This window comes from Pseudomonas sp. XS1P51 (assembly GCF_054897845.1).
Map to the genome: position 1 here is coordinate 3,305,521 of NZ_CM142707.1, position 57,201 is coordinate 3,362,721.

The 57,201-nt window shown below is 60.3% G+C and carries 50 protein-coding genes, 4 tRNA genes and 1 pseudogene (2 of these 55 cut by a window edge); 15 read left to right on the top strand and 40 right to left on the bottom strand.

The window, feature by feature from the left end:
• Window positions 1-49, bottom strand: the start of a protein-coding gene (locus ACYZUD_RS15285) for an HAD-IA family hydrolase (protein WP_462024742.1). The gene continues 614 nt to the left of window position 1, outside the view; only the first 49 of its 663 coding nucleotides appear in the window; it begins with the start codon at window positions 47-49; its stop codon lies off the left edge, out of view.
• On the bottom strand, window positions 36-998 hold the full coding sequence (gene rluC / locus ACYZUD_RS15290) for a 23S rRNA pseudouridine(955/2504/2580) synthase RluC (protein ID WP_462024743.1): 963 nt from the start codon (window positions 996-998) through the stop codon (window positions 36-38). The genes ACYZUD_RS15285 and rluC overlap by 14 nt, the downstream gene beginning before the upstream one ends.
• 701 nt (window positions 999-1,699) lie before the next feature.
• Here rluC and rne point away from each other — a divergent pair.
• A complete protein-coding gene (gene rne, locus ACYZUD_RS15295; RefSeq protein WP_462024744.1) occupies window positions 1,700-4,894 on the top strand; it encodes a ribonuclease E in 3,195 nt (1,064 codons plus the stop codon).
• 78 nt (window positions 4,895-4,972) lie between these two features.
• Here the strand turns inward: rne and ACYZUD_RS15300 are convergent, their stop codons facing one another.
• The 14 genes from ACYZUD_RS15300 to ACYZUD_RS15365 form a co-directional block, all read right to left on the bottom strand.
• The gene (locus ACYZUD_RS15300) at window positions 4,973-7,288 is read right to left on the bottom strand and encodes a xanthine dehydrogenase family protein molybdopterin-binding subunit (RefSeq protein ID WP_462024745.1); all 2,316 of its coding nucleotides are present in this window, start codon (window positions 7,286-7,288) and stop codon (window positions 4,973-4,975) included.
• Window positions 7,285-7,755 (bottom strand): (2Fe-2S)-binding protein, encoded by a 471-nt coding sequence (locus ACYZUD_RS15305; RefSeq protein WP_462024746.1) that lies wholly within the window; start codon window positions 7,753-7,755, stop codon window positions 7,285-7,287. The genes ACYZUD_RS15300 and ACYZUD_RS15305 overlap by 4 nt, the downstream gene beginning before the upstream one ends.
• A 155-nt stretch (window positions 7,756-7,910) precedes the next feature.
• Window positions 7,911-8,501, bottom strand: coding sequence for a nucleotidyltransferase family protein (locus tag ACYZUD_RS15310; protein WP_462024747.1), 591 nt, complete (start codon window positions 8,499-8,501; stop codon window positions 7,911-7,913).
• Window positions 8,498-9,481 carry an XdhC family protein gene (locus ACYZUD_RS15315; RefSeq protein ID WP_462024748.1) on the bottom strand — a complete coding sequence of 328 codons (984 nt, stop codon included), beginning with the start codon at window positions 9,479-9,481 and terminating at the stop codon, window positions 8,498-8,500. Before ACYZUD_RS15315 ends, ACYZUD_RS15310 begins: the two co-directional genes overlap by 4 nt.
• A complete protein-coding gene (locus ACYZUD_RS15320; protein WP_462024749.1) occupies window positions 9,481-11,811 on the bottom strand; it encodes a xanthine dehydrogenase family protein molybdopterin-binding subunit in 2,331 nt (776 codons plus the stop codon). The genes ACYZUD_RS15315 and ACYZUD_RS15320 overlap by 1 nt, the downstream gene beginning before the upstream one ends.
• On the bottom strand, window positions 11,808-12,278 hold the full coding sequence (locus tag ACYZUD_RS15325) for a (2Fe-2S)-binding protein (RefSeq protein WP_462024750.1): 471 nt from the start codon (window positions 12,276-12,278) through the stop codon (window positions 11,808-11,810). The genes ACYZUD_RS15320 and ACYZUD_RS15325 overlap by 4 nt, the downstream gene beginning before the upstream one ends.
• A 246-nt stretch (window positions 12,279-12,524) precedes the next feature.
• The gene (gene murB / locus ACYZUD_RS15330) at window positions 12,525-13,544 is read right to left on the bottom strand and encodes a UDP-N-acetylmuramate dehydrogenase (protein WP_462024751.1); all 1,020 of its coding nucleotides are present in this window, start codon (window positions 13,542-13,544) and stop codon (window positions 12,525-12,527) included.
• Window positions 13,541-14,005 carry a low molecular weight protein-tyrosine-phosphatase gene (locus ACYZUD_RS15335; RefSeq protein WP_462024752.1) on the bottom strand — a complete coding sequence of 155 codons (465 nt, stop codon included), beginning with the start codon at window positions 14,003-14,005 and terminating at the stop codon, window positions 13,541-13,543. The genes murB and ACYZUD_RS15335 overlap by 4 nt, the downstream gene beginning before the upstream one ends.
• Window positions 14,005-14,769: a 3-deoxy-manno-octulosonate cytidylyltransferase gene (gene kdsB / locus ACYZUD_RS15340; RefSeq protein WP_462024753.1), complete on the bottom strand. Its 765-nt coding sequence runs from the start codon at window positions 14,767-14,769 to the stop codon at window positions 14,005-14,007. The genes ACYZUD_RS15335 and kdsB overlap by 1 nt, the downstream gene beginning before the upstream one ends.
• Window positions 14,766-14,951 (bottom strand): Trm112 family protein, encoded by a 186-nt coding sequence (locus ACYZUD_RS15345; protein WP_007945752.1) that lies wholly within the window; start codon window positions 14,949-14,951, stop codon window positions 14,766-14,768. The genes kdsB and ACYZUD_RS15345 overlap by 4 nt, the downstream gene beginning before the upstream one ends.
• A 24-nt stretch (window positions 14,952-14,975) precedes the next feature.
• Entirely contained in the window at window positions 14,976-15,986 is a 1,011-nt protein-coding gene (gene lpxK, locus ACYZUD_RS15350; protein WP_462024754.1) for a tetraacyldisaccharide 4'-kinase, read from the bottom strand.
• Entirely contained in the window at window positions 15,986-16,417 is a 432-nt protein-coding gene (locus tag ACYZUD_RS15355) for an ExbD/TolR family protein (protein WP_462024755.1), read from the bottom strand. Before ACYZUD_RS15355 ends, lpxK begins: the two co-directional genes overlap by 1 nt.
• Complete coding sequence (locus ACYZUD_RS15360; protein ID WP_462024756.1) at window positions 16,414-17,052, bottom strand: MotA/TolQ/ExbB proton channel family protein; 639 nt, start codon at window positions 17,050-17,052, stop codon at window positions 16,414-16,416. Before ACYZUD_RS15360 ends, ACYZUD_RS15355 begins: the two co-directional genes overlap by 4 nt.
• A 98-nt stretch (window positions 17,053-17,150) precedes the next feature.
• On the bottom strand, window positions 17,151-19,373 hold the full coding sequence (locus ACYZUD_RS15365; RefSeq protein WP_462024757.1) for a DNA internalization-related competence protein ComEC/Rec2: 2,223 nt from the start codon (window positions 19,371-19,373) through the stop codon (window positions 17,151-17,153).
• A gap of 135 nt (window positions 19,374-19,508) precedes the next feature.
• On the opposite strand from ACYZUD_RS15365, the gene ACYZUD_RS15370 reads away from it, so the two are divergent.
• Window positions 19,509-20,027 carry a DUF2062 domain-containing protein gene (locus tag ACYZUD_RS15370; protein WP_462024758.1) on the top strand — a complete coding sequence of 173 codons (519 nt, stop codon included), beginning with the start codon at window positions 19,509-19,511 and terminating at the stop codon, window positions 20,025-20,027.
• 169 nt (window positions 20,028-20,196) lie between these two features.
• On the opposite strand, the gene ACYZUD_RS15375 is transcribed toward ACYZUD_RS15370, so the two are convergent.
• The 4 genes from ACYZUD_RS15375 to ACYZUD_RS15390 form a co-directional block, all read right to left on the bottom strand.
• The gene (locus tag ACYZUD_RS15375; RefSeq protein ID WP_462024759.1) at window positions 20,197-20,976 is read right to left on the bottom strand and encodes an ABC transporter permease; all 780 of its coding nucleotides are present in this window, start codon (window positions 20,974-20,976) and stop codon (window positions 20,197-20,199) included.
• Window positions 20,973-21,905 (bottom strand): ABC transporter ATP-binding protein, encoded by a 933-nt coding sequence (locus ACYZUD_RS15380; RefSeq protein ID WP_462024760.1) that lies wholly within the window; start codon window positions 21,903-21,905, stop codon window positions 20,973-20,975. The genes ACYZUD_RS15375 and ACYZUD_RS15380 overlap by 4 nt, the downstream gene beginning before the upstream one ends.
• A 133-nt stretch (window positions 21,906-22,038) precedes the next feature.
• Complete coding sequence (locus ACYZUD_RS15385) at window positions 22,039-22,662, bottom strand: glutathione S-transferase family protein (protein ID WP_462024761.1); 624 nt, start codon at window positions 22,660-22,662, stop codon at window positions 22,039-22,041.
• A 43-nt stretch (window positions 22,663-22,705) separates the two neighbouring features.
• Window positions 22,706-23,365, bottom strand: coding sequence for a transglutaminase-like domain-containing protein (locus ACYZUD_RS15390; RefSeq protein ID WP_462024762.1), 660 nt, complete (start codon window positions 23,363-23,365; stop codon window positions 22,706-22,708).
• 249 nt (window positions 23,366-23,614) lie between these two features.
• Here ACYZUD_RS15390 and ACYZUD_RS15395 point away from each other — a divergent pair, with 249 nt between their 5' ends.
• Complete coding sequence (locus tag ACYZUD_RS15395) at window positions 23,615-26,062, top strand: acyl-CoA dehydrogenase (protein WP_462024763.1); 2,448 nt, start codon at window positions 23,615-23,617, stop codon at window positions 26,060-26,062.
• Between the two features lie 74 nt (window positions 26,063-26,136).
• Window positions 26,137-26,544: a PA2817 family protein gene (locus tag ACYZUD_RS15400; RefSeq protein WP_027924016.1), complete on the top strand. Its 408-nt coding sequence runs from the start codon at window positions 26,137-26,139 to the stop codon at window positions 26,542-26,544.
• Window positions 26,545-26,700: 156 nt separating this feature from the next.
• On the opposite strand, the gene ACYZUD_RS15405 is transcribed toward ACYZUD_RS15400, so the two are convergent.
• Window positions 26,701-27,699, bottom strand: coding sequence for a LysR family transcriptional regulator (locus ACYZUD_RS15405; protein ID WP_140676305.1), 999 nt, complete (start codon window positions 27,697-27,699; stop codon window positions 26,701-26,703).
• A gap of 90 nt (window positions 27,700-27,789) precedes the next feature.
• On the opposite strand from ACYZUD_RS15405, the gene ACYZUD_RS15410 reads away from it, so the two are divergent.
• From ACYZUD_RS15410 to ACYZUD_RS15420, 3 genes are all read left to right on the top strand, one after another.
• Window positions 27,790-28,416 carry an alanyl-tRNA editing protein gene (locus ACYZUD_RS15410; protein ID WP_462024765.1) on the top strand — a complete coding sequence of 209 codons (627 nt, stop codon included), beginning with the start codon at window positions 27,790-27,792 and terminating at the stop codon, window positions 28,414-28,416.
• Between the two features lie 89 nt (window positions 28,417-28,505).
• On the top strand, window positions 28,506-29,276 hold the full coding sequence (locus ACYZUD_RS15415; protein WP_462024766.1) for a 2OG-Fe(II) oxygenase: 771 nt from the start codon (window positions 28,506-28,508) through the stop codon (window positions 29,274-29,276).
• A 1-nt stretch (window position 29,277) separates the two neighbouring features.
• Window positions 29,278-29,919, top strand: a complete 642-nt coding sequence (locus ACYZUD_RS15420; RefSeq protein WP_462024767.1) for a LysE family translocator — start codon at window positions 29,278-29,280, stop codon at window positions 29,917-29,919.
• 115 nt (window positions 29,920-30,034) lie between these two features.
• On the opposite strand, the gene ACYZUD_RS15425 is transcribed toward ACYZUD_RS15420, so the two are convergent.
• The 4 genes from ACYZUD_RS15425 to ACYZUD_RS15440 form a co-directional block, all read right to left on the bottom strand.
• Window positions 30,035-30,110, bottom strand: a tRNA-Gly gene (locus ACYZUD_RS15425).
• Window positions 30,111-30,113: 3 nt separating this feature from the next.
• Window positions 30,114-30,189 (bottom strand) — tRNA-Glu (locus ACYZUD_RS15430).
• A gap of 104 nt (window positions 30,190-30,293) precedes the next feature.
• Window positions 30,294-30,369 (bottom strand) — tRNA-Gly (locus ACYZUD_RS15435).
• 2 nt (window positions 30,370-30,371) lie between these two features.
• Window positions 30,372-30,447, bottom strand: a tRNA-Glu gene (locus ACYZUD_RS15440).
• A 393-nt stretch (window positions 30,448-30,840) separates the two neighbouring features.
• Here ACYZUD_RS15440 and ACYZUD_RS15445 point away from each other — a divergent pair.
• Window positions 30,841-31,599, top strand: a complete 759-nt coding sequence (locus ACYZUD_RS15445) for a hypothetical protein (protein ID WP_462024768.1) — start codon at window positions 30,841-30,843, stop codon at window positions 31,597-31,599.
• Between the two features lie 540 nt (window positions 31,600-32,139).
• Window positions 32,140-33,408 (top strand): IS110 family RNA-guided transposase, encoded by a 1,269-nt coding sequence (locus ACYZUD_RS15450; RefSeq protein ID WP_462021435.1) that lies wholly within the window; start codon window positions 32,140-32,142, stop codon window positions 33,406-33,408.
• A gap of 290 nt (window positions 33,409-33,698) precedes the next feature.
• Here ACYZUD_RS15450 and ACYZUD_RS15455 read toward each other — a convergent pair whose 3' ends face one another.
• The 4 genes and pseudogenes from ACYZUD_RS15455 to ACYZUD_RS15470 all read right to left on the bottom strand — a co-directional run bounded on the left by ACYZUD_RS15455 (window position 33,699) and on the right by ACYZUD_RS15470 (window position 38,176).
• Window positions 33,699-34,580, bottom strand: a complete 882-nt coding sequence (locus ACYZUD_RS15455; RefSeq protein WP_462025047.1) for a methyl-accepting chemotaxis protein — start codon at window positions 34,578-34,580, stop codon at window positions 33,699-33,701.
• A gap of 27 nt (window positions 34,581-34,607) precedes the next feature.
• Window positions 34,608-35,663 (bottom strand): annotated as a pseudogene (locus ACYZUD_RS15460) (methyl-accepting chemotaxis protein); the annotation flags it as partial.
• 108 nt (window positions 35,664-35,771) lie between these two features.
• Entirely contained in the window at window positions 35,772-37,160 is a 1,389-nt protein-coding gene (locus ACYZUD_RS15465) for an aminotransferase-like domain-containing protein (RefSeq protein ID WP_462024769.1), read from the bottom strand.
• Window positions 37,161-37,414: 254 nt separating this feature from the next.
• Entirely contained in the window at window positions 37,415-38,176 is a 762-nt protein-coding gene (locus ACYZUD_RS15470) for an SDR family oxidoreductase (protein ID WP_462024770.1), read from the bottom strand.
• A 234-nt stretch (window positions 38,177-38,410) separates the two neighbouring features.
• Here ACYZUD_RS15470 and ACYZUD_RS15475 point away from each other — a divergent pair, with 234 nt between their 5' ends.
• Window positions 38,411-39,415, top strand: coding sequence for an NADP-dependent oxidoreductase (locus ACYZUD_RS15475; protein WP_462024771.1), 1,005 nt, complete (start codon window positions 38,411-38,413; stop codon window positions 39,413-39,415).
• A gap of 136 nt (window positions 39,416-39,551) precedes the next feature.
• Here ACYZUD_RS15475 and pyrF read toward each other — a convergent pair whose 3' ends face one another.
• Entirely contained in the window at window positions 39,552-40,250 is a 699-nt protein-coding gene (gene pyrF / locus ACYZUD_RS15480; RefSeq protein WP_166675900.1) for an orotidine-5'-phosphate decarboxylase, read from the bottom strand.
• 293 nt (window positions 40,251-40,543) lie between these two features.
• On the opposite strand from pyrF, the gene ACYZUD_RS15485 reads away from it, so the two are divergent.
• The 3 genes from ACYZUD_RS15485 (at window position 40,544) to xopAW (ending at window position 43,431) form a co-directional block, all read left to right on the top strand.
• On the top strand, window positions 40,544-41,302 hold the full coding sequence (locus ACYZUD_RS15485) for a response regulator (protein WP_462024772.1): 759 nt from the start codon (window positions 40,544-40,546) through the stop codon (window positions 41,300-41,302).
• On the top strand, window positions 41,302-42,351 hold the full coding sequence (locus tag ACYZUD_RS15490; RefSeq protein ID WP_462024773.1) for a sensor histidine kinase: 1,050 nt from the start codon (window positions 41,302-41,304) through the stop codon (window positions 42,349-42,351). The genes ACYZUD_RS15485 and ACYZUD_RS15490 overlap by 1 nt, the downstream gene beginning before the upstream one ends.
• Window positions 42,352-42,585: 234 nt before the next feature.
• The gene (gene xopAW / locus ACYZUD_RS15495) at window positions 42,586-43,431 is read left to right on the top strand and encodes a XopAW family type III secretion system calcium-binding effector (protein ID WP_462024774.1); all 846 of its coding nucleotides are present in this window, start codon (window positions 42,586-42,588) and stop codon (window positions 43,429-43,431) included.
• Window positions 43,432-43,539: 108 nt separating this feature from the next.
• On the opposite strand, the gene ACYZUD_RS15500 is transcribed toward xopAW, so the two are convergent.
• From ACYZUD_RS15500 to ACYZUD_RS15520, 5 genes are all read right to left on the bottom strand, one after another.
• Window positions 43,540-44,595 (bottom strand): AI-2E family transporter, encoded by a 1,056-nt coding sequence (locus tag ACYZUD_RS15500; RefSeq protein ID WP_462024775.1) that lies wholly within the window; start codon window positions 44,593-44,595, stop codon window positions 43,540-43,542.
• Window positions 44,596-44,665: 70 nt separating this feature from the next.
• Entirely contained in the window at window positions 44,666-45,472 is an 807-nt protein-coding gene (locus ACYZUD_RS15505; RefSeq protein WP_462024776.1) for a DUF4892 domain-containing protein, read from the bottom strand.
• Window positions 45,473-45,480: 8 nt separating this feature from the next.
• Window positions 45,481-46,140 (bottom strand): glutathione S-transferase family protein, encoded by a 660-nt coding sequence (locus tag ACYZUD_RS15510; RefSeq protein WP_462024777.1) that lies wholly within the window; start codon window positions 46,138-46,140, stop codon window positions 45,481-45,483.
• A 50-nt stretch (window positions 46,141-46,190) separates the two neighbouring features.
• Window positions 46,191-47,045 carry an alpha/beta hydrolase gene (locus ACYZUD_RS15515; protein WP_462024778.1) on the bottom strand — a complete coding sequence of 285 codons (855 nt, stop codon included), beginning with the start codon at window positions 47,043-47,045 and terminating at the stop codon, window positions 46,191-46,193.
• Window positions 47,042-47,848, bottom strand: a complete 807-nt coding sequence (locus tag ACYZUD_RS15520; protein ID WP_462024779.1) for an alpha/beta fold hydrolase — start codon at window positions 47,846-47,848, stop codon at window positions 47,042-47,044. The genes ACYZUD_RS15515 and ACYZUD_RS15520 overlap by 4 nt, the downstream gene beginning before the upstream one ends.
• Window positions 47,849-48,056: 208 nt before the next feature.
• Here ACYZUD_RS15520 and ACYZUD_RS15525 point away from each other — a divergent pair, with 208 nt between their 5' ends.
• Window positions 48,057-51,002, top strand: coding sequence for an RHS repeat-associated core domain-containing protein (locus ACYZUD_RS15525; protein WP_462024780.1), 2,946 nt, complete (start codon window positions 48,057-48,059; stop codon window positions 51,000-51,002).
• A 51-nt stretch (window positions 51,003-51,053) separates the two neighbouring features.
• On the opposite strand, the gene ACYZUD_RS15530 is transcribed toward ACYZUD_RS15525, so the two are convergent.
• The 5 genes from ACYZUD_RS15530 to ACYZUD_RS15550 all read right to left on the bottom strand — a co-directional run bounded on the left by ACYZUD_RS15530 (window position 51,054) and on the right by ACYZUD_RS15550 (window position 55,219).
• Window positions 51,054-51,497: a hotdog fold thioesterase gene (locus ACYZUD_RS15530; RefSeq protein WP_462024781.1), complete on the bottom strand. Its 444-nt coding sequence runs from the start codon at window positions 51,495-51,497 to the stop codon at window positions 51,054-51,056.
• A 33-nt stretch (window positions 51,498-51,530) separates the two neighbouring features.
• Window positions 51,531-53,198, bottom strand: a complete 1,668-nt coding sequence (locus tag ACYZUD_RS15535; RefSeq protein ID WP_462024782.1) for an AMP-binding protein — start codon at window positions 53,196-53,198, stop codon at window positions 51,531-51,533.
• A gap of 167 nt (window positions 53,199-53,365) precedes the next feature.
• Window positions 53,366-53,818, bottom strand: coding sequence for a phosphohistidine phosphatase SixA (gene sixA / locus ACYZUD_RS15540; protein WP_462024783.1), 453 nt, complete (start codon window positions 53,816-53,818; stop codon window positions 53,366-53,368).
• The gene (locus tag ACYZUD_RS15545) at window positions 53,815-54,162 is read right to left on the bottom strand and encodes a DUF4389 domain-containing protein (protein ID WP_462024784.1); all 348 of its coding nucleotides are present in this window, start codon (window positions 54,160-54,162) and stop codon (window positions 53,815-53,817) included. The genes sixA and ACYZUD_RS15545 overlap by 4 nt, the downstream gene beginning before the upstream one ends.
• A gap of 31 nt (window positions 54,163-54,193) precedes the next feature.
• A complete protein-coding gene (locus tag ACYZUD_RS15550; protein ID WP_462024785.1) occupies window positions 54,194-55,219 on the bottom strand; it encodes an NAD(P)H-dependent glycerol-3-phosphate dehydrogenase in 1,026 nt (341 codons plus the stop codon).
• A gap of 196 nt (window positions 55,220-55,415) precedes the next feature.
• Between ACYZUD_RS15550 and ACYZUD_RS15555 the strand changes: the two genes are divergently transcribed.
• Window positions 55,416-57,201: the 5' portion of a TonB-dependent receptor plug domain-containing protein gene (locus tag ACYZUD_RS15555; RefSeq protein ID WP_462024786.1), read on the top strand. 338 nt of this gene lie beyond the right edge of the window; only the first 1,786 of its 2,124 coding nucleotides appear in the window; it begins with the start codon at window positions 55,416-55,418; its stop codon lies off the right edge, out of view.

Consider the following 57,201-nt stretch of genomic DNA (forward strand, 5'->3'; position numbering starts at 1 on the left):
GCGTGCCGTCCCAATCGAAAATCAGCAGCTTGTAATCAGATGGGCGCACTCAATCGCTCCACGGTCTTGGCCCACATCTCGTCGACCGGCGCCTGCAACTTCAGCTCACCGCCATCAGGCAGCGGCACAGTCAGCATGTAGGCGTGCAGGAACAGGCGCTTGCCGCCCAGATCGCGAATTTCCTTGCTGAAATCGTCATCGCCGTACTTGGTGTCGCCAGCGATGCAGTGCCCGGCGTGCAGGGTGTGCACGCGGATCTGGTGAGTCCGGCCGGTGATCGGCTTGGCCTCGATCAGGGTGGCAAAGTCGCCGAATCGACGCAGGACCTTGAACACGGTCACAGACTCCTTGCCCTCCTCCTCGTCGACTTCGACCATCCGCTCGCCGGAACGCAGGTTGCTCTTGCCCAGCGACGCACGAACTTGCTTGATCGAGGCCGCCCAGTTGCCGCGGACCAACGCCATGTAGCGCTTGTCGACGCCATCGCCGCGCAATGCCGTGTGCAAGTGACGCAGCATGCTGCGCTTCTTGGCGATCATCAACAGGCCGGAGGTATCACGGTCGAGACGGTGAACCAGTTCGAGCTCCTTGCAATCGGGACGCAACTGACGAAAGGCTTCGATCACGCCGTAACTCAAGCCGCTGCCGCCGTGAACCGCGATGCCAGCAGGCTTGTTGATCACAATCAGCGCTTTGTCTTCGTAGACAATCGAAGCTTCGAGTCGCTGCAGCAGGCCTTGGGCCAGCGGTACCGGCTCGTCGCGCTCAGGCACGCGAACCGGCGGCACGCGCACGATATCGCCCGCCTGCAGCTTGTATTCGGGCTTGATCCGACCTTTGTTCACTCGCACTTCGCCTTTGCGCAAAATGCGGTAAATCAAGGTCTTGGGCACGCCTTTGAGCCGAGCGAGAAGGAAGTTATCAATACGTTGGCCGGCATATTCCGGCGAGACCTCCAGCAGTTGTACGGCTGGGGTCGAAGGGGCAGTAGTCGTCATGGCGCGGATGATAACAATTTTTTATGGAATTGAAGCACTTAATCATTGCTGCTATAGTCGCGAACGCCGCCAAAAGTGGCCTGGACAGCGGACTAACGGTCAAAAACCGGCCCTGACCAACGCAATTCACGAGGACGAGAGGCCGTCCTACGGGGCTTTCGCTACGTAACGGTAGAGTTTGCAGTTGTAACGAGCGCAGGTGACATGAGGCCTGAAGCATGCCGCAAAGCAGAGTTTTCACTCGCCTTGCGAGCAAATATTCACGGCCAGTTCACAAAGTGCAGTCAGCTACGAACGACCCCGAGCGAACGCTTCGGAAACAACGCCTAAATTAGCCATGATGCGTGACCTCCCCTTTCGGAGCTCACGGTAAATGCCAACCCGCTGCGGATTCTGCGCGCGGCAGCACCCGAATTATCAGGGATACGTGTAGGGTGGAGATGCACAACCGCTGGACTGTGTAGCAATAGGCTTTATCAAGACGCTTCATCTCGTCCACAGCCGCCGGTTGATTCCTCCTCCTGACTGAGTGCTTAAGTAGCCACAGCAAGCAGGACGCGTACGTCGCGACGAAGGCCCACATTGGCCGGACATCGCTGGACACGGGAATGGCCAACCACTCCCGACGCACCTGACACCGACCATGAGAAGTCGTGTGTGCCGAACGCCGTTTCCGGCAGCCCGGAAACCGACGGTACTACATGAAAAGAATGCTGATTAACGCAACCCAACCCGAAGAGTTGCGTGTTGCACTGGTAGATGGCCAGCGCCTCTACGACCTGGACATCGAATCCGGTGCACGCGAGCAGAAAAAGGCCAACATCTATAAAGGCCGGATTACTCGCATCGAACCAAGCCTTGAGGCTGCCTTTGTCGATTTCGGCTCTGAGCGCCACGGCTTCCTGCCCCTCAAAGAAATCTCCCGCGAATACTTCAAGAAAGCCCCCGAAGGCCGCGTCAACATCAAGGACGTCCTGAGCGAAGGCCAGGAAGTCATCGTTCAGGTCGAAAAAGAAGAACGTGGCAACAAGGGCGCCGCCCTGACCACCTTCATCAGCCTGGCCGGTCGTTACCTGGTTCTGATGCCGAACAACCCGCGTGCCGGTGGTATCTCCCGCCGCATCGAAGGCGAAGAGCGCAACGAACTGCGTGAAGCCCTGAACGGCCTGGTTGCCCCGGCCGACATGGGTCTGATCGTGCGCACTGCCGGCCTTGGCCGCAGCAGCGAAGAAATGCAGTGGGACCTCGACTATCTGCTGCAACTCTGGACCGCTATCAAAGAAGCCTCGCTGGATCGTTCCGCTCCTTTCCTGATCTACCAGGAAAGCAACGTGATCATCCGTGCCATCCGCGATTACCTGCGCCAGGACATCGGCGAAGTGCTGATCGACAGCGTTGAAGCCCAGGACGAAGCCCTGACCTTCATCCGCCAGGTGATGCCGCAGTACGCCAGCAAGATCAAGCTGTACGAAGACAGCGTTCCGCTGTTCAACCGTTTCCAGATCGAAAGCCAGATCGAGACCGCCTTCCAGCGCGTCGTCGAACTGCCTTCCGGCGGCTCCATCGTTATCGATCCGACCGAAGCCCTGGTGTCCATCGACATCAACTCGGCGCGCGCCACCAAAGGCAGCGACATCGAAGAAACCGCCCTGCAGACCAACCTTGAAGCCGCCGAAGAAATCGCCCGTCAGTTGCGCTTGCGCGACATCGGCGGCCTGATCGTCATCGACTTCATCGACATGACCCCTGCCAAGAACCAGCGCGCCGTGGAAGAGAAAGTCCGCGAATGCCTGGAAGCCGACCGCGCTCGCGTGCAAGTCGGTCGCATCTCGCGCTTCGGCCTGCTGGAAATGTCCCGTCAGCGCCTGCGCCCATCGCTCGGCGAAAGCAGCGGCATCGTTTGCCCGCGTTGCAACGGCACCGGCATCATCCGCGACGTTGAATCGCTGTCGCTGGCGATCCTGCGCCTGATCGAAGAAGAAGCCCTGAAAGACCGCACCGCCGAAGTTCGCGCACAAGTGCCGATTCCGGTCGCAGCCTTCCTGCTCAACGAAAAACGCAATTCGATCACCAAGATCGAACTGCGCACCCGTGCCCGCATCGTCATCTTGCCGAATGATCACCTCGAAACGCCACACTTCGAGGTTCAGCGTCTGCGCGATGACAGCCCGGAAGCCAGCATCAACCAGTCCAGCTACGAAATCGCTGCTGCCGCTGCCGAAGTCGAAGAAGTCCAGCCAGCCGCCGCGACCCGCACCCTGGTTCGCCAGGAAGCCGCGGTCAAGACTGCTCCGGCCCGCGCCAATGCTCCGGTTCCGACCGAAGTCGTCGCCCCGGTTGCCGCTCCGGCCGCAGCGCCTGAGCCTAGCCTGTTCAAAGGCCTGGTGAAGTCACTGGTCAGCCTGTTCGCGACCAAGGAAGAGCCTGCTACTCCGGTCGTGGTTGAAAAACCGGCCTCCGAGCGTCCGGCCCGTAACGAAGAGCGTCGCAATGGTCGCCAGCAGAGCCGCAACCGTAACGGTCGCCGCGATGAAGAGCGCAAGCCTCGCGAGGAACGTGCACCGCGTGAAGAACGCGCACCACGTGAGCCACGCGAAGCCCGCGAAGAAACGCCAGCAGTCGCCCGCGAAGAACGTGCTCCACGTGAAGAACGCGCACCACGCGCCCCTCGTGAAGAACGAGCACCGCGCGCGCCTCGCGAAGACCGCAAGCCACGTGGCGAGCGTGAAGAGCGTCCGGTTCGTGAACTGCGTGAGCCTCTGGATGCCGCTCCGGCCGCCGCTGCTACCGCTGAAGAGCGTCCAGCCCGTCAGCCACGCGAAGAGCGTGCTCCACGTCCACCGCGTGAAGAGCGTCAACCGCGTGCCGAGCAAGCGGCCGCCGCCGTTGCCGAAGAAGAGCTGACCGGTAACGAAGAGCAACTGCAGGAAGACGGTCAGGACAACGCCGAAGGCGATCGTCCACGCCGCCGCTCCCGTGGTCAGCGTCGTCGCAGCAACCGTCGTGAGCGTCAGCGCGATGCCAACGGCAACGTGATCGAAGGTTCGGAAGAATCCGAGTCCGCCGAAGGCGAAGCCACCGACACCCGCGAAGCACCAAGCGCTGCCGATCTGGCCGCCGGCCTGGCTGTTACCGCAGCCGTTGCCAGCACCGTGATCAGCGCTCCAGCCGAAGCACAGGCCAATGAGCAAGCCGAACGCGCCACTGCCGCCACGCTGGAAACTCCAGTGGAAGCGCCAGTCGTTGAAGCGACCACGCCTGTAGAAGCAACCTACGCTCCGGAAATCGAAGTGGCCCCGGTTCAAGAAGCACAGCCTCAAGTTGAAGCTGCCGCCGAACCCGTCGCCTTTACTGAAGCGCCTGCAGTGATTGCAGAGCCGGTTGCTGAAACAGTCGCCGAAACCGTAACCGAAACGGTTCGTGAAGTTCGCGAAGAGCAAACCGCGTTCAACTGGGTTGCCGAGCCAGTCGCTGCCGAAGCGCCAGAAGCTGAAGCCATGGTTTCCGAACCAGTGGTGGCTGCAGCCGAGCCTGCTCCGGTGGTCGAAGCTCCTGCTCCGGTTGTTGCTGAAGTGGTTGCATCGGAAGTCGAAGCCACCCCTGTCAGCGCCCTGACGCCAAGTGGCCGCGCGCCGAACGACCCGCGTGAAGTGCGTCGTCGCAAGCGTGAAGAAGAGCGCCTGCAGAAGGAAGCCGAACTGGCTGCCGCTGCTGCTCCGGTTGAATCGGTTACCGCTTCCGAGCCTGCACCGGTTGTTGCTGAAGTGGTCGAGGCAGCACCTGCTGCCGAACCTGCTGCCCCGACCATCAACGAGAACCTGCGTTCCGTTGAAGAAGTGGTAGAGCAACACCCTGAAGCCCTGGAAAAAGAGCACGAGCCTAAACCCCTTGCCTGATTCCATCGGCTACTAAAAAGCCCCGCCTGATGATCCAGGCGGGGCTTTTTTACGCGTGTAATTTGTCCTGAACCCGGTTTACACCGTCTGCCAGCCCCGCAACTGATTACGAACCGGCAGGTCGCGGATGCGTTTGCCGGTAGCGGCAAAAATCGCGTTGCACAGTGCCGGCGCGATCGGCGGCACGCCCGGCTCACCCACACCGCCCAACGGCACGTTGCCCGGTGGCGTCACCAGATGCACGGCGATTTCCTTCGGTGCCAGGGACATCCGCGCCACTTCGTACATGTGGAAGTTGTCCTGCTGGACCCTGCCGTCCTTGAAGGTGATTTCCCCCAGCACCGCGTTGCCCAGGCCCATCACGCAGGCGCCTTCGAACTGCGAACGGATCCGCTCCGGATTGATCTGCGGGCCGCAATCCACTGCTATATCGGCCTTGTGCACGATCAGCACGCCATCATCTTTGACCTCGACTTCAATAACAGCCGCCACATAGGTGACAAAACAGTAATGCACCGCCAGCCCCAAGCCCCGGCCTTTCGGCATGCCCCGGCCCCAACCGGCGGCCTTGGCGGCGGTTTCAAGTACGGAGCGCATCCGCGCCGTGTCAATCGGGTAACGCTCCGGCGATTCGCCATAGTTCCACTCCTCCCCCAAGGTGCGCGGGTCGATCTCTCGGTCCGGGCCGAGCAAGTTGATCTGGTACTTCAGCGGATCCTGACCGGCCTTGTGCGCCAGTTCATCGACAAAACTCTGAATCGCAAAGCCATGGGGAATGTTCGATACCGAGCGATACCAACCGATTCGGGTGTGCGTCGTCGCTGGCGGGTTTTCCAGGCGCACGTTCGGTATCGCGTACGCCATGTTGCTGAACCCCATACCCAATTCTGCCGCTCCCTGGTGAATGACATTGGGGGTAAACAAGGCGGTCATGCTGGGTGCCACCGTTCGATGCAGCCAACCGGATGGCCGACCATCACTGGCCAGGCTGGCCTTGAGGTATTGCAGCGAGACGGTGTGCAGATAGCCAAAATGGAGATCGTCTTCGCGCGTCCACTGCACACGCACCGCTTTACCAGGCAAGGCCTTGGCCAGAATCGCCGCCTCGATCACGTAATCCGGCTTGGCTTTACGACCGAATCCGCCACCCAGCAAAGTGACATTGACCGTTACGTTCTCAACAGGAATCCCCAACCGCTCGGCAACGGTATCCCGTGCCCTTTGAGGCGACTGAACCGGGGCCCAAATCTCGCAGTGCTCTTCAGTGAAGCGGGCCACAGCGACCATAGGTTCCATCGGTGCGTGTGCCAGATGAGGCATGTAGTAAGTGGCCTGTAGCGTGCTATCGGCACCGGTCATTGCGGCTTCGATCTTGCCGCTGTCACGCACCACTTTACCGGGCAGCAGCGCCGCGGCCTCCAATTGTCGGCGAAAGGACACCGAGTCGTAATCGGCGTTAGGACCATCGTCCCACTCGATCTTCAGCGCATCGCGCCCCTTGAGCGCTGCCCAGGTGTGATGGGCGATGACCGCCACGCCACCCACCGGCTGAAACCCGGACGGCAATGGACGGGCTTCTATTTGCAGGACCTTGATCACACCCGGGACTTGCATTGCAGTGCCGGCGTCAAGGGATTTGACCTTGCCGCCATATACCCGCGGGCGGGCAATGGTAGCGAAAAGCATACCGTCGAAACGCACGTCGGCCCCAAAGGTCGCCTGGCCACGGACAATGTCCGCACCGTCGACGGCAGCGTTCGACTGTTTCCCGATGTAGCGAAACTCGGACGGCTGTTTGAGTTGCAGACTGTCATGGGCCGGCACCGCTAATCTTCCAGCCGCCTCAGCCAGTGCGCCATAACCGAGCTCACGGCCCGTCGGTGAGTGAACGACCGTGTGCAACTGCGCACGACACTCGCTGACCGGGACCTGCCACCGTGCGGCGGCGGCCTGTTCGAGCATTGCACGAGCCGAAGCGCCGCAACGACGCATGGGCTCATACCAATGGCGCATGCTCCGTGAGCCATCCGTATTTTGATTGCCGTAGCGAACCTCATCGCCCGGTGCCTGCCGGACCACGGTTCGCGCCCAGTCAGCCTCAAGTTCGTCGGCGACCACTCGCCCCAGGCTGGTACGTATGCCCTGCCCCATCTCCGAACGGTTGCAGATCACGGTGACCGTTCCATCGGTGGCGATGCTGACATAGACCTTGGGATCATCGATCCAGCCATTGGGCATCGCGTCGGCACCGTACTTCTTGTTTTTTTCCAGGCCCAGGGCATTTTGCCAACCCCAGCTAGCCGCCAGCACCAAGGCCCCGGTGGCGACGGCACCCTTGATAAAACCACGGCGACTGAGATTGTTCAGCGCAAAATCGTGCGGCAACTGACTCATGCCGTGGCCTCTCTCAGGCGATTGGAGACCTGACGAATCGCGGCCTTGATGCGGTTATACGTGCCGCATCGGCATAGGTTGCCAACCATCGCCTCCTCGATCTGCTCGTCGCTGGGGTCTGGATGGCCTTTGAGCAGCGCCGTCGCCGACATGATTTGTCCGCCCTGGCAGAAACCGCACTGGGCGACGGCGGTGTCGAGCCAGGCTTGCTGGACGATTCGCCCGACCGGGTCGGCGTGCAGGCTGTCGATGGTGGTGACGTGCTGGCCGACCACCGCACCGACAGGCGTGATGCAACTGCGCGCCGGAACGCCATCGACATGAAGGGTGCAGGCACCACAGAGGCCCATGCCGCAGCCGAATTTAGTGCCGCTTTCACCCACGACATCGCGGATCGCCCAGAGCAGCGGCATGTCCTCGGTCACGTCGAGTGAATGGTCTTGACCATTGAGTTTCAGGGAAATCATGGGGCGAGTGAACCTTGAACAATGAGTTCGCCCGGATGCTCAAGTTGCACGGTTAACCCGGCATTAACAAAAAAGCCCTGCAACACTCTCGCGGCGTACAGGGCTTTTCAGCGTGAAAAACATCAAAAGGCCGCTTTAACAGGCCGTTGACGGGATCACCCAAAGCTCAATTTTTCCGGAGTATCCACATCCCACAACACCCCGGAATCATCCACCTGAACCTCAACCACCCTGGCTGACGCAAACAACGGCCTGGCCCCGCGATCACCCGACAACGCCATCAATTGCGGGCCAAAGCTGCGACCGAATCCCACCGGATGGCCAAACTCACCGGCATGCACCGGCACGCTGATAACGTCATCGGCAACACCCGCCCACACCCGTTCGACAGTCGAAGGCAGGATGAACGGCATATCGCCCAACACAATCAACCAGCCATCGAGCTGCGGACACGCCGCCACTCCGGCGGCAATGCTGTCACCCATGCCGGTCGATTCGATCAGCACAATTTCGAAGCCATAAGCCTGGGCCATGCGAACCACTTGCGGTCGATCTTCGGTCGTTACCACCACGCGTTTTCCGAGGGAAGCCGGAACGCTCACCAGCACCTGTTCGATCACTGAACGAACCGCACCATCGCGCCCGGCGCAGTCCGCCAGCAACTTGTCTTTATCGACACCGGCCACCTGTCGAAACCGAAGCCCCTGCCCCGCCGCCAGCACGATGACGCCGATGGGCTCACTCATACTTCCTCCTGCACCGGCTTCTTCTGCTTCAGCTCGACACCGTTCTTGATCGCGACAATTTCGGCCAGCAACGACAAGGCGATTTCCGCCGGGGTATGGCTGCCAATGTGCAAGCCGATCGGGCCGTGCAAGCGCTCAATGGCTTCTTGTGACAAGCCTAGCTGAGCCAGATTGTCCCGGCGCTTGCGGCTGTTGACCCGCGAACCCAGCGCTCCGACATAGAAAGCCCTGGAGTCCAGTGCCGTGAGCAGCGCCATGTCATCCAGTCGCGGGTCATGCGTCAGCGCGACGATCGCCGTGCGTTCGTCGGTCTGGATGTTCAGCACCGCGTCGTCCGGCATACCCGGTACGAAGCGCCCGTGCTGTTCTTCCCAGCCGTAGACAAACTCGGTGCGTGGATCGCAGATCAACACTTCGAAGTCCAGCAGCCGCGCCATTTCGGCAACATACCGCGACAGCTGCCCGGCACCGATCAGCAACAAGCGCCAACGCGGACCGTAGATGGCGCGCAAGGTGAGCCCGTCAAACGTCAGCGCATCCGTCTTGTTTGCCCGCTGCAAAACCACTTCACCGGTGTCGAGATTCAGCTCTCGCGCCACGATTTCATGGGCCTCGCAACGTGTCAGCAGCTCGGCAACCCATCCTGGGTCGCCGACCCGCTCCTCCGTCAGGCGCAACGTGCCGCCGCACGGTAAACCAAATCGCGCGGCCTCCTCGCGAGTGACGCCGTAAGTGATCAATTGCACCGGCGGCCCGTCGGCCGGAATACGACCGTCGTGCAACCGGGCAATCAGATCATCCTCGACACATCCGCCCGACACCGAGCCAATCACCACGCCGTCCTCGCGCAACGCCAGCATGGCGCCAGGTGCCCGGGGGGCGGTGCCCCAGGTCTGGACCACGCTGAACAACACCACCCGCTGACCGGCGCGACGCCATTCCAGGACGCTGCGCAGGACGTTCAGATCGACGCTGTCCATCAAGCCTCAGCCTTCTGCCAGCCTTGCAGCTGATAGCGAACCGGCAGGTTGCGGATGCGTTTGCCGGTGGCGGCGAAGATCGCATTGCACAGCGCCGGCGCAATCGGCGGCACGCCCGGCTCACCGACACCGCCCAATGGCACATCACCCGGTGGCGTGACCAGATGCACGGCGACCTCCTTCGGCGCCAGGGACATGCGCGCCACTTCGTACATGTGGAAGTTGTCCTGCTGAACCTTGCCGTCCTTGAAGCTGATTTCCCCCAGCACCGCGTTGCCCAGGCCCATGACGCAGGCGCCTTCGAACTGCGAGCGAATCCGCTCCGGGTTGATCTGCGGACCGCAATCCACCGCGATATCAGCCTTGTGCACGATCAGCGTACCGTCATCTTTGACTTCCACCTCGATCACCGCGGCCACATAGGTGACGAAGCTGTAATGCACCGCCAGCCCCAGGCCTCGGCCCTTCGGCAACTCGCGCCCCCAACCGGCGGCTTTGGCGGCGGTTTCCAGCACCGCGCGCATCCGCCCGGTGTCGATCGGATAACGCTCGGGCGATTCGCCGTAGTTCCACTCTTCGCTCAAGGTGCGCGGATCGATCTGACGGTCCGGGCCGAGCAATTTGATCTGGTACTTGAGCGGATCCTGCCCGGCCTTGTGGGCCAGTTCATCGACAAAGCTCTGAATCGCAAACCCGTGAGGGATGTTCGACACCGAGCGATACCAGCCGACCCGGGTGTGGATCGCCGCTTCCGGGTTTTCCAGGCGCACGTTGGGGATCGCGTAAGCCATGTTGGTGAAACCCATGCCCAACTCGAACGCTGCCTCGTGGTTCATGCCCGGCGCGAACAGTGCCGTGATGCTCGGCGCCACGGTGCGGTGCAGCCAGCCGGACGGCAGGCCATCCTTGTTCAGGCTGGCTTTCAGGTATTCGGCCGACACCGTGTGGAAGTAAGAACAATGGATGTCGTCTTCACGGGACCACTGCACCCGCACAGCCTTGCCCGGGAATTCCTTGGCGAGGATGGCCGCTTCGATGATGAAGTCCGGCTTGGACTTGCGACCGAAACCGCCACCGAGCAAGGTGACGTTGAAGGTGACGTTATCGAACGGAATGCCGAGGCGCTCACCAATCCGTTCGCGGGTGACTTGCGGCGCCTGACTCGGCGCCCAGGCTTCGCACACACCATCCTTGAAGCGTGCGATGGCGACCATCGGTTCCATCGGCGCTTGCGTCAGGTGCGGCAGGTAATAAGAGGCTTCCAAGGTGCTGTCGGCGCTGCCCATGGCTTCGTCGATGTTGCCGGTATTGCGCACCACTTTGCCGGGTTTGAGGGACGCGGCCTCAATTTCCTTGCGGTAAGCGATCGAGTCGTAACTGGCGTTGGGGCCATCGTCCCACTCGATTTTCAGTGCGTCGCGGCCCTTGAGCGCTGCCCAGGTGTTGCTGGCCACCACGGCCACGCCGCCCAGCGGCTGAAACTCCGATGGCAGCGGACGACCTTCGATCTGGATGACCTTGATCACGCCCGGGACTTTCATCGCCGCGCTGGAATCAACGGATTTGACCTTGCCGCCGTACACCGCAGGGCGGGCGATGGTGGCGAAGAGCATGCCGTCAAAATGCACATCGGCGCCATAGACCGCGCGGCCGTTGACGATGTCCGCCCCGTCGATGGCTTTGGTGCCTTCCTTGCCGATGTAGCGAAACTCCGACGGCTGCTTGAGCCGCACGCTGTCGCGGGCCGGCACCGCCAACGCACCGGCAGCGACGGCAAGTGCGCCATAACCGAGTTCGCGACCGCTCGGTTGGTGAATGACTTTGTGCAGTTGCGCACGGCATTCACCGACCGGGACTTTCCACTGTTCGGCGGCAGCCTGTTCAAGCATGGTCCGCGCGGCGGCACCGCAGCGACGCATCGGTTCGTACCAGTGGCGCATGCTGCGCGAACCGTCGGTGTCCTGATTGCCGAAGCGCACTTCGTCGCCGGGCGCCTGCTGAACCTTGACCAGCGCCCAGTCAGCCTCCAGCTCATCGGCCACCACCATGGTCAGGCTGGTACGGACGCCCTGGCCCATTTCCGAACGGTTGCAGACCACGGTCACCGTACCGTCAGCGGCGATGCTGACGTAAACCTTCGGATCGTCGATCCAGCCATTGGGCATGCCATCGGCACCGAATTTTTTCTCTTCCTGCGCAGCGAAAGCATCCTGCCAGCCCCAACTCGCGGCGATCACCAGCGCACTGGTAGCACCGACGCCTTTGAGAAAGCCACGACGGCTGAGGTTGCTGAGATTGCTCAGCGCGAAATCATTCGGTAACTGGCTCATGCCTTGGCCTCCTTCAGGTGAGTGGATGCCTGGCGGATGGCGGTCTTGATGCGGTTGTAGGTGCCGCAACGGCAAATGTTGCCGACCATCGCCTGTTCGATCTGTTCGTCGCTGGGGTTGGGATTGGTCTTGAGCAGCGCCGTCGCGGACATGATCTGCCCGCCCTGGCAGTAACCGCACTGGGCCACGGCAGTGTCGAGCCAGGCTTGCTGGACGATTTGCCCGACCGGGTCGGCGTGCAGGTTGTCGATGGTGGTGACGTTCTGGCCGATCACCGAGCCGATCGGTGTGATGCAACTGCGCGCAGGGGCGCCGTCGATATGGATGGTGCAGGCGCCGCACAGGCCCATGCCGCAGCCGAATTTGGTGCCGTTGTAACCGGCCACGTCGCGGATCGCCCAGAGCAGCGGCATGTCTTCGGTGACGTCGAGTTGATGGTCTTGACCATTTAGCTTCAGGGTAATCATGGGCACGCCCGCATATTTCTGGAGGTTATGGGGTCGAGCAATCTGCCGCCAGGGGATGGCGGTTGGCATCACGCAGATCGGCTCAGGCTAATGAGGCTCTCTTATGCGGACGGCAACGTCTGCATCGGGCCTTTGGTGGAGCAAATGCTTGCATCGTTAGGTGGCTAAGTTAACCCAGCATTAACAAAAAAGCCCTGCACAGTGGAAGGTGTGCAGGGCTTTGAGATCAGTCTTGAAAGCGTAGCTTCAATACCGATTGGGCTCCATTTCCAGATCGACGTGGAAACGTTCTGAAATATCTTTCTGGATGCGCTGTGCCAGGTCCAGCAATTGCAACCCGGTCGCGCTGCCGTAGTTGACCAGCACCAACGCCTGCAATTTATGCACGCCCGCGTCGGCCTCACGGAAACCTTTCCACCCGGCTCGCTCGATCAGCCAACCCGCGGCCAGTTTCATTTTCCCATCGGGCTGCGCGTAGGCCACCAGATCCGGGTATTCACCCTTGAGTTGCGCCACGAGCGCCGCGGACACCAGCGGATTCTTGAAGAAGCTGCCAGCATTGCCGAGCACTGCCGGGTCCGGAAGCTTTTCGTTGCGAATGCTGCAGATGGCCTCGCTGACATCGGTGGCGGTCGGGTGATCGATGCCTTGCTCGGTCAGGCGCTGACGCACCGGGCCATATTCCAGATGCAGGTGCGCGGCGCGGTCGAGGGTGAAACGAACCCGCAGGATCAACCAGCGCCCCGGTTGCTGTTTGAACAGACTGTCGCGGTAAGCGAAGTTGCATTCTTCCAGCGTGAAGTCCTGCAGCTCACCGGTCTGGCGATCCAGCGCGGTCAGGCCGGCGAATACGTCCTTGATCTCCACACCATAGGCGCCGATGTTCTGCATCGGTGCCGCGCCCACGGTGCCGGGGATCAGGCTGAGGTTTTCCAGCCCCGACAAACCCTGGGCCAGGGTATGTTGCACGAACGGATGCCAAGGCTCGCCGGCCTCGGCTTCGATCACGACCTTGCTACCGTCATCGCTCAGGATGCGAATCCCGCGCGTGGCCATGCGCAGCACCAGCGACTGAATATCGGCCGTCAGCAGCAAGTTGCTGCCACCGCCTATCACCAACAAAGGAATGTCATGCTCCGCTGCGTAGGCCAGCGCTTCGCGCACGTCGGCGTCGCTGTGGGCCTCGGCAAACAACCGGGCCTGAACGTCCACACCGAAGCTGTTGAACGGCTTGAGCGAAACCCGGGGTTGTACCTGCAAACTCATAACCGTCCCTTCAATTCGATCACCAGCAAGTCGCTCGCGCGTTCAATCAGGTCCAGCACCTGTTCAAAGCCCTGGTCGCCGTCGTAGTACGGGTCCGGCACTTCATCGATTTCCGACTGATAGCGACGCAGGAACAGATCCAGCTCAGCCTTGCCCTTGGCCGGTTGCAAGGCCTTGAGGTGGCGCAGGTTGCTGTTGTCCATTGCCAGGATCAGGTCGTAGGTGGCGAAATCGGCGCGGCTCACTTGCCGGGCGCGCTGGGCGGACAGGTCGTAACCTCGCAGTGTGGCCGCTGCCTGGCTGCGTTTGTCCGGCGCCTTGCCGACGTGCCAGTCACCGGTGCCGGCGGAGGCGACTTCGATCTGATCGACCAGCCCCGCCTCACGCAATTTATGCCGCAGCACGCCTTCGGCCGTGGGTGAACGGCAGATGTTGCCCAGGCAGACGAACAGAACCCGCATCAGGCCTCCAGCAGGCGACGAACGCGTTCGAGGTCTTCAACGGTGTCGACGCCGGTGGGCGGTGCGATCAGCGCGTCGGCGACGTGAATCCGTACGCCGTGCCACAGGGCACGCAGTTGTTCCAGGGATTCGGTGTTTTCCAGCCAGCACGGGCCCCAGCTGACGAAGTCATGCAGGAAACCGGCGCGGTAGGCGTAGATGCCGATGTGACGACGGTACGGTACGCCTTCCGGCAGTTGCTCGCGGCTCTTGGCGAAGGCATCGCGGGCCCATGGCAACGTGGCACGACTGAAGGTCAGCGCCAGGCCATTGAGGTCGCTGACGACTTTGACCACGTTGGGGTTGAACAGGGTTTCCACGTCTTCGATCGGCTCGGCCAGGGTGGCCATGCGCGCTTCGGTGTGGGCGGCCAGGTTGGCGGCGACCTGATCGATCACGCTCGGCGGGATCAACGGTTCGTCACCCTGGACGTTGACCACGATCGCGTCGGGCGCCAGGCCCAGTTTCGCCGCGACTTCCGCCAGACGGTCGGTGCCGGAATTGTGATCTTCGCGCGTCAGCACCACTTCAGCGCCAAAGCCTTTGCAGGCCTCGACGATGCGCGCGTCATCCGTGGCAACTACTACCCGCTCGGCGCTGCTTTTACTCGCCTGTTCCCAAACGTGCTGGATCATCGGCTTGCCGGCGATCTGCAGCAGCGGTTTGCCCGGCAAGCGGGTGGAGGCGTAGCGCGATGGAATGACGACGGTAAAGGCTGTGGTCATTTATCCAGACGCTCGTCGGTGGTCAGGGTGCGGGCTTCTGTTTCGAGCATCACCGGGATGCCGTCGCGAATCGGGTAGGCCAGGCCGGCGCCTTTGCTGATCAGCTCGGTTTTGTCGGCGCTGAGCTTGAGCGGGCCTTTGCAGACCGGGCAAGCGAGGATATCGAGCAATTTGGTGTCCATGAGCATTCCCTGGATAAAAACGGATTAAGGCAAAAGACGAGCCGGCAACAGGCGCATCAGCTGCGTATCGAACCAGGCCACAAAGGCCGGCGATGGCGCAGCATCGACCGCCAGGTACCACCAATCGGCGGCGGCGAAGGCACGGCACTTCACCGCGTCCTTTTCAGTCATCACCAACGGCAATGACGGGGTGAAATTCAAGGCCTGCACGCTGTATTCGGCGTGGTCGGCAAACGCATGGGGGACGGGCTGCCAGTGTAGCGTTTCGAGGGTCGTGAAGAAACGCTGCGGATTGCCGATCCCGGCCACCGCGTGCAGCGCCTGACCTGCGGGGAAGTGGTCGAGTGGACGTCGTTCGCCGCTTTGCAGATTGACCAGTGCGGTGGGCTGCAGCTGGAAGGCAAAACCGTCATCGCGATCAGCCATGGCGCCGTTGTAGAGCACCGCGTCGACGCTTTGCAGGCGCTCGACCGGTTCGCGCAACGGCCCGGCGGGCAGGCAACGCTGGTTGCCCAGGCCACGGGCGGCATCGATCAGTACCAGTTCCAGGTCCCGGGCCAGTCGGTAATGCTGCATGCCATCGTCGGACAGGATCAGGTCCAGCGGCTCACTCGCCAGCAAGGCTTTGACGGCGCGGCTGCGGTCCGGGTCGATCATCAACGGGACACCGGTGCGCTGGACGATCAACAACGGTTCATCGCCAGCGATCCCGGCGCTCTGCTCGGCGTCAACACGCCACGGCAATTGCGGCGGCTCGGCGCCGTAACCCCGGCTGACCACACCGACCCGCAAACCGCTGCGCTGGCAGTGCTGGATCATCCACAGGATCAGCGGCGTCTTGCCGGTGCCGCCGACGGTGATGTTGCCGACCACGATCAGCGGCACCGGCGGCTGATAGATCTCGCCCTCACCCGCCAGAAAGCGCTTGCGCTTGTTCATGACCACGCGCCGGTACAACCACTCCAACGGTTGCAACAACTTCAAGGCCGGATGACCCTGGTACCACGCGGCGAGCAAGCGATCGGACATGGCCATCAGGGCGCGGGCGGCGCCGCCTCGACAGTGGTCATGCGCAAGTGGCTGAAGCCGAGCTTGCCGGCGGCGTCCATGGCAGTGATGACGGACTGATGCTGGGTCTTGCCGTCGGCGCTGATGGACAGCGGCATGTTGGTATCACCGCTGGATTCTTTCTGAAGCGCGTCCATCAGGGTCGCCAGGTCGTTCTTCGGCAATATCTGATCGTTCACCGAGAACACACCTTCGGCACTGATGGCAACGTCCAGATGCTTGACCTGCTGGTCTTCGGCAGGCGAGCCGCTGACCGCTTCCGGCAGATCGACGCGTAACTGGGTTTCACGGGTAAAGGTGGTCGTCACGACGAAAAACAGCAGCAGGATAAACACCACGTCGATCAGCGACGCGAGGTTGATGTCCACGTTCTCCCGTTGCTTGCGGCGGAATTTCACGCTTTTTTGCCCTCGGCCAGGTCCACGTCGCGATCGCCCTGTACAACCTCGACCAGTTTGATCGCTTCCTGCTCCATGCCCACCACCAGCTCATCGATCCGGCGTTGCAGGAAACGGTGGAAGAACACCGACGGGATACCGACCATCAGGCCCGCCGCCGTGGTGATCAGCGCCTTGGAAATACCGCCGGCCAGCACCGAGGCATTTGTGGTCATGCCCGTGCCCATGAAGGCACTGAAAATATCAATCATGCCCAGCACGGTCCCCAGCAGGCCCAGCAACGGGGCCATGGCGGCAATGGTGCCCAGCGCATTGATATAGCGTTCGAGCTCGTGAATCACTCGCGCGGCGGCCTCTTCGATGCACTCTTTCATGATCTCACGACCATGCTTGGAGTTGGCCAGGCCCGCCGCCAGAATCTCGCCCAACGGCGAGTTGGCGCGCAGTTCCTTGAGTTTGTCTTTATTGAGCTGTTTGTCCTTGATCCAGACCCAGACCTGCCCGAGCAAGTGCTCCGGGGTCACACGGCTGGCACGCAGGGTCCACAGACGTTCGGCGACGATCGCCATGGCCGCGATGGAACTCAGAATGATCGGCAGCATCATCCAGCCGCCGGATTTGACCAATTCCCACACAGTGACAGTCCCCTCGAAAAAGTGCGCCACTCTAACATAGGGGGTCGGCGCACCGAAGACCGTGATGTCGCATCCGGTCGGGCTTTAATCACTCGCGGTTACTGCGCAAAACGCCAGAAGCGCCGTTCCTGACGCATCGTCGACGGCGGTTCGAAGCGTCCCAGGAGCAGACGGATGGCGCCTTGCTCGGCACTATCATAGATCATCATGCCGCGTTTTTGATAGCGGGCCATGACCGTGGGATGGGGATGGCCGAAAGAATTGCCCTGGCCGCGGGAGATCAGCACCGCTTTGGGTTGCAGCGCGGCGAGCAGCGCCATCGACGACGAACTGCGACTGCCGTGGTGCGGCGCCTGCAACCAATCGGTGGCAACGGCCAGTGGACCGTCGAGCAGGGCTCGCTCGGCGGCGGCATCGATATCACCGGTCAGCAGCAAGCGCTCGCCATTGGCTTCGATCTGCAGGACACAGGACTTTTGATTGCTGTCTGCGGCTGAAGGCCATTGCCAGAGCTGAAACCGCACATCGTCCCAGGTCCATTGCACGCCACTCTCGCAGGCCTGGGCGTGCAACTCGACGGGCAGTGCCAAGGGGTCGCCGCTGAGTACCCGCTTCACCGGCAGGCCACTGGCAATCGCTCGCGCGCCGCCGGCGTGATCGGCATCGGCGTGGCTGATCAGCATCAGGTCGAGCCCGTCCACACCCAGTTTGCGCAAGGATGGCAGCACCACGCGTTCGCCCAAGTCGAAATCACCGAAACGCGGGCCGGTGTCATACAACAGCGTGTGATGGCGAGTGCGCACCAAAATGGCCAGACCCTGGCCGACATCCAGTTGCCAGACTTCGGCAATGCCTGCTGGCAGCATTGGCCGGGGTGGAAAAACCAGCAACAGCAGCAGCGGCCAACCCAACGGACGCAGCGGAACGCCTCGAGGCATTAATAGCAGGAGAGCACCGAGGGTGCCGAGGCCCCAGATCCACAACGGGATCACCGCTGGCACCCAGGCAGGCAATCGACCGGCAATCAACGAAAGGCCCACAAACAGCCAGTCGATCAGACCACCCGCCAGCCACAACAACCCCTCGCCCACATAAGGCAACGGCAACAGCAGCGTCCCCAGCAAGGCCGGCGGCAACACCACCAGACTGATCCAGGGCACCGCCAGCAGATTGGCCAGCGGCCCGCTGAGACTGATCGGCAACCCCAGCACGAGCAATAACGGGCATAGCCCGATCGCGATCAGCCATTGGGCACGAGTCCAGGTTTGCCACCATCGCCAGGGCCCCAAACGGCCGCCGAAGGTGAAGATCAACACCGCTACCGCCGCGAACGATAACCAGAACCCCGGTTGCAGACTTGCCAGCGGGTCCAGCAGCAAAACACCGTTGAGCGCCAGCAACAGCGGCCACCAGGCACCGAGGTGACGAAAGCGCAGTCGCCACAACAGCACCAGGCCGATCATCACGCAGGCGCGCCGCACCGGCACCTCGAACCCGGCCAGCAGTCCGTAACCGAGGGCTGCTGCGAAGGCCAGGCCGCATGCCCAGGGCAGCCACGGCAAGCGGTCTGGCCAGAGGCCATAACGGGCCAGCCCGGCAATCAGCAGGTACACCAACCCCGCCAGCAAACCAATGTGCTGCCCGGAAATCACCAGCAAATGCACGGTGCCGGTGTCTTGCAACACCCGCCAGTCCTCGCGACTCAGCCCGGCGCCATCCCCCAGCACCAACGCCGTCAGCGCCCCCGTTCGTCCTTGGGCATCGACGGCCTGTAAGCGCTGACGAATGCCGTCGCGCCAGGCCCATCGGGCTTCGGTGAGCCGCTGGCCATCCTTCACCGTCCCTGTGGCGCCAATGTGCTGAGCCAGCAGCCAGGCGTCGTAATCGAAGGCATGCGGATTGAGCAGCCCCGCAGGACGTTTCAATTTGACCGCCAGCCGCCACCGTTCGCCGCTGTTGACCGGCGGCCCGTCATACCAGGCCAGGCGCAACAATTGCGGCACTTTCCCGTGTCGGGACCGAGCGTCCGCCAATTCGAAACGCACGACGGATTCATTGTTCTGGGGCAATCCCGTCACCCGGCCTTCGACCCAGCGGGTTTCGCCATCGAGGCTCACCGGCAGGCGATCATCCAGCGCCCACTGCGCATTCGCGCACGCCCAACTGAATCCGAACAGGAAAAATGCCAATGGATACGCCCTGAACGGCAGCATCATCAAACCCGCCACGGGCAACACCCAGCACAACCAGACCGGCGGTAAAACCGGCAAAAAACGCAGGGTCAACAAACCCAACGCCAGCGCCATCATCCCTGTGCGCATAAGCCTTTCCTTGAGAGTCCCCCTCTAGGCATAGCCGGCTCATCGCACGAGCATGGTCAACAATTGTCACAAAGTCTGAATGGGCGGCTCATAGAATCCAGACATACTTGCCGCCTTAACCGACCGAGAAGCCCTATGCCCCGGCGCTTATTCAAACGATACATGCCAGACCCGACCAGCATCAGGGAACACAAATCCTTACGCTTTCTCGGCACTCTGCTGCATGACCCGAACCTCTGGCACCTCAACCGCCATTCCGTGGCACGGGCGATGGCGGTGGGTTTGTTCGCGGCATTCCTGCCGATTCCGTTGCAGATGCTGGTGGCGGCGTTCCTGGCCATCATCGCGCGCGGCAACCTGCCGATTGCCGTCAGCCTGGTCTGGCTGACCAATCCGATCACCATGCCGGCCGTATTCTTCTGCACTTATCAGACCGGTGCCTGGTTGATGGACGTCCCCGCCCGTCATCTGCCGGATGAGTTGACCTGGGACTGGATCAGCGGCGAACTCTCTACGCTGTGGCAACCATTTTTACTCGGCTCGGTGGTGACGGGGCTGGTGCTCGGAGCGCTGGCCTACTGCCTGGTGATGATGTATTGGCGCTGGTGGGTGAGCCGACAGTGGAAGCGGCGAAAGAAAAGCCGGATGCAATAACGCAAAACGGCCTCCATTTCTGGAGGCCGTTTTTTTGTGGTGTCTGGACTGAAGCCATCGCGAGCAGGCTCGCTCCCACATGTGGTCCGTGCCAATCACAAATTATGTGGAAGCCATCAATCCAGTGTGGGAGCGAGCCTGCTCGCGATGGCAGGCAACTCGGTCCCCCTTAGGTACGCATCCCCCGACCGCTGACCAGCAGCCGTGCACAACCGATATACAGCACGACAGTCGCCACCAGCATGAAGGTAATCGCCACGCTGATCCTGATGTCCGAAACGCCAAGGATGCCGTAACGGAAAGCGTTGACCATGTGCAACACCGGGTTGGCCAGCGACACGGTCTGCCAGAACGGCGGCAACAGGCTGATCGAGTAAAACACCCCGCCCAGATAGGTCAACGGCGTCAGCACAAACGTCGGGATGATCGAGATGTCATCGAAGTTGCGCGCAAACACCGCGTTGATAAAGCCCAGCAACGAGAAGATCGTCGCCGTCAGCACCACCACCAGAATGGTCACGCCCAGGTGATGCACCTGCAAATGGGTGAAGAACAGCGACAGCAGCGTCACGATGATCCCGACCATCAACCCGCGCAGCACGCCGCCCAAGGTGTAGCCGATCAGAATGATGTGCGGCGACACCGGCGACACCATCAATTCCTCGATGGAGCGCTGGAACTTGCTGCCGAAGAAACTCGAGACCACGTTGCCGTAGGAGTTGGTGATCACCGACATCATGATCAGCCCCGGCACGATGTACTCCATGTAAGTGAAACCACCCATGTCACCGATCTGCCGGCCAATCAGATTGCCGAAGATCACGAAGTACAGAACCATGGTGATTGCCGGCGGCAGCAAGGTCTGCGGCCAGATTCGGGTAAAGCGTTTGACCTCTCGGTAAACGATGGTATTGAGGGCGACGAGGTTGGGTTGCAGCTCGGAACTCATAACGCCACCTTTGCCAGATTTTTCTCCACCAGGGACACGAACAACTCCTCGAGGCGATTGGTTTTGTTACGCAGGCTCAGCACTTCGATGCTCTGTTGCGCCAATTGGGTGAACAGCGCGGTGATGCCCATGGCCTTGTCGACCTGAACTTCAATGGTGTGACCGTCGAGCAACTTGGTCGGGTAACCGAGCAACTGCGGCGCGGCTTGCAGCGTATTTTTGATGTCGAGCAGGAACGTTTCCACATGCAACTGGCTGAGCAGCTGTTTCATGCTGGTGTTCTCGACAATGGTGCCGTGGTCGATGATGCCGATGTTGCGGCACAGCTGCTCAGCCTCTTCCAGATAGTGGGTGGTGAGGATGATGGTGATGCCTTTCTTGTTCAGCTCGGTGAGGAAAGTCCACATCGAGCGACGCAGTTCGATGTCCACCCCCGCCGTCGGTTCGTCGAGGATCAACAGACGCGGCTCATGAACCAGCGCGCGGGCAATCATCAGTCGACGCTTCATGCCGCCGGACAGTGAACGCGACGGCACATCGCGCTTGTCCCACAGGCCGAGCTGAGTCAAATACTGCTCGGCGCGTTCCTTGGCGATTTTCGGCGGGATGCCGTAGTAACCGGCTTGGGTCACGACGATATCGAAGGTCTTTTCGAACTGGTTGAAGTTGAATTCCTGAGGCACCACACCGATGCAGCGCTTGAGCGCCGCAGGATTCTTGTCCAGATCGTGACCGAAGATATTCACCGTTCCGCTGGTCTTGTTCACCAGGGTCGAGAGAATGCCGATGGTCGTGGATTTGCCGGCGCCGTTGGGGCCGAGCAAGGCGAAAAAGTCACCTTCGGCGACGTCCAGATCGATACCACTCAGGGCCTGGAAACCGTTGCCGTAGGTTTTGGTTAGCTGCCGGATGGACAGAGCGGAACTCATATCGGATTTACGCACCAAGAAGGGAAGAAAGAGACAAATAAGGGCGGGCGGCAACTAATGCAACCGCGGCGCATGAGCGCAATGGTGCTTGTCGCCGCCACACAAGTACAGTCAAGTGTGTCGATAGTGAGTATTAAGTCAACGCGGTCATAACGGCTTTCTGATACGCCGGACGCTGTTTCAATCGTGCATACCAGGCCTCCAGATGAGGCTGTGGCGCACGCTCGATCGGCATCTCGAACCAGGCATAAATGAAACTGCCGAGGGGAATGTCGCCCATGCCGATTTCATCGCCCGACAAGTACGGTCGGGTCGCAAGCGCCTGATCGGCCATCGACAACAGATCGTCGCATTCCTTGATCCCGGCCTTGATGGCGGGCCAGTCCTGCTGGTCTTCCGGCGTGCGCAATACGCCCCAGAACACAGTACGGAACGGGCCGGCAAAACTTGAAGTGGTCCAGTCCATCCATTTGTCGGCAGAGGCGCGGGCCTTCAAATCCGTCGGGTACCAGGCGGTGCCATTGGCGTGCAGGGCCATCAGGTAACGCACGATGGCGTTGGATTCCCACAGCACGAAACCGTCGTCTTCAATCACCGGCACACGGCCATTGGGATTCATCGCGCGATACTCTGGCGTATCGACTACACCAAAGGCGCCGCCCGCATCGATGGCTTCATAAGCCAGACCGAGTTCTTCAGCGGCCCACAATGGTTTTCTGACATTCGACGAATTTTTCCGGCCCCAGATCTTCAGCATGACCGCCTCTTTATGGATGAATGCGCAGGCAGCATACGCCGGATCAGGCGCGACTCAAATCGCTCTGCATGTCACCCAACAGCAGCGGAAGTTGCTCGCTGAACAAATGCGGGTAGCACTTTTCCAGGTGCTCGAAAAAGAACGCTTCCGGCACATCGGTGAACTGACCGTGATCGATCAGATACTCCATCAGCTTCTCGCCGTCGCGGTTGAAGGGATGGAAAACGCTGTCGTTGATCCCGTCGAACTCCAGCGGCGCGACGTTGAACAGCTCGCAGAGTTTCTGGTTGAACGCCGGTGTGGCTTTTACCCAGCGACCGTTCAGGTACAGCTCGGTATAACCGTGCATGGCGAACACATCGCTTTTGAGCAACTCGAGCAAACGCGGGGTCGACAGGTGATTGCGCACGTCCGCCAGACCGATACGCGCGGGAATCCCGCAATGCCGCGCCGCACCTGCCAGCAACGTGGCTTTGGGGACGCAATAACTCTCCCCGGCTGTCAGCGCATAACTTCCACGCAACGTGTCTGGATCGCGGCTGAACGTGTAAGGGTTGTAACGCACGGCCTCGCGCACGGCGTAATAGAGATTGATGGCCTGCACGAGCGGATCGCGACTGGTACCACGATGTTTTTCGGCGAACTCCACCACCGACGGATGGTCACTATCGATGAAGCGGCCGGGACTCAGATACTCGTGCATGAGAACAATCTCCTTGGGAAGCCACGAGTCTAGCGACAGGCTCAGCACAGAGATAACGACGTTTCGGCCAAACATGCACGCATTGCCGCGCACGTAGCGAACGATTTCCCAGCCTTGTTGCCAACCGGGCCTACAAAACTCATCCATGTTTTCCCACGAATTCAATCACATCGTTCTGACCACCCTGTTTTACGGATGCCGTCTAAGCTCTGAAGGCTGGTTTTACCCTGGTTTCACGGAGGATTAAATATGCTGCTGTTGTGGATACTGGTTCTGATCGTCGGAATTGCCTATTTGGCCCATCGCCGCATCGCTCCCCTGCCCGCCCTGTGCATCGTTGCCGTTTACGTGGTGGCAATGGGGGCCTTCAGTCGAGCGCCCGGCTGGCTGCTGCTGATTTTCTGGGTATTGATCGCAGCCGTTGCGGCGCCATTGTTGCTGCCCGACCTGCGCCGCAAATTCTTTAGTGCGCCGCTGTTCAGCTGGTTCCAGAAAACCTTGCCACCGATGTCACAAACCGAACGCGACGCCATCGACGCCGGTACGGTGTGGTGGGACGGTGAACTGTTCAGCGGTCGTCCAGACTGGGGCAAACTGCTGTCCTACCCGAAAGCGCAACTGAGCGAAGAGGAACAGGCCTTCATCGACGGCCCAACCGAAGAACTCTGCGCCATGGTCAGCGACTGGCAGATCGGCCAATCCATGGACCTGCCGCCCGCAGCCTGGACCCACATCAAGGAAAACGGCTTCTTCGCCCTGATCATTCCCAAGGAATATGGCGGCAAGGGCTTCTCTGCCTATGCCCACTCCCAGGTGGCAATGAAACTGGCGACCCGCAGCGGCGACCTCGCGTCCACCGTGATGGTCCCCAACTCCCTCGGCCCGGCCGAGCTGTTGCTGCATTACGGCACCGACGAACAACGCAACCATTACCTGCCACGCCTGGCGCGCGGCGATGACATTCCGTGCTTCGCACTGACCGGTCCACTCGCCGGCTCCGACGCCGGTGCGATGCCCGACACCGGGGTGGTTTGCAAAGGTGAATGGGAAGGCAAGGAAACCCTCGGCCTGCGTCTGAACTGGGAAAAGCGTTACATCACGCTGGGTCCGGTGGCCACCCTCCTCGGCCTGGCGTTCAAGGCGTATGACCCGGATCACTTGCTGGGTGACAAGGAAGACCTCGGCATCAGTCTGGCGCTGATCCCGACTGACATCGCCGGCGTTGAAATCGGCCGGCGCCATCTGCCGTTGGGCGCAGCCTTCATGAACGGCCCGAACTCCGGCAAGGACGTGTTCATTCCTCTGAATTTCCTCATCGGCGGCCAGGAAATGCTCGGCAAAGGCTGGATGATGCTGATGAATTGCCTGTCGGTCGGGCGTTCGATTTCGTTGCCGGCGGTCGGCACCGGTGCGGCGAAGTTCACCAGTCTGGTGACCGGCCAATACGCGCAGGTTCGTGAGCAATTCAACGTTCCGCTGTCGGCGTTCGAAGGGATTCAGGAAGCCATGGCGCGCATCGGCGGCAACGCCTGGATGATGGACGCCGCGCGGATGCTGACCGCCAACGCAGTGGATCTGGGCGAGAAACCGTCGGTGCTGTCGGCGATCCTCAAGTATCACCTCACCGAACGCGGCCGCGAGTGCATCAGCCACGCCATGGATGTCCATGGCGGCAAGGCGATCATCATGGGACCGAACAACTACCTCGGTCGCAGCTGGAATGGCGCGCCGATTTTCATCACCGTGGAAGGCGCGAACATCCTCTCGCGCAACCTGATGATCTTCGGCCAGGGTGCGATTCGCTGCCACCCATTCGTCCTCAAGGAAATGGCGCTCGCCGGCCGTGAAGACAAGGACCAGGCACTTACCGAGTTCGATGGCCTGCTGCTCAAGCACATCGGTTTCGCCGTGAGCAATGCCGCCAGCACGCTGGTGTTGAACCTCGGCTTCGGGCATTTGGAACATGCACCGGGGGACAAGCTCAGCCAGGGTTACTTCCGTGCCCTCAATCGCCAGGCCGCCGCGTTCGCCATGCTTGCCGACCTGAGCATGATGTTGCTGGGCGGGGAACTGAAACGTCGCGAACGTCTGTCGGCACGTCTGGGGGATGTGCTCAGCAACATGTACCTCGCCTCTGCCGCGCTCAAGCGTTACCACGACCTCGATTCGCCGGAGCACATGGCGCCGCTGTTTACCTGGGCCATGGAAGAAAGCCTGGGTCAGTCGGAACGTGCGCTGGATGAACTGCTGACCAACTTCCCGAACAAGGTGCTGGGTTGTCTGCTGCGGGTGATCGTGTTCCCGTTCGGTCGCCGCCACAAAGGGCCGTCGGACAGACTCGGTGCCGAAGTGGCTGCGGTGATCGGCCGTGCCAAGGGCGATCCGACCCTCGAAGAACTGCTCGGCGGTTGCTACCGTCCACAATCGGTTGATGACCCGGTCGGCGCCTTGCAACACGCCTGCAATCTCTTGAACGCCGCCCAACCGCTGCAGAAAAAGCTGCATGTGGCGCTCAAAAGCGGCCAGGTCAAACCGGTCGCCGGGGAGCACGCCATCGATGCAGCGCTTGAGGCGGGTGTGTTGCAACCCGTGGAGGCGCAGACCCTGCGTGACGCCGAAGCGGCGCGGCGCAAGGTGATCGATGTCGATGATTTCGACAAAAAGGAACTGGCGCTAGGCAAAGGAAAGGTCCGCTGATCCAGCTCACCATGGGAAAAAGGACGCGGGAGCTTTATACTCCCGCGCCCGTTTTGCTCTTGAGGACTTATCTCGTGTCCAACGTCGTTGCCGATCATCTTGTCTTGCTCGACCACCTGCGCAGCATCCTGGTCGCCGTAGGTGAGGCCGAACAGGTTCCCGAAGAAAGCCATGCCTTGTTCCTGGAGCGCTTCGACGAACTGCGTGCGTTGCTGCCGGTCGACCCGATCGAAAGCCAATACCTGGGCCAGGACATTCTGTGCCAGGTCATCACCCGTTATCCGCAAATCGCTCATCTGGTCCCGCGCGACCTGCTGTGGTACTTCGCCGGTGACTGCCTGCATTACATGCCCGATGATGAAATCGACCTGTATCAGGCGTTGGAAGAGCGTCGTTTCGAAGCTGAACAGAATGATGAACCGTTCGACTGGAACCAGGAAAAACAGCTTCTGGCGATGTCGAACGACGACAGCAAGCACTGATCCACGCCCGGAAATGCAAAAGGCCCGCATGGTTATTCATGCGGGCCTTTTTTATTAGCCACAAAGATCAAAAGATCGCAGCCTGCGGCAGCTCCTACATTGGGTATCGCGCTCACCCTGTAGGAGCTGCCGCAGGCTGCGATCTTTTGATCTTGCTTAAAACAACCCATCACTCTCGGGCAACTCATATTGCGCCGCCACCTTGCCCAACGCACTCGGCTTGCCCGGCTTGCTCAGGGTCGGCTCCTTCTCCAGACACTCCACCAGATAGTCGATCAACACCCGCAACTTCGGCGGCAGATAACGGGTCGGCGAATGCAGCAGCCAGGCGCCACCGTGATAAGACGCCAGAAAGGTCCAGTCCGGCAGCACCTGCACGATCAACCCCTGCTCCAGCGCATAACGGGCCGTGAAATACGGCAGGCTGCCAATCCCGATGTGCTGCAACACCGCGCCCAACCGAACGCCAGTGTGATTGGCTGCATAACGTCCGCGCACGCCGACGGTCACGGCCTTGGTGCCTTTCTTGAATTTCCAGCGCGCATCGCTCGGGGTTTCGCCCAGGTAGATGCAACTGTGGTTGAGCAAGTCGTGGGGATGGGTCGGTGTGCCGTGCTCGGCCAGGTACTGCGGAGTAGCACAGAGCAAATGATCGATGGTCAGTAACTGACGACCTACCAGTCCAGCGGGTGGCCGATCGGTAATACGAATCGCCAGATCGACATTGTCGTCGATCAAATCCACCTGACGGTCTTCAAGCAACAGCTCCACATCCACTTTGGGATAACGGCGCAGAAATTCCGGCATATGCGGATGAATCACGAATCGCCCCACCGCTTTGGGCACGCTGACTCGCACCAGCCCTTCCGCTTCATGGGTGAACTGACCGCTGATTTCCATTACCGACTTGGCGGCGCTGACCATCTCCTGGCAACGCTTGAATACCTCCTCGCCCCCATCGCTCAGGCGCAGCTTGCGCGTGGTTCGTTGCAACAGACGGGTGGCGAGCGCTTTCTCCAGCCGCGAAATGCTGCGACTGACCGCCGAGGGCGAAGACCCCAATTGACGAGCCGCCTCGGAAAAACTGCCGGTCTCGACGACCTTGACGAAAATGGCCATTTCACCGAGCAGCGGCAGTGGAAGATTTATGCTCACAGCGCAACAGTCCTTTGATGTTTGAACGGATTATCACGCAATTCCACGCTTCATATAATAAAAACAGAAACTTTAATGAGGGCATGGAATATGACGCTTCGCCTCTTTTTCCATAGTGATGACCTCAAGGCCAATGTGGAAGTCCTGGATTGCACACCCCACGAGAACGAATTCGCCGTGGTACTGCGTGCAACACTTTTTCACCCTCAGGGCGGCGGGCAGCCCTTCGACACCGGCTGGATCGGCGAAAGCCAAGTCCTGCGCGTAGTCCAGGATCCGGACCGGATCATTCATTTCGTCGACCGCCCGGTAAAACTCGGCATGACCCAGATTCGCGTCGATGAGCAACGTCGCCAGTTCAATACACGCATGCATTCGGCCGGTCATCTGATCGGCCACTTCGTACAGGCCATGGGCTGGATGCCGATCAAGGCGCATCACTGGCCCGGCGAAGGACGCGTGCAGTTCAAACCGGCGGATTCGGCACAGGATGTTGATGCCCGGACCATTGAATACGGCATCGAACAATGGATCGCCCATGACCTGCCGCGCCTGACTTCGTTGCGCGAAGGCGCCCGGGAAATCGGTTTCGGTGAACTGCCCGCCTACGGCTGCGGCGGCACCCATGTCCGTAGCCTGAAGGATTTGGGCACGGTCACGATTGCTTCTGTTTCGCAGAAGAAAGGAACGCTGTCAGTCCACTACAGCGTGGACTGAGCTTTTGGGGGATGCCGAGTGGCATCGCCTGACGCCGGGGAGCCCGCATTCGCGGGCTCCGTTGACTATCTGATAGATGGACCTAAACCATGATGCTTGACGTCGAGCGTCTCGATGAGACGTGCATAAAAAAACTGGCCAACGAAGAAGTCCTCGCTATCCGCGTCAAAGGCTTCCTGCCCCGGCCGCTGGCGATTCAGATCGGTGACAAGATCCTCGCCCCGGGTTTCGAAGGCTACATCAATGCGCCGAGTATCGGTCGCATCGGCATGGCGTTTTACGAAGCGGAAAACCAGCCACTGTTGATCGAGGATTACTTCGAACGCGCCACCCGCAACATTGCGGAATTGCGTAGCCGGTGTGCGCCCTACTCATCGCCGGTCGACACCCTGCGCTGCATGCTCGACGAGTCTTGGCCGGCGGGTGCACACCTGGAAAACCTCTACGGTCGCAAGATGTATGTCGGGCTCTCCCGGGTGGTGAAACCCGGTGTGTGTTTTCTGGCCCATCACGACATTTTCGCCAAGGACGCCCCCGACAGTTTTCAGGCCAGAAGCCTGGAAGCGCAGTTCGCCTGCAACGTTTACCTGAACATGCCCACCGAAGGTGGCGCATTGCAGATGTGGGACCACGACATTTCCCCGGACCACTTCGACGAAATGCGTGGCGACAGTTACGGCATCGATCCGGCCCTGCTCGGCCTTCCGACCCTGGAAATTCGCCCTGAGCCCGGTGATTTCATCATGTTCAATTCGCGCCGCATGCACTCGGTGACACCGGGTGTGGCCGATCCGCGATTGAGCCTTTCCTTCTTTGTCGGCTATCGCGGCAATGCTTCACCCCTTACTTTCTGGAGTTGAGATGCAGCTTTCGAATTACCTGGGCGAGTTTCTGGCGCTGGCGACTATCCACTTTCTGGCCGTGGTCGCACCCGGACCTGACTTTGCGGTGACCATCCGCCAGAGCGTGCGTTTCGGCCGACTGGTGGGTATCTGCACGGCGCTGGGCATCGGCGCGGGTATTTCCGTGCACGTGCTTTACACCCTGCTCGGCGTCGGTGCATTGATGCACACCACACCCTGGCTGTTGACGGTGGCCAAGGTCGTGGGCGGCGCCTACATTCTGTACTTGGGTGTCAGCCTGTTGCGCAGCAAACCCAAATCCGTGCTGGAGGGCGACAAAGTTGCAGACGAAGCGATGGTCGAGCAAACGTTGCTGAAAGCGTTCACCACAGGTTTTCTGACCAACGCCACCAACCCCAAGGCCACGCTGTTTTTCCTGGCGATCTTCACCACAATCATCAGCGCCACGACACCGCTAGAGATTCAGGCGCTGTACGGTGTGTGGATGTGTTTCGTGAATGCTTTGTGGTTCGTCATCGTTGCGCTGTTCTTTTCCAGCGCCCGGGTGCGACTGTTGTTTATGCGCATGGGGCACTGGTTCGAGCGGACGATGGGCGTGATTCTGATCTTGTTTGCAGGGCGTTTGATGTTGTCGATGTAAAACCGCCAAACATGTAAAAGGCCCGCTCAGTCTGACTGGCGGGCCTTTTTACTGTGTGAAACCTGAATAACACGCAAACAAAAACGCCGCTCAATGAGCGGCGTTTTTGTGAATTTGGAGCGGGAAACGAGACTCGAACTCGCGACCCCGACCTTGGCAAGGTCGTGCTCTACCAACTGAGCTATTCCCGCAAATGGCGTCCCCTAGGGGACTCGAACCCCTGTTACCGCCGTGAAAGGGCGGTGTCCTAGGCCACTAGACGAAGGGGACACGCTGCCCGGAACACATGGTGTGTGTTTCGGTGCCCAGACCCGCATCCGAAGATTTGGTTCTGGTTTCACTCAGCCCTGCCCGAAAGCAACACTGTTTAAAATTGGAGCGGGAAACGAGACTCGAACTCGCGACCCCGACCTTGGCAAGGTCGTGCTCTACCAACTGAGCTATTCCCGCATTGGCGTCCCCTAGGGGACTCGAACCCCTGTTACCGCCGTGAAAGGGCGGTGTCCTAGGCCACTAGACGAAGGGGACACACGTACAACATTCACTGCCTACCGCGTTTCGCTGTGTGCTTTACGCTGTAAGTGGCGCGCATTCTATGGATGGATTGAGGGGTCGTCAACCCCCAGATATAAATTTATTTAAATCAATGACTTCGCCCTGCTTTGGACCACCAATCCGGCATTTGTGTCGCCCGGCGTTTGACGCCTATATTCTGACACCCGCCAAGACGTTATAGTCCACCCACGCAATAGATGATGGCAATGTGCACCTCGCCCGCTATTACTTATATAAGCAGGGTTGCGGCCGATATAAACACAAGCATGTCCGATTCATCCCGTCGAGCGGCCCTATGCGCTCCAATGCCAAGCCACTACACTCGCACGCGAACCCCATAAAGAGGTCTTACCGGTGACACCACTCATGATCACCCTGCTAGTCGTAGCCGGGATCGCACTATTGATCGCCATTGGCTACATGAACCATGTGGTGGAAAACAACAAGCTGGAAAAGGCCCGCGCCAAGGTTGAGCTCAACGATCGCCTGCGTCGCTGCGGCGAAATTACCGAGACCTTCCCCGGTCAGTTGATGACACCGACGCTCAAGCTGCTGTTGACCCGACTGGAACTGAACGTCTGCCAACGACTGCTCCACCTGGAAAAATCCAGCGCCAACCTCAAGGCACGGATCAGCGAACTGAACGCTTTGGTTGCCCAGGGCGAATCTATCCCGGTCAACAACCCGCCAGCACCGATCCAGACCGAAGCCAAAGCCAAGGACGTACGCTTCCTGCTCGAAGCCTTGCACGGCCAGATCACCCGCGCCGCGCAGGACGGCTTCCTGCCGACCAACGAAGCCAAACGCTGGATCCGCGAAGTTCGCCACATCCTGGTTCTGCTGCACATCGAATTCTTCAACAACCTTGGCCAGCACTCCCTGCAACAGAACCAGCCTGGCCAGGCCCGCCTGGCGTTCGAACGCGGCGTGCAATACCTGCGCAAACAGCAGGACCCGCAGGTCTACGCCGAACAACTGGAATACCTGGAAAAACTCCTGGCCCGGGCCAACGCACAGGTCATGGACAACATCTCACCGGTTGAAGGCGAAGTGAACCAGCTGACCGAAGGCCTCAAAGACGTCGAGGCGGATGCGGACTGGAAGAAGAAAGCGATTTACGACTGATCCCAAAAAGCAGAAAAGCCACCGAGAGGTGGCTTTTTTTTGGGTTGAGTTTGATGGCGAGTACACCCAGAAAGATTGGTCGGCTGTCAGGCCGCCATCGCGAGCAGGCTCGCTCCCACATTTGACCGGTGTACACCCGCTTCTCCACCACTCAACAGGCCGAGCGTTAGCTCGCCTGCAGCTCTTGATCTTGATCCACCCGCCCCTTCGGGAGGCTGAGTGGAGGTGTTCATCCGGGGAGTGGCGCACAGCGCCGTTCGACGCAGTCGAACACGCTGCATGTAGGTCGTCGCGATATAGGTGATCTGTTCCTTTCTTCCATACTGATGCTGCACGAAATCAAGGAAGGAACATGCACCTGTGGCCTACGAATAGCGTCGCGAAACACTCGATGATTACGGCTTCACCTTCGAGACCACAGGTGCGCTTGCGCCCTCTAACGAACTCTCAGGGAAAGCCACGCACGGCTCTCTATATCGCCTTCGCTGGACGCAAGCATGCATGTCCCTGCATCTACTTTAGCGTCTGTGGAGGCTTTCCATGCAAACGCTCCTGGATCAAGAATTCACTGCTTATATCGGAATTGATTGGGCTGATACCAAGCACGACATTTGCCTGCAAATCGCTGGCGAGACTCAGCGGCATTTCGATGTCATTGAACACAAGCCAGAATCGATTGATCGCTGGGCCAAGACTCTGCATCAGCGTTTTGGAGGAAAGATCGCGATAGGCGTGGAGTTGAACAAAGGGCCGTTGGTTGCAGCGCTTCAAAAATACGAGTTTTTTTGTGTGTTTCCGATCAATCCGAGCACCTTGGCTAAACACCGCAAAACCTTCGTCCACAGTGGCGCCAAGGACGACCCTACGGATGCTCAATGGGCACTTGAGCTGCTGCTCAACCACCCGAAATGGTTTCCCCAACTTATTCGCCAAAGCTCAGCGATGCGTTCACTCGCAAGCTTGACCGAACATCGTCGAGGGCTGGTGGGTGACCGAGTCAAAATCAGCAATCGCATCGTCTGCACGCTCAAACAGTACTATCCATTGATGCTCGATCTGTTCCATGACCATGACACGCTGGTGTTTTGTGATTTCCTAGCGCACTGGCCAACCTTTGAAAAACTTAAACATGCTCGGCAAACCAGCATTTTGAAGTTTCTCAACGAGCACAATGTCCGCCGGGCTCAGCTCAATCAGGCACGTTTGGATCTGATCGCCAAGGCCATGCCGCTAACCGAAGACCCAGGAGTAATTCGGCCCTCAGAGCTGTATGTTCTAACCCAGGTAGTGCAGTTGAAGGGGATCATAAAGTCGATCAAACAATTTGATAGCCAGATCGAAAAAACCGCCAATAGCTTGGCTGACTACAGCCTTTTCAAGACTTTACCCGGCGCAGGCCCCCAACTTGCTCCACGTCTCATGGTGGCTTTTGGGGAGCAACGTGATCGCTTCAAGGATGCGAATAGCGTGCAGAGATATGTCGGAATCGCTCCAGTAACAGAACGCAGTGGCAAGAAGAAAGTTGTTCATTGGCGTTATCGATGCGCGACGTTTCTGCGCCAAACATTTGTGGAATGGGCTGTGCATAGCGTCCATCAATCGACCTGGGCAAAGGCTTATTATCAGCAGCAGAGGGCTAAAGGTTGCTCATACCCGGCAGCCATCAGAGCATTGGCATTCAAGTGGATCAGGATCGTTTATCGGTGTTGGAAGAACAGTACGCCGTATGACGAAACAACCTATTTAACGGCTCTAGCCCAGCGAGGCTCTTCCCTCCTAAACGTAGTGGGGACGGCAAAACCGTGTTGACGGAAAGCCTCAGGGCGTGAAGCAGACCGGAGGGCAGTGTCCCCGGATGGATACCGGAGCGAAGGAACGCCGAGCCTTAGCGAGGGGCCGGACGCTTGGGGGCGAGCGTTTTTTGCTTCCTTTTTTAGGCGTTTGTAAAAAAGGGAGTCGCCGTAAGGGCGAAACCATAAGCGGCCGTTACCGCAGAAATGGATATGACACCCAAAAGAGACAGGCCGGCTATCAGGCCGCCTTCGCGAGCAGGCTCGCTCCCACACTTGATCACCGGTCATCCACAGATAGAGCAGACCTCAGAGCCTGAAATGCCCCACCATCCCCTTCAACTCAACCCCCAACTGCGCCAACTCGATGCTCGACGCCGCATTCCCCTGCATCGCCAACGAAGACTGATCCGCACTGGCGCGAATACTGGTCACACTGCGGTTGATCTCCTCAGCTACCGAACTCTGCTCCTCGGCAGCCGCCGCAATCTGCTGGTTCATCTGCTGAATCAACGACACCGCCGCCGCAATACTGCCCAGCGCACTCTCGGTCTGCAACGCATCACTCACCGCCAGCTTCACCAACTCGCCACTGCTCTGAATCTGCTGCACCGACGCCTGGGCCGCCGAGCGCAAGGCGCTGACCAGTCGTTCGATCTCCTCGGTCGATTGTTGGGTCCGCTTGGCCAGAGCCCGCACTTCATCGGCCACCACCGCAAAACCCCTACCCTGTTCACCCGCCCGCGCCGCCTCGATAGCCGCGTTGAGGGCCAACAGGTTGGTCTGCTCGGCCACACTCTTGATGACACTGAGCACCGTGCCGATGTTCTGGATTTCCGCACTCAGGCTTTCGATACTGGAACTGGCCGAGGTGGCCGAATCCGCCAACTGCTCGATCCGCGCCATGCTCTGGCGCACCACCTGCTGACCACTTTCAACCTTGCCGTCCGCCGTTTGCGCCGCCTGAGCGGCCTCTTCCGCGTTACGTGCTACGTCATGCACGGTGGCGGTCATCTGATTCATCGCCGTAGCGACCTGCTCGGTTTCTTCCTTCTGGCTGCTGACTTCAAGATTGGTCTGCTCGGTCACCGACGACAGCGATTGCGCTGAACTGGCCAACTGCTCGATGCCCGCCTGCAAACCGCTGACAATACTGCTGAGCCCCGCCCCCATCTGCTGCATGGCCTGCATCAACTGGCCGATCTCGTCTCGGCGGGTCACTTCAACCGTCGCACTCAAATCGCCCGCGGCAATTTGTTGAGCAACACGGATCACACTGCGCAGCGGCCCTACGATCAATCGGGTAATCACCCACGCCGCAATCAACCCGACCAGCAAGGCCAGGGCCGACGAGCCGATGATCAGCAGCGAGTTCTTTTTCAGCTCGGTCTGCATCGACTGGTCTTCGGCGACATAGGCCTGATCGACCCGTTCCACTACCTGAGCGGCGCGCTGATGCAGCTGTTCATAAACGGTCTTTTCCTGCGCCAGCAAGCCGGTGTACTCGGCAAGTTTTTCGCTGAAACCACCAATGTGCCCGACCACTTCATTGAGGACCGTCTGGTACCCCTCATCCTTGACCGTGGTTTTCAACTGCTCGGCCTGGGTCAGTGCCTGATCGGCCTGCTCGATCTTGCCCTGCCCGGCGCTGTCGTCGCCCTTGCGGCTCTGGTCCAGCCGCACACGTGCTTCATTCATGGCCTGCAACATCAGTCGTGACACCTGACTGACCTGATTCGCCTGCTCGATGAATTGCCCGCCGTCCTTGCCCTCGGACTCTTTCAAGGTATAGGCGCCATCATCGGCCAGCCCCGCCTGCAACACATCAAGGTTATTGGCCACACTGGACACCGACCAACTGGCCATTTCCAGTGCCAGATCCTTGGCCTGGCTCAGCGAGACGAACTCGTCAAACGCCTTGCGGTACGCCCCCAGGGACTGTTCGACGTCATTCATCACCGGCACGTTCGCCGCAGACGCAGCCTTGAGCTCGGTCGCCAGGGCGACCAGGCCATCAACGCCCTCATGCAAGGCCGTGACGGTTTTCGGGTTGCCGTGCAAGGCGTACTCCTGCTCGAGCAGTCGTACCTTGAGCAAGCCACTGTTGAGCGAGGACATCTGCTTGAGCCCCTCGAAACGGTGGCTGATGGTTTGCAGGGACCATACGCCGATGGCCGCCACCAGGGCTGTCAACAGCAGCACCAGTACGAACCCGACACCCAGTTTTTTTGCCATACCGAGGTTGGCAAAACGTCCTTGCACGGCCGAAATCATTGCACTTAGTCCCCTGACATTGTCTGTTTACGCAGATTCGCAACGGGCTTGTATCTGCACAAGTCTCTGGCGTCGGAATAATGGCAAAAAGCTACGCCAACGTCGTTTTCAGAACGCTTGATGTCGATCCAGAGCGGTGGCCTGAAAGAACGCCCGGGCTCGCGGATCACAGGCATAGGCCACATTGATGCGCTGCCAGTCGCTGGACTCGCCGGAGGGATTGAATGCCGTCGCAGAGGACAACAAAACGCCGAAGCGCCGTGCCTGCATCCGCACCTGAGCGTAGTCGGACTTACGCGATCGTGCCCAGATGAACAGGCCACCGACAGGCTTTGCGAAAACCTCCCACTCGGCGTCTTCGAGCACTTGCATTGCCGCCTCTCGGTCACTGTTCAAACGCTGGCGCTGTCGCTGTACCAACTTGCGGTAGGCCCCACTGGCCAACAGGCAGGCCAGCACCGACTCGCAAAACCCCGAGGCGCCCATGCTGCTGATCATCTTGACCTGGGCCAGTCGCGAAATAATGTCGGCACCTGCCACGACAAAGCCGACCCGCAACGAACTGCTGAGGGTTTTGGAAAAGCTGCCGACGTAGATCACGTTGGCATCGTTATCCAGCGCCGCAAGCCGCGTGCCGGGGCCGCTGTGCAAGTCTGCGTAGACATCGTCTTCAATCACCAGCACGCCGTGGGTTTTGGCCAGTTGCAGAACCCGCTGCGCGACCGCTGGCGCCAGGCTGCTGCCGGTCGGGTTGTGATAGAAGCTGTTGATGAATAGCGCCCGTGGGTTGTACTTCAGCAGCAACGTCTCCAGTGCTTCGATGTCGGGCCCGCGCGGAGATCGGCGGACCTCGATCATGCTGACCCCGTGCAACCTGAGCAGCTCGAACAGCATCGAATAACCGGGACTTTCCACCACCACGCAATCACCGGGCTTGAACAACGTGCGCACGATCAAGTCCAGCCCTTGACTGGCACCCGCCGTGGTCAGGACCCGACTTTCCTCCACCGAGATATCCAGCAGTTTCAGGCGTTTGATAATTTGTTGGCGCAAGGCCGGCAGGCCCATTGGCGTGCTGTAGTTGAACAACCCGGCCATGTCGGTACGGCTGACCTCCCGGATCGCGTAACTCAGATCGTCCGTCTCGCGCCAGCTCTCGGGGAGCCCGCCACACCCCAGCTTCAGTTCACCCACGGCGCCCTGTTTCACCTCTGCGCCCTCGAACCAGGGGGAATCCTGCTGCCCCTGAGCCGCGAACGCCGGGGCGGCAACACAGAACCCGGCGCCATGACGCGACGTCAGCACCCCCTGAGCCACTAGACGCTCACAGGCTTCAACGACACAGGACTGACTGAGCAGGTTGTCCCGCGCGATTTGCCGCGCAGAAGGCAAACGCGTCCCCGGCACTATCTCGCTCTGACGGAGCCAGCAAGCCAGCGCGTCGACGATTTGCTGCACCACCGGCACCAATGCCTGTCGATCGATTCTCAATTCCATGAGCAAGCAAACTCCTGTTCGTTTTGCGAGAAACAGTTAATCACAGGAGCGCTCGATGGACTGTGCGACAACGCCGCCAAAACTCACCGTTCTAACCATTTGAAACACATTGCCCAGGCAAACGAAAAACCTGTGGGAGCGAGCCTGCTCGCGAAAGCGGTGTATCAGTCAACATTAATGTCGGCTGATACTCCCTCTTCGCGAGCAGGCTCGCTCCCACAGGTTCGGTGTTTACTATGGATTGGTTTCTGGTTTTAAAACGCCGTGACACCACCATCCACCGCCAGCGAATGGCCGGTGGTGAACGCTGCGCCGTCGCTGCACAGGTACAGCACCGCACTGGCGATTTCCTCGACCTTGCCGATGCGACCCACCGGGTGCATGGCGTTGGCGAATTCGCCTTTCTTCGGGTCCGCTTCATAGGCACGGCGGAACATGTCGGTGTCGATCACCGCCGGGCACACCGCATTGACGCGAATCTTTTTCTTGGCGTATTCGATGGCCGCCGACTTGGTCAGGCCGATCACCGCATGTTTCGACGCCGCATAGATACTCATCTTCGGCGCAGCCCCGAGACCGGCCACCGAGGCGGTGTTGACGATTGCGCCGCCCCCCTGGGCCAGCAGCAAGGGCAATTGGTACTTCATGCACAGCCAGACGCCTTTGACGTTGACGCCCATGATCGCATCGAACTCATCGACCGTGCCTTCGGCCAGTTTGCCTTTCTCGATTTCGATGCCCGCGTTGTTGAAGGCATAGTCGAGACGACCGTAGGTATTCACCACCTCGTCCATCAGATTTTTTACATCGCTTTCCAGCGTGACGTTGCAGTGCACGAAGGTCGCTTCGCCGCCCGCCGTACGAATCAGCGCCACGGTACCTTCACCACCCGCCGTATCCAGGTCAGCGACCACCACTTTCAAACCTTCGGCGGCGAACGCCTGGGCGGTTGCGCGGCCAATACCATTAGCGGCGCCTGTCACTACGGCGACCTGACCGGAAAACGTCATGCTCATTGTTATGTCCTCGAAGAGAAGAATGCGGGGATCGCGTGCGCCCAGTCTAGCCACAGGGCCCATGGCGCGGCAGCACTATCAGAAGGCCGGTTAAGCGCCCATGAGTGGCAGTGATAGAAGCTCCCGCCTGACTATCACTGCTCTGGATCGAGGTGCATTCGCCGCATCAGCCAAACTTGCGGCATCGATCATGAAGGTCTATCAACAAGGCTTCATTCATCTTGAGTGCCTGTCATGACTACCCAGACCAATCGCCAGTTCCTGCTCGCCAAACGTCCGGTGGGCGCGGCGACCCGCGAGACCTTCACTTATCAGGAAGTACCGGTCGGCGAACCGGCGGCGGGTCAGATTCTGGTCAAGAACGAATACCTGTCCCTGGACCCGGCCATGCGTGGCTGGATGAACGAGGGCAAGTCCTACATCCCGCCAGTCGGTATCGGCGAAGTCATGCGTGCGTTGGGTGTAGGCAAAGTCGTTGCCTCGAACAATCCGGGCTTTGCGGTCGGGGACTACGTCAACGGCGCCCTCGGTGTGCAGGATTATTTCCTCGGCGAGCCACGAGGTTTCTACAAGGTCGATCCGAAACTGGCACCGCTGCCGCGTTATCTTTCGGCACTGGGCATGACCGGGATGACCGCTTACTTCGCCCTGCTCGACGTCGGCGCCCCCAAGGCCGGTGACACCGTGGTGCTGTCTGGCGCTGCAGGTGCGGTGGGTAGCATTGCCGGGCAGATCGCCAAGATCAAAGGTTGCCGCGTTGTCGGCATTGCCGGTGGTGCGGACAAGTGCAAATTCCTGATCGATGAGCTGGGTTTTGACGGCGTCATCGACTACAAGAACGAAGACGTCGTCGCCGGCCTCAAGCGCGAATGCCCGAAAGGCGTCGACGTGTATTTCGATAATGTCGGCGGCGACATTCTTGACGCGGTACTGAGCCGCCTGAACATGAAGGCACGGGTGGTGATTTGTGGTGCCATCAGCCAGTACAACAACAAAGAAGCAGTCAAAGGCCCGGCCAACTATTTGTCGCTGCTGGTCAACCGTGCGCGGATGGAAGGTTTCGTGGTGATGGATTACGCCGCGCAGTTCGCCGCTGCCGGGCAGGAAATGGCCGATTGGATGGCCAAGGGGCAGCTCAAGAGCAAGGAAGATATTGTGGAAGGGCTGGAAACGTTCCCGGAGACGCTGATGAAGTTGTTCAACGGGGAGAATTTCGGAAAGTTGGTGCTGAAGGTTTAACGCCGTTACCGAAGTGTCCACAAAACAAATGTGGGAGCGAGCCTGCTCGCGATAGCGGTATCAGACAACGTTGATGTCGACTGATACTCCCTCATCGCGAGCAGGCTCGCTCCCACATGGGATCTTCAGTGTTTGGTCAGGCGATTTCGGCGACGACCGCTGCCAACGCCTTGGCCGGGTCCGCCGCCTGGCTGATCGGACGGCCAATCACCAGATAGTCGGAACCGGCATCCAGCGCCTGACGCGGGGTCAGAATGCGGCGCTGATCGTCCTGGGCACTGCCCGCCGGACGGATCCCCGGGGTCACCAGTTGCAACGACGGGTGAGCCGACTTCAAGGCCTGGGCTTCCAGCGCCGAGCACACCAGACCGTCCATCCCGGCTTTTTCCGCCAGTGCCGCCAGGCGCAGAACCTGCTCCTGTGGCTCGATGTCCAGACCGATACCCGCCAGATCTTCACGCTCCATGCTGGTCAGCACGGTCACGCCGATCAGCAGCGGTTTCGGACCGGTGCGCTGGTCGAGCACTTCACGGCAGGCAGCCATCATGCGCAGACCGCCGGAGCAGTGCACGTTGACCATCCACACGCCCATTTCCGCAGCCGCCTTGACGGCCATGGCGGTGGTGTTCGGGATGTCGTGGAACTTGAGGTCCAGGAACACTTCGAAACCTTTGTCACGCAGGGTGCCGACGATTTCCGAGGCGCAGCTGGTGAACAGTTCTTTACCGACTTTGACCCGGCACAGCTTCGGGTCCAACTGATCGGCCAGCTTCAGTGCGGCGTCACGGGTGGGGAAATCCAGGGCGACGATGATAGGAGTCTGGCAGGCGGACATGAGTGGGCTCTCAGGCAGGTCGAAATCGGCGCGCATTGTAGCGGAACCAGCGCCGCTGCGGGACCCGATGATCGGTAAATCGTCGAGTCGGTTCCGGCAATCCTAGCCTTTGCAACAATTGTGTCGAGCCCGATACACACCGGACATGCCCACAACATGCGTCAACGCTACCCTCGCCAGCCGCAACACGTCCTTACAGCACTTCCCGCCTCCGGGCCGGACGCCTATGCTGAAGCCACAACCTCGCAGCCCATCTTTGTGGTTGGCAGCCTACCTGGCAGATGAACGCACGCATGCATAGCACCCAAGCACCCTTGAACGACGATCAAAAAGCGCCCGGCGACGACAAACGCTGGAGCATTCGCGCCCTGATCGTCGACGATGACATTCCGATCCGCGAACTGATGATCGACTACCTGGCCCGGTTCAACATCCACGCCAGCGGTGTCACCGATGGCGCGGCCATGCGTCTGGCGCTGCAAGCGGAACATTTCGACGTGGTGGTGCTCGACCTGATGTTGCCTGGCGAAGACGGTTTGTCGCTGTGCCGTTGGCTGCGCGCCGAGTCGGACATCCCGATCCTGATGCTCACCGCCCGCTGCGAACCCACCGACCGGATCATCGGCCTGGAACTGGGCGCGGACGATTACATGGCCAAACCGTTCGAGCCACGGGAACTGGTCGCAAGGATTCAGACCATTCTGCGTCGGGTGCGCGACGACCGCACCGAACAGCGTGCGAACATTCGCTTCGACAACTGGCGCCTGAACAGCGTGCTGCGCCAGTTGATCGCGGCGGATGGCCTGGTGGTGCCGCTGTCCAACGCCGAATTCCGTTTGCTGTGGGTGTTCATCGAACGTCCACGCCGGGTGCTCAGCCGCGAACAACTGCTGGACGCCGCCCGCGGTCGTTCGATTGAAGCCTTTGATCGCAGCATCGACCTGCTGGTCTCTCGCTTGCGCCAGAAACTCGGCGATGACCCCAAAGCCCCCCAGCTGATCAAGACCGTTCGCGGTGAGGGTTACCTGTTCGACGCAAGAGACATCGGCTGATGCGTGCGCGCTTCGATACGCTGTTCGGCCGCCTGTTTGGCGTGCTGTTGGTGGCGATCATCCTGGCGCACTTGTTGGCATTTGCCTGGTTTCATCATTACGGACCGCCGCCTCCCCCTCCACCACCCGGGTTTTCCGAAGACATCGACGGACAACGTCCGCCGATGGACCCACGCTTCGAAAACCGGCCGCCGCGGCCATGGTTCGGTGGACCGTTGGTGCCGCTGACCTTTCAATTGGTTTCGCTGATCATCGCGGCCTGGTACGGCGCCAAACTGCTGACCCGGCCGATCAAGCGCCTGAGTGACGCCGCCGAGCGCTTGAGCGAAAACCTCGACAGCCCGCCTCTGGATGAATCCGGCCCACGGGAAGCGCGGCAAGCGGCCCACACCTTCAACCTGATGCAGAAACGCATTATCGAGCAGGTTCAGCAGCGCTCGCGGATGCTCGGCGCGGTGTCCCACGACCTGCGTACGCCGCTGTCGCGGCTCAAGCTGCGGCTGGAACAGATCACCGACGACAAGCTGCAAGGCCAGATGCGCCAGGATCTGGACGACATGATCAGCATGCTCGACGCCACCCTCACCTACCTGCACGAACAGCGCACCAGCGAGGCTCGGCAGTGGATGGACGTGCAGGCGCTGGTCGAATCCCTGAGCGAAAACGCCCAGGACCAGGGCGCCGATGTCCAGGCCTGCGGGCACTGCGCACCACTGCAAGTACAACCGATGGCTTTGCGCTCATGCATCAACAACTTGCTGGACAATGCTTTGCGCTATGCGGGGCAGGCGCTGATCACGCTCGAAGACAATCGCGAGCAGCTGGTGATCCGCGTCATCGACCACGGGCCCGGAATCGCGGCGGATAAACGTGAAGCCGTGTTCGAGCCGTTCTTTCGGCTGGAGGGTTCGCGAAATCGCAATTCCGGCGGCGTCGGGCTGGGCATGACCATTGCCCGCGAAGCGGCGGGACGCTTGGGTGGGCAGTTGAGTCTGGAAGAGACACCTGGTGGCGGTTTGACTGCAGTGATTCGCCTGCCCCGTGTATGAACCGCCCCCGCCGCCATGTAGGAGCGAGCTTGCTCGCGATAGTGGGTTGCTAGTCAGCATTGATGTTGACTGACACACCGCTATCGCGAGCAGGCTCGCTCCCACAGGGTCTGAGGTGGACCTGAGATCTGTGTGTACTGAACGGTACAAACCCCACATACCCACGACAACTTGCCCCTTGAGGCTGCATAAGCCGGTGCACCCACCGGTTTTCCATTCCAAGGAGTGAGCTCAATGATCGGTAGCATCAGCAACTACACGAGCTATACCAGCACCAGTACCACCACCAGCAATGCCCGCAGCCAGCAATTCCAGAAAGAACTGCTCGCCAAGCTCGACAGCAACAGCGACGGTTCGGTGGATCAGGATGAGCTTAAAAGCGCTCTGTCGCAGAAAACCGACGACGGTCTGCTGGTCAGCCTGAGCAAAAACTTCGCCGACCTGGACAGCGACGACAGTGGCAGCCTGAGCGGCGAAGAGATGGCGGCGATGGCACCGCCGCCGCCACCGACACGGGATCAGGCCCCGAACACCGAACTGGCCGACGCGCTGATCAGCGCGCTGGACGCCGACGGTGACGGCGCCATCAGCAGCGACGAACTCAGCAACGGCCTGACCAGCGCCGGCAGCAGCGCCGACAGCACGGAAATCTTCTCGGCCCTGGACAAGAACGAAGACGGCACCGTCAGCAAGGACGAACTCGCCGCCAGCCTCGCCCCGCCACCGCCGCCACCTCAGCAGGTGTCCAGCGAAGAGCTGTTCAGCCAGCTCGATGCAGACAGCGATGGCAGCGTCACCGCCACGGAATTGAGCAGTGCGTTGCAGGCCGACAGCACCTCATCGACCAGTACCGACACCAGCGCTGCATTACTCAAGGTGCTTGATAGCGACAGCAGCGGCGGCGTCAGCAGCGATGAATTGAAAAGCGCACTGCAAGCCGGTCGTGAGAAAAGCACTGACAGCTCCACCGATCAGGTGAACGTGACCGAAGCGCTGAACAAAATGATCGCCAACCTGAGCAAGCAGTATTCACTCGACAGCGTTGCGACGGTGGGCAAATACCTGAACGTGGCCACATAAGTCAAAAGCATCGCGAGCAGGCTCGCTCCCACATTGGGTTGTGTCGGCCACAAAATAAGTGTGGGAGCGAGCCTGCTCGCGATGAGGCCCTAAGCACCAACAAAAAAATCAGGGCCGGCGATCTTCAACCCGAGCCTGGCTCTTGCTCCAGTCGGTCAACAGACTGTAAGCCACGGCCAGCAATGTAGGGCCGATGAACAAACCGATAAACCCAAAGGCAATCAACCCGCCAAATACTCCAAGCAGCACAATCACCAGCGGCAAGTTCCCGCCCCGACTGATCAGGTAAGGCTTGAGCACGTTGTCGACGCCACTGATGATGAACATCCCCCAGCTCCCGAGGAACACCGCCATCCCGTACTCACCCTTCCAGGCCAGCCACGCCGTGGCCGGAATCCATACCAACGGTGGCCCCATCGGGATCAGGCTCAGCAAAAACGTCACAATCCCCAGCACCAGCGCCCCGGGAACCCCGGCAATCAGAAAGCCGATCAACGCCAGAACGGCCTGGGCAGCCGCCGTCCCGATCACCCCGTTCACCACCCGCTGCACTGTCCCGGCCACCAGTTCGATGTAATAGCCGGCTCGATCACCGATCAGCCGCTGCAGCAGCCCATGGACAAAGGCCGCCAACCGCGGCCCGTCCCGGTAGAAAAAGAACACGAAGACGATGCTCAACGTCAGTTCGAGAATCCCGCCGCCAATCTGCGCACTGCGCGCGAGCAACCAGTTACCGACCTGCCCCAGATACGGCTTGAGCGACACCATCATCGCCGCGCCCTGCTGATCGATGCTGTCCCAGATCCCCACCAGGCGCTCGCCAACTAACGGAATGCTGCCCAGCCAGGTCGGCGCTTCGGGTAGGCCGTCGACCTGCACATCCTTGATGAACGCCGTGGCATCGCGCACATGGTCTGCCAGGTTGAACCCCAGCCACACCAACGGCGCCGCCACGAGTAGCATCCAGCCGATGGTCAGCAGCGCCGCCGCCAGGGACTCACGGCCATTGAGCCAACGGGTCAGCAAACGCATCAGTGGCCAACTGGCGAACGCCAGCACAGCGCCCCAGAACATCGCCGACCAGAACGGCGCCATCACCCATAAGCTCGCGCCAAACAGCACCAGGAGCAGGATCTGCACCAACAGCCGATCGTTATTGATCATCCGCGTCTCGAAAAAAGTCAGTCAGCAAATAGAGTAGGCGAACGCGACAGGCGCGTTCGCCTGATAAAGCTTATCGCAACAGTTCGATGTGCAGGCCAGAGCCTTCGACGCTGCCGGTTTCCATCCTGGCGGTACGCACACCCTGCCCGATCAGTGCCTGACGCCAGGCTTCGGCCTTCGCCCCGGAAACACTGACCCGCAACGTGGTGTCCAGATTCAACCCACGGGAGATCAAGCGCAGCCAGGTATCGTCGGGATCGCCGGTCAGTTTGGGGAAGTCGAGTTCACCAGTGCTTTTGAGCTCGCGCAGCAAGGTGGCGGACGTCGGCAGCAAATCCCCCAGCGGTGCCGCGGCGTCGAACTGTTCGACGTGCAGATAGGCTTTGCGATTGCCGCGGGTGATGCCGTAAAGCGCCACCAGCGTGTTGTCCTTTGGCGCCGCCAGACGCAACAGCAGGTACGCCTGCTGGTCATCGGCCCCATAGAGCTTGGCGTTGCCAAAGACCTCATTGGCCCACAGGCTGCTTTCGCCGCAATCGCGGGCCTGGCACCAGAACAGCAACTCGGCATCCTGCTTCTGCAAGGCTTCGCGAGCGGCAGTGAAGGCGTCGTTGGAGGAATGCTCCGGTGGCAGCTCGTAGGTCACCGAGGTGGTTTGTCCACGGGCGCCGACCTGACCGTCGAAGCGCAGCTGGCCGCTGATCTTGCGGATCGAACCCAGCGGGTAGATCCGCTCGAGTTCGACCGCCGGGCGATAGTCGACGATCTGCGCATCGGCCATGCGCGGCACGATCGGCAGGTCCTGACTGCCCGAAACATCGGCGGCAAACAACAGAGGACTGAAACTGCACAGCGCCAGCAGACTGAAAGAACGCATGGGCAGGCTCATCGGATCAGCATGGCCTGGGCACCCTTGACGACGCTGGCGTCGTCGATGCGTTCCGGTATCAGCAAACCACGCTGCACCGCCGGGCGCGCCTCCATGGTCGCCATCCAGCGTTGCAAGGCAGACAAGCCGTCCACTGAAACTCCGGACCACTCGTAACCACGAACCCACGGATAAGTCGCAATGTCGGCAATGCTGTACTCGCCCGCCAGGAACTCAACGTCTTGCAGGCGCGTGTCGAGCACTTCATACAGACGACGGGTTTCATGCTGGTAGCGGTCGATGGCACCCTGCAGTTTTTCCGGGAAATAGCGGAAAAACACATTGGCCTGCCCCTGCATCGGACCGATCCCGCCCATCTGGAACATCAGCCACTGCAGCACCACCGAGCGCCCTTTCGGGTCCTTGGGCAGCAATTTGCCGCTCAGTTCGGCCAGGTAAATCAGGATGGCGCCGGATTCGAACACGGCAAAATCGCCGTTGGCGCGGTCGACAATCGCCGGAATCCGGCCATTGGGATTGATCTTGAGGAAGTCCGCAGACTTCTGTTCCTTCTTGTCGAAACTCAAGGCATGCACCGTGTAGGGCAGGCCGAGTTCCTCGAGCACGATAGAGACCTTGTGGCCATTCGGGGTCGCAGCGGTGTAGAGATCTATCATGGTTGTCTCCCATTTCAACCCGCCCAGCCTCGACAGTTGCCCGGCGCAAGTCAAGGAACGGCGAAAAACCGATTGAAACAGTCTGCGACAAGGTCGGCACCGGGTTCGTCATTCAGGTGCAAATGATGACCGCCAGGCAGCTGTTCACGGCTAAAGGGTAGACGCTCCAGCAACTCGGGATGTTTGGCGAGCATGCCGTCGGCAGCGACCACCAGTAACGCAGGACAACTGACCCGCTGGACGAAGGCCATGGCCTGTTCTGTGGTCAGACGCAACGGCGATGGCAACGTCAGACGGTTGTCGGTGCGCCAGGTGTATCCGCCCGGCACCGGCATCAAGCCACGCTGGGCCAGCAGTTCGGCGGCTTCGCGGCTGACTGCAACCAGCCCTTTCATGCGCGCTTCGATAGCGCGGTCGAGGGTGTTGTAGACCGGTTTGCGCTTCTCCCGCAGATCCAGCTGCGCTTGCAGGGCCATGCCCATGCGTTCGGCGGCATTTTCGCCTTTGTCTGTAGGAGGAATGATGCCGTCGATCAAGGCCAGATGCGTGACACGCTCCGGCAGCGACCCGGCGATGATCAACGACGCGATCGCGCCCATGGAGTGCCCCATCAGCGCAAAACGCTTCAAACCCAGTTGTTCGGCGACTTGCAGCACGTCGTGGGCGTAGTCCCACATCGCATAACCGGCTCCCACCGGACGATGCCCGGAATGACCGTGACCGGCCATGTCCAGGGCGATGATGCGCAGCCCTGTGAGCTTCGGCGCCAACCGCGCAAAGCTGTTGGCGTTGTCCAGCCAGCCGTGCAAGGCAATCACCGGCAAGCCGTCTTCGGGACCGAACAGGTGCGCCGCCAGCTCGATGTGCGGCAGGCTCAGGCGGACTTCTTCGACGACATGACTCATGCGCAATCCTGCTGCCGGCGACCTTCCCAGCGACTGAACAGGTTTTTCAGCAGCGTGGCGGTGTCCTGTGGACGTTCGAGGGGAAACATGTGCCCGCCGGGCATGGTCAGGGATTCGCCCAATGGCATGCGCCCGACGGAACTGGCGTGATGGCGCATCACAACCCGACTCTTGTGGCCACGCACCACCGCCAGCGGCACTTTCAGCTGCCGTGCCCGGCCGGGGCTGGTGTGGGGTACGCCGCGGTAGATGCTGATTTCCGTGGCCGGGTCGAAGCGCAGACGCAACTTGTCGCCAACCTTGTGCAAACCGTGTTGCAGATAGGCGTCGAAACATTCCGGGTCGAAGCTGCGAAACAGGGTTTTGCCAGCGAAATACAATCGGGCAGCGTCCAGATCGGCAAACTCTTCCCGCCGCCCCAACGTCCGACCGGCCGGGGTCAGGCGATCGATAAAACCGAAGCGCTTGGCGGCACGGATAACCCATTGATCAGCGCGGGTCAGCACTGGCGAATCGAGCATGACCACACCGCGATAGAGTTCGGGGCAACGCAATGCCGCGTGCAAGTGCAGCACGCCACCAAAGGAATGGCCCACACCCCAAACCGGTTCCGGCTGCTGCTCCAGGTGATGAATCAGTTCGTCCACCAGATTGTGCCAGTTGTCGTCCGCCGGAAAGCGCGGGTCGTGGGCGTGCTGCTGCAAATGGGCGACCTGAAACTCAGGCGCCAACGCCGCGAACAACTTGCCGTAGGTCCCCGAGGGAAAGCCATTGGCGTGGGCGAAAAATATCTGCTGCGACATACCGGCCGATCCATCAACGAAAACAGAGCTCGATTGTCCGCAAGCCCACCGGGATCCGCAATGACCGTAACGGCCAGGAATGATGACAGTCGTGCCGTCGCTATAACCCCGTGCCTTGAGCCCGGACCTGTTATTTCTGACAGTTGACAGTCAATCCCCATCGCGCCGATAAGTTCACTGTCTCGCCGGGCCACAGGTAACGTCAGTCATGACCCACGCCAACACCCCCGCTATCGGTGCTCTCGACCCTCGGGGGCTGAGCGTACGCGGCGTGGCGTATCACCGTCGCGACAGTACGACAGCGCCAGAACGTTACATCACCCAGCAGATCCACGACGTCACCGGGCGTGCGGTGCTAAGCCGCGATCCACGATTATTCCTTTTGCATCAACAAGGCCAGACCGCAGCCAATCAAATTAACGTGTTCAGCCTGTCGGGCGCCGTGCTGTTATCCGAAAACGGCGACGCCGGTTGGCGCCTGGGGTTGCTCAATGAGGATGGGCAAGGCGTCGAAGGCTGGGATCGGAAGCTCAGTCACAGCCGCGTGCGTTATGACGGGCAACGGCGGCCGATCGATGCATTCGAGAACGCCGACGGCGGACCGGAACGCTGCATCGCGCGTTTGTCCTACGCGGATTCCAGCGCCGAGGAAACCCATAACCGGCGCGGTCAATTGGTTCGACATGACGACACCGCAGGCACTTTACGCTTCATCGAGTTCAGCCTCGTCGGCACGCCGCTGGAGCACAGCCGCACATTTGTCGACGACCCGCATTGGTCCGTGGACTGGCCCGAGACCGAGACCGAACGCGATGGTTTTCTGGAGGATGCACCTGCTATCACCCGCATTCACTGCAATGCTGCGGGAGAGCCCATCAGGCAGATAGATGCAAAGCGCAATGTTCAGACGTTCATTCAGACTCGTGCTGCAGAGCTGAAGGAAGTCCGTCTGACACTCACCGAGCAGACCGACGAAAAGACGCTGGTCAGTGAAATCCAGTACAACGCCTTCGGCCAGGTCGAACGACAATGTGCGGGAAACGGCGTTATTTCGTGTGCGACTTTTCGCCCTGAAGACGGGCGACTGGAGCATCTGAAGGCTTACGTACCGGGACAGCCAGCACTGCAGGATCTGACTTACGACTATGACGCGGCAGGCAACATCAAGTGTCTGACCGACAGCGCCGATCCTGTTCACTACCATCGCAATCAGCGAATCGAGCCGACCCATCGTTACCGATACGACAGCCTTTACCGACTGATAGAAGCCAGCGGCCGACAGCTTCGCAACACCCCCGGCGGTCCGCAATTGCCGGCGTTCCAGTCCGAACCCGATCCTGGGCAACTGGAAAACTACACTCGCATTTACACTTACGATGAGGCCGGCAACCTGGAGGTCATGCAGCACCAGGCGGACAGTGAAAACCGCACTGAACGCACGGCTATCGCCCGCCTCAACAACCGCAGCCTGCCCGAAAAGACCAATGGCGAGTTACCTGACGAGAACGAAATTGCCACCGGTTATGACGTCAACGGGAACCGCAACTCCCTTCAACCGGGACAAGGTCTGCTGTGGGATCTGCGCAATCAGTTGCGTCAGGTCGAACAGGTAGTGCGTGAGGATGAACCCAACGATATCGAGTTTTACCTCTACGACGGCAGCGGCCAACGCCTGCGAAAAATCCGCCAGGCCTACACCGGCACATTCACGCGCACCCACGAAACCCGCTACTTGCCGGGTGTGGAAATTCGCACCTGCGCTGACGAAATCCTCCACGTCATAACAGTGAAGGCCGGACGCGGAACGGTTCAGGTTCTGCATTGGGAGAAAAAGCCAGCGTCAGACATTCCCCAGAGCCAGCACCGATACAGCTTCACCGATCACTTGAACTCCAGCACCGTCGAGCTGGATGAAGATGCCAAATTGATCACATGGGAAAGCTACTACCCGTACGGTGGGACCTGTTGGTGGGCCGGGCGGAACAAGCTGGAAGCCAGTTACAAAACGATTCGCTACTCGGGGCAGGAGCGGGATGCCACGGGGTTGTATTACTACGGGTTCCGGTATTACGTGCCGTGGTGCCAGCGGTGGTTGAATGCGGATCCGGCGGGAGTGGCGGCCGGTTTGAATTTGTACACCATGGTCGGTGGCAACCCGATACGTTACGTCGATATGCAAGGCTTGGTAGAAGTAGACGCCAGCCGAGTCAACGCCGCATCAGCGACGGCTATACACAGGTTTACGGCTGCGGCTTTTGGTTTTGGTGTGCTGATTGCAACTCGAACTGTGCTCGAACAAATTGAACCGAACCACGAGTCCAACCTGGCCTTACATGTGTTAGCTGCGACGCTGGAAGGGGGGGCAGCCGGCTACATGGGCTACGGACTCACAAAAAGTGTTGGCCTGCATGACGGTATCGCCGTAATGACCGCGGCTGTAGCGGCTATCGGTTTCGCAACACCTGCACTCCTTAGTGAACAGGGATTGCCGCCTTCGACTACGGATCCGGAGCTTCATCGCGATGCCATCGGACGCATAGCTTCTGTCATGGGTGGATTGGCTTATCAATTTGCAATGGATACGTTCACAGCAGGCGCAGATATCCAATTCAATTCATCCGCCGACGTCTCTGACAAATTCAAAACCATGCTGAAGACATCGATCGGGTATGCGGGTATTCGAGCAGGCGCAGGCGCACTCAACTCGTTATTGCCGGCGTCGATCAGTGGAATCCTGGGCCCTGTGGCAGAAGCGGCGGACGGTTTTCTGGAGACCTACATGAAGCCTTACCCGTCAGGTAAAACCGATTACGTTGAAAACACTAAAGCCGGCATGCCGAGCAGTTGGAAAAGCACCCTTCAAGGCGCTGCAACACGTTCGGTCGGCGGATCTCTCTACCGTATGCTGGGCGCAATCCCCTCCTCCGATCTTTCCTCCCTGGCACGGGGAGCGCTCGTCGGTGCTATCGGATTTTTCACTGAGTTTCGTCCTCTGGCTGCGAATCAAATGAAGAAGGGATTTATCAAGGATTCGCTGTCCCCGGCTTTCGACATTGAAACCCCATCTTCAAGACGAAGCAGCGCCACAGCACCTTCGAGCCGCGGATACTGGGAAGGGAGTTTGCATCTCGATCGGCTGTTTCGTGAACAATGATATGAAGCGGACCGGCGCGAGTTTTGTGTCACCGGTCCGCAGTAAATTCTTTCACTGTCTTGGAGCAGTCTCCCCCAACGGCACCACCGCCATGGTCAACCGCGACACACAACTGGCCTTGCCCTCATCGCTGGTCAGCCGAATGTCCCAGACATGCGTGGTGCGCCCGATGTGAATCGGCTTGGCCACCGCCGTCACCCGCCCGCTGCGCAGCCCACGCAGATGGTTGGCGTTGATCTCCAGACCCACGCAGTAAAACTTGCTGGCATCGATGCACAGGTAACTGGCCATGGAGCCGACGGTCTCGGCCAGCACCACCGAAGCGCCGCCGTGCAGCAAACCGTAAGGCTGGTGAGTGCGGTGGTCGATGACCATGCTCGCGGTCAGGGACTCTTCGTCGAAGGCTTCGAAGCGAATATCCAGCACGTCGCCGATGGTGTTTTTCTGGATTGCGTTCAACTGCTCGATGTTGGGAGTGGTACGCCACAGACTCATCGCAAACTTTCCTTTGTTGGTTTTATTCGTGGCTTAATCCTGCCACAGCACCGCCTCGCTGCGCTCGCTCCATTCTTCGAACCGGGCGCCGTACGCCGCTTCGATCACGTTGCGTTTGATCTTCAGGGTTGGCGTCAGGAAGCCGTTTTCCACGGCCCAGCTGTCTTTGACGACGACGAGCCGGTGCAGGCGCTCATGTTTGTCGAGGGCGCCATTGACTTCCTCCAGCAGTTTTTCCAGGCTTGAATGCAGACCGGCGCGTGCGGTTCCACCCGCGTCCTGCTGCCCGACCGCCGAAAGTACGCACAACCCCAACGGCGCGCTCAAACCATCGCCGACCACGCACACCTGCTCGATCCGCGAATGCACTGCCAACCGATTTTCGATCGGTGCCGGGGCCACGTATTTGCCTTTGCTGGTCTTGAAGATTTCCTTCAGGCGCCCGGTCAGGCGCAGGTGGCCTTCGGCATCTTCCTCGCCCTTGTCACCGGTGCGCAGGAAGCCGTCCTCGGTGATGGTGTCGGCGGTTTTTTCAGGTTCCTTGAAATACCCGAGCATGGTCGCGCCACTGCGCACCATGACCTCGCCGGATTCGGCAATCCGCACTTCAACCTCGGGGCATGGCTTGCCGATCCAGCCGGACTTGTTCTGCCCCGGAAGGCCAATGTGCGAATAGCCGCAGTTTTCGGTCATGCCGTACACCTCCAACACATCCAGCCCGAGCTTGCGATACCAGAGCAGCAACGTTTGCGGGACCGGTGCCGCGCCGGACAACGCGATGCGCAAGGCGTCCAGCCCAAGCCCGGCGAGCACTTTGTGCCCGACCCGCTTGCCGATGAAGGGCAGCCCAAGCAGGAAGTCGAGGCGTTTTGCCGGGATCTTGCTGTACACGCCCATCTGGAATTTGGTCCAGATTCGCGGTACGCCGAACAACGCGGTCGGCCGCGCACGTCGTAAATCGGCCAGGAAGGTGTCGAGGCTTTCGGCAAAGAACACGGTTTGCCCGGTGTAGATCGACGCCAGCTCGACGAACATCCGCTCGGCGACGTGGCACAGCGGCAAATAGGACAGCAGCCGGTCCGACTCATTGAGGCCGAACAATTGCGTGCCGCGCGTGGTGGCAAACCCCAGATTGCCGAAACTGTGCATCACGCCTTTGGGCAGGCCGGTGGTGCCGGAGGTGTAAATGATGGTCGCCAGCTGATCGGCAGCAGGTTTCGGGTCATCCTGGATCGGCGAACTGCGTTGCAGATCGGCCCAGCTGAAATCGAAACGGCCGGGCGGGTGCAAGGGCAGGCTGATGGTCGGCAGGTCGGGGTTGACCCCGCGGGACATACCTGGCCAGTCATCGAGTTTGCCGATGAACGCCAGCGCCACTTCGGAGTGTTCGAGTACTTGCGCCACGGACTCGGCGGTGAGGTTCGGGTACAGCGGCACCGAGACATGCCCGGCCATCCAGATCGCCAGGTCGGCAATGATCCAGTGAGCGCAGTTTTTCGAGATCAGGGCGATGTGGCTGCCTTGGGGCAACTCGCGGGCTCGCAGCCAGTGTGCGGCGCAGCGGGCCTGATGGCCGACATCGGCCCAGGTCAGCGTCTCGACCTGGCCGCCGCCCACCGGTTGAACCAGAAAGCGCTGACGGGGATGACGGGCTTCACGCTCGTAGAAGACGTCCAGCGGCAAACGAAAAGCAGCAGACATACGACTCGCTCCTTTATTTTTGGTCTGGAGCAAGCGTAGTCAACCAAGCGGTTGCTTGGTTAATTATTTAAGAGCAAAAGCAAGATCAAAAGATCGCAGCCTGCGGCAGCTCCTACAGGGAAATGCAAAACCCATGTAGGAGCTGCCGCAGGCTGCGATCTTTTGCTTTACGGGTGTTTGATGCCGTTGAGCTTCATCGCCCCGGCCAGCGGGCCTTCACCCTCCAGCTCGGCAAGGCCGGCGGTTTTCACCGCTTCCGGCTGCTGCACATGACCGTGCTGCAGATAGCCCAGCAAGTTGCCCACCAACGGGTTATGGCTGACCAGCAACGCATAATCCACCGACACCAATTGCTCTGCCACCGCTTGCGGACTGTAGCCGGGGGTCAGCCATTCGACGGTGCGAATGTCCGGCTGAAAGCCCAGCGCTTCACGCACCAGTTGTGCGGTCTGCTGCGCTCGCAGGTAAGGGCTGGCATAGATGGCGGTAATCGGCTGGCCAATCAGTTCGGCGGCACTGCGCAGTACTTCTTCACAACCGTGGGGAGTCAGTGCCCGCTCCGAGTCGGAGAGGGAGCCATAAGGTTCAGCTTCACCATGACGCAATACCCAGAGTTTCATAGCTTGGGTTCCTCATCTCGGGCCGGATGCGGGGCCGGCGCCACGACGTGCGGCGCTTCACCTTCCGGTGTACGCGGCGTCGGCCAGTCGGCGAACGGCCAGGGTTTCTGGTCGCTGTGGAAACTGCCGAACCGACCGATCTGCGCCAGGAACTGGCTCAGGCTGTCGCCGAAGTTCATCAGGCTGGCGCTCGGGGCGCCATAGATCAAACGATAGATCAGCTGGACCAGCACCACCGCGCCGAGGATGAACTGCGCCACTTGCCAGACCAGCACGTAGATGATCATCCACAGCACCCGCAGCAGGATGGATTCGTACTTGGCTTCTACTTTCGGATCGTTCATGTCTCGCTCCCTGCCCCTGTAGATTAAGTATTCAGTTGAAACCGCTGGTGGAGATAAAGTCGACGTCGGTTTTAGGCTCCGCACGCATCAATAGACCGATCACCTGCTCGAGCGTGCGCCCTTCGAACAGGATCGCGTGCAGCCCGGCGACCAGCGGCATATACACACCCACCTCCTGGGCCTTGGCCTTGAGCACCTTGAGTGTATTGACACCTTCGGCGACTTCACCCAAACGCGTCACCGCGTCTTCCAGGCTCAACCCCTGGCCGAGGGCAAACCCGACCTGGTAGTTACGGCTTTTCGGCGACGAACAGGTCACGATCAAATCGCCCACGCCCGCCAGACCGAGGAAGGTCATCGGGTTGGCGCCCTGATTCACCGCGAAACGGGTCATTTCCGCCAGCGCCCGGGTGATCAGCATGCTCTTGGTGTTCTCGCCCATGCCCAGTGCCACCGCCATGCCAGCGATGATCGCGTAGACATTCTTCAGCGCACCGCCCAACTCCACGCCGAAGCGGTCGGCGCTGGCGTACACGCGAAAGGTGCGACCGTGCAGCGCTTCCTGAACCCGTTGGCAAAGTTCTTCATCTTCGCTGGCGACCACTGTGGCGGTCAGCGCGTGCTCGGCGATCTCACGGGCCAGGTTGGGTCCGGACAGCACGCCGATGCGCGCTTGCGGAGCGATCTCTTTGAGGATCTCGCTCATCAGTTTGAAGGTGTGGGCTTCGATGCCTTTGGTCAGGCTCACCAGCAACTTGCCGCTCAACCGTTCGGCGTGCGGCATCAATACCGCGCGCAGCGCACTGGACGGCAGTGCGACGAAGCACAGGTCGCAGGCTTCCAGCGTGGCCAGCAGGTCGGTGACCGCTTCCACGGCCGGCAAAATCTTGATGCCTTTGAGGTAACGCGGGTTCTCGCGATTGACCCGAATGGCCTCGGCCTGTTCGGGGTCACGCATCCACAGCCGGACCTGATGCCCGTTCTCGGCCAGCAGATTAGCCACGGCGGTACCAAAACTTCCGCCTCCCAGGACCGCAATCGGGCGCTGTTCAGTCATATGCAATCCGTTAATCCATACCAGTGGCGATGTCGGCATTATACGGAGCGGCCCAGTGGCGGCCACCCTTTGCATCAATTACCGGCACTTGTAGAAAGAAGACCAACAAATCCGAGGAAAATGCAGGCATCGTGACTGGAAAAGTCGACCAGCTCGGTTAACATGCGCGCCAGTTAATCGCCATCAAGGATGTGTTGTGTCGTTTGGATGCCCGTCAACTCGTTCGCCGCTGGTTCTGGCGCTGGTCCTCAGCCCGCCATTGCTGGCCGACGATCTGTTTCTCGACAACGAGCCGCTGCCCCAAGTGCTCACGGCCACGCGCCTGAAGCAGTCGCCAGCGGCGGTGCCGGGCAGCATGACGGTGATCGACAACGACCTGATCAATGCCAGCGGTGCCCGGGACATCAGCGAGTTGCTGCGCCTAGTGCCGGGCATGATGGTCGGCAATATCAGCGGCAATCAGGCGGCGGTGAACTACCACGGCACCAACGCCAGCGAAGCCCGACGCATGCAAGTGCTGATCGACGGCCGCTCGGTGTACCGCGCCGGCCTGGCCACGGTGGACTGGAGCGATATTCCGGTGGCCATGGAAGACATCGAACGCGTCGAGGTTTTCCGTGGCCCGAATACCGTCAGCTATGGCGCCAACGCGCTGATGGCGGTGGTCAACATCATCACGCGCAACCCGGCCGGCAGCCACGGTACGCGACTGAAAGTCACCCGCGGCCAGCGCGGCATCGACGACTTTTATGCCAGCCAGGGCGTGGGCTGGGACGGTGGCGACCTGCGCCTGTCGCTGTCCGGCCAGCAAGACGATGGCTTCGACTCGGATCGCACAGGCGCCGACTACCGCGACAGCCGTCGCTTGAACCGTTTCAACCTTGCCGTCAGCCAGACGCTCAACGAACGCCAAAGCATCGATTGGCAATTGAATGCCAAGGATGGGAGCAATCAGCGGCCGTATACCTACCGCCCGGTGTTCTCGGGGATTACCGCAGCCGGGAACAATTCCGACGTCACCGCCAAGGACTACGCCGGTTCCTTGCGCTGGAACCTCGACATCAATCCCGATCACAGCCTTTATATTCAAGGTTCGGCCCAGCACTGGGATCGTCAGCAAACCTGGCGCGCCTGCGACGCCGAGGTCTCGTTCAGCCCGCAACTGGCCGAACTCTGGCAGCTCAACCCGAACTACACCGAACGCCTGGCGCGCAACATCGAGCGTTACGTCGGTCCCGGTGCACCGGCCGGCACGGCGGCGGAACGTGCGTTGGCCAATCAGGTACTCGATCAATGGCGAAACGGCGCCAGCCAAACCGTGTGTGGCGACATCGACCAGAGCGCCCGGGAATCGCGCTACGACCTCGAACTGCAAGACACCCTCAGCCTGTCCGACAGTCTGCGGCTGGTCAGCGGCATGAACTATCGTTACGACCGGGCAAACTCCGAGACCTACTTCAATGGCACTCTCGACGACACCACGTGGCGGGCATTCGGCCAACTCGAGTGGCGCGCCACCGAGCACTGGTTGCTGCAGGGCGGCGCGATGTTCGAAGACACGCAATTGATCGGCAGTTCGCTGACCCCGCGGGTGGCGGTCAATTACCTGATCAACCCGCGTCACGGGCTGCGGGCGGTGTACTCGGAAGCCATCCGCTCGCCGGACATGTTCGAGAACAACGTCAACTGGAGCTATCGGGTGACCAACCTGCGGCCCGGCGCCTACGGCCAGTCCAGTGCCCGCTACTTCGTCAGGACCCGCGGCCCCGGTGACCTGGACCAGGAACACATGCGCTCCCGGGAACTGGGCTACAACGGCTACTTTGCCGGGCTGGGGCTGGCGGTCGATGTGAAACTGTTCTACGACGAAATCACCGGCATGATCAGCGAACCGCTGCGCAACAATCAGTACATCGCCAGCAACTCGAACACCTCGCGCTTCTCGGGCGCCGAAACCCAACTGGACTGGCGCCTGGGCAGCG

Excerpts from the sequence above, each read along its gene's own strand:
- rluC (WP_462024743.1), bottom strand. The coding sequence starts at position 998 with ATGACGACTACTGCCCCTTCGACCCCAGCCGTACAACTGCTGGAGGTC.
- rne (WP_462024744.1), top strand. The coding sequence starts at position 1,700 with ATGAAAAGAATGCTGATTAACGCAACCCAACCCGAAGAGTTGCGTGTT.
- ACYZUD_RS15300 (WP_462024745.1), bottom strand. The coding sequence starts at position 7,288 with ATGAGTCAGTTGCCGCACGATTTTGCGCTGAACAATCTCAGTCGCCGT.
- ACYZUD_RS15305 (WP_462024746.1), bottom strand. The coding sequence starts at position 7,755 with ATGATTTCCCTGAAACTCAATGGTCAAGACCATTCACTCGACGTGACC.
- ACYZUD_RS15310 (WP_462024747.1), bottom strand. The coding sequence starts at position 8,501 with ATGAGTGAGCCCATCGGCGTCATCGTGCTGGCGGCGGGGCAGGGGCTT.
- ACYZUD_RS15315 (WP_462024748.1), bottom strand. The coding sequence starts at position 9,481 with ATGGACAGCGTCGATCTGAACGTCCTGCGCAGCGTCCTGGAATGGCGT.
- ACYZUD_RS15320 (WP_462024749.1), bottom strand. The coding sequence starts at position 11,811 with ATGAGCCAGTTACCGAATGATTTCGCGCTGAGCAATCTCAGCAACCTC.
- ACYZUD_RS15325 (WP_462024750.1), bottom strand. The coding sequence starts at position 12,278 with ATGATTACCCTGAAGCTAAATGGTCAAGACCATCAACTCGACGTCACC.
- murB (WP_462024751.1), bottom strand. The coding sequence starts at position 13,544 with ATGAGTTTGCAGGTACAACCCCGGGTTTCGCTCAAGCCGTTCAACAGC.
- ACYZUD_RS15335 (WP_462024752.1), bottom strand. The coding sequence starts at position 14,005 with ATGCGGGTTCTGTTCGTCTGCCTGGGCAACATCTGCCGTTCACCCACG.
- kdsB (WP_462024753.1), bottom strand. The coding sequence starts at position 14,769 with ATGACCACAGCCTTTACCGTCGTCATTCCATCGCGCTACGCCTCCACC.
- ACYZUD_RS15345 (WP_007945752.1), bottom strand. The coding sequence starts at position 14,951 with ATGGACACCAAATTGCTCGATATCCTCGCTTGCCCGGTCTGCAAAGGC.
- lpxK (WP_462024754.1), bottom strand. The coding sequence starts at position 15,986 with ATGGCCATGTCCGATCGCTTGCTCGCCGCGTGGTACCAGGGTCATCCG.
- ACYZUD_RS15365 (WP_462024757.1), bottom strand. The coding sequence starts at position 19,373 with ATGCGCACAGGGATGATGGCGCTGGCGTTGGGTTTGTTGACCCTGCGT.
- ACYZUD_RS15370 (WP_462024758.1), top strand. The coding sequence starts at position 19,509 with ATGCCCCGGCGCTTATTCAAACGATACATGCCAGACCCGACCAGCATC.
- ACYZUD_RS15375 (WP_462024759.1), bottom strand. The coding sequence starts at position 20,976 with ATGAGTTCCGAGCTGCAACCCAACCTCGTCGCCCTCAATACCATCGTT.
- ACYZUD_RS15380 (WP_462024760.1), bottom strand. The coding sequence starts at position 21,905 with ATGAGTTCCGCTCTGTCCATCCGGCAGCTAACCAAAACCTACGGCAAC.
- ACYZUD_RS15385 (WP_462024761.1), bottom strand. The coding sequence starts at position 22,662 with ATGCTGAAGATCTGGGGCCGGAAAAATTCGTCGAATGTCAGAAAACCA.
- ACYZUD_RS15390 (WP_462024762.1), bottom strand. The coding sequence starts at position 23,365 with ATGCACGAGTATCTGAGTCCCGGCCGCTTCATCGATAGTGACCATCCG.
- ACYZUD_RS15395 (WP_462024763.1), top strand. The coding sequence starts at position 23,615 with ATGCTGCTGTTGTGGATACTGGTTCTGATCGTCGGAATTGCCTATTTG.
- ACYZUD_RS15410 (WP_462024765.1), top strand. The coding sequence starts at position 27,790 with ATGACGCTTCGCCTCTTTTTCCATAGTGATGACCTCAAGGCCAATGTG.
- ACYZUD_RS15415 (WP_462024766.1), top strand. The coding sequence starts at position 28,506 with ATGATGCTTGACGTCGAGCGTCTCGATGAGACGTGCATAAAAAAACTG.
- ACYZUD_RS15420 (WP_462024767.1), top strand. The coding sequence starts at position 29,278 with ATGCAGCTTTCGAATTACCTGGGCGAGTTTCTGGCGCTGGCGACTATC.
- ACYZUD_RS15445 (WP_462024768.1), top strand. The coding sequence starts at position 30,841 with ATGATCACCCTGCTAGTCGTAGCCGGGATCGCACTATTGATCGCCATT.
- ACYZUD_RS15450 (WP_462021435.1), top strand. The coding sequence starts at position 32,140 with ATGCAAACGCTCCTGGATCAAGAATTCACTGCTTATATCGGAATTGAT.
- ACYZUD_RS15455 (WP_462025047.1), bottom strand. The coding sequence starts at position 34,580 with ATGCAGGCCATGCAGCAGATGGGGGCGGGGCTCAGCAGTATTGTCAGC.
- ACYZUD_RS15465 (WP_462024769.1), bottom strand. The coding sequence starts at position 37,160 with ATGGAATTGAGAATCGATCGACAGGCATTGGTGCCGGTGGTGCAGCAA.
- ACYZUD_RS15470 (WP_462024770.1), bottom strand. The coding sequence starts at position 38,176 with ATGAGCATGACGTTTTCCGGTCAGGTCGCCGTAGTGACAGGCGCCGCT.
- ACYZUD_RS15475 (WP_462024771.1), top strand. The coding sequence starts at position 38,411 with ATGACTACCCAGACCAATCGCCAGTTCCTGCTCGCCAAACGTCCGGTG.
- pyrF (WP_166675900.1), bottom strand. The coding sequence starts at position 40,250 with ATGTCCGCCTGCCAGACTCCTATCATCGTCGCCCTGGATTTCCCCACC.
- ACYZUD_RS15485 (WP_462024772.1), top strand. The coding sequence starts at position 40,544 with ATGCATAGCACCCAAGCACCCTTGAACGACGATCAAAAAGCGCCCGGC.
- ACYZUD_RS15490 (WP_462024773.1), top strand. The coding sequence starts at position 41,302 with ATGCGTGCGCGCTTCGATACGCTGTTCGGCCGCCTGTTTGGCGTGCTG.
- xopAW (WP_462024774.1), top strand. The coding sequence starts at position 42,586 with ATGATCGGTAGCATCAGCAACTACACGAGCTATACCAGCACCAGTACC.
- ACYZUD_RS15500 (WP_462024775.1), bottom strand. The coding sequence starts at position 44,595 with ATGATCAATAACGATCGGCTGTTGGTGCAGATCCTGCTCCTGGTGCTG.
- ACYZUD_RS15505 (WP_462024776.1), bottom strand. The coding sequence starts at position 45,472 with ATGCGTTCTTTCAGTCTGCTGGCGCTGTGCAGTTTCAGTCCTCTGTTG.
- ACYZUD_RS15510 (WP_462024777.1), bottom strand. The coding sequence starts at position 46,140 with ATGATAGATCTCTACACCGCTGCGACCCCGAATGGCCACAAGGTCTCT.
- ACYZUD_RS15515 (WP_462024778.1), bottom strand. The coding sequence starts at position 47,045 with ATGAGTCATGTCGTCGAAGAAGTCCGCCTGAGCCTGCCGCACATCGAG.
- ACYZUD_RS15520 (WP_462024779.1), bottom strand. The coding sequence starts at position 47,848 with ATGTCGCAGCAGATATTTTTCGCCCACGCCAATGGCTTTCCCTCGGGG.
- ACYZUD_RS15525 (WP_462024780.1), top strand. The coding sequence starts at position 48,057 with ATGACCCACGCCAACACCCCCGCTATCGGTGCTCTCGACCCTCGGGGG.
- ACYZUD_RS15530 (WP_462024781.1), bottom strand. The coding sequence starts at position 51,497 with ATGAGTCTGTGGCGTACCACTCCCAACATCGAGCAGTTGAACGCAATC.
- ACYZUD_RS15535 (WP_462024782.1), bottom strand. The coding sequence starts at position 53,198 with ATGTCTGCTGCTTTTCGTTTGCCGCTGGACGTCTTCTACGAGCGTGAA.
- sixA (WP_462024783.1), bottom strand. The coding sequence starts at position 53,818 with ATGAAACTCTGGGTATTGCGTCATGGTGAAGCTGAACCTTATGGCTCC.
- ACYZUD_RS15545 (WP_462024784.1), bottom strand. The coding sequence starts at position 54,162 with ATGAACGATCCGAAAGTAGAAGCCAAGTACGAATCCATCCTGCTGCGG.
- ACYZUD_RS15550 (WP_462024785.1), bottom strand. The coding sequence starts at position 55,219 with ATGACTGAACAGCGCCCGATTGCGGTCCTGGGAGGCGGAAGTTTTGGT.